Here is a 57,133-nt window from a genome sequence, read left to right on the forward strand (position 1 = left end):
TGGGCTGCGAAGCAGCCCCAATAAGCCGAATGCGTTGTACCAGATACACCGCAGCGGCTGGTTTTGGGGCTGCTTCGCAGCCCAGCGCGGGGCAAGCCCGCTCGCCACAGGAGAGTTCGTCAGTTTCTGAAAGTTGTGTAGATACCTATGGCTATCGCGGGCAAGCCCGCTCCCACAATTGCTCGATCGCGGCCCACACCCGTGGATCATCACAATGGGCCACATTGAAGCGCATAAATTCCCCCATCCCCGGTTCGTACCCAAACAGCGCCCCCGGCGCCAATACCATGCCGCGCTTGAGCCCGGCCTCGGCCAGTTGTTCGCCGTTGACCCCAGCCGGCAGGCGCGCCCAGATAAACATCCCGGCTTCATACCCCATGGGCAGCTCACAGCCGCAGCGGCGCAGCCATTGCTCCACGCGGGCGCCGGCTTCCAGCAGGCGCTGAACCATGCGCTTGCGGTGCCGCGCATAGCTGCCTTCGCTGAGCAGGCGGTAGACCAGTTGCTCGAACAATTCCGATGTCACGCCGCCGCTCATCAGCTTCATATTGGTCAGGTTGGCCGCCAGTTGCGGTGCGGCCACCACATAGCTGACCCGGGTATTGGCGCTGAGGGTTTTCGAGAAGCCCGACAGGTAGGTCACCTGCTCCAGGCCGGCGAGTGCCGCCAGGCGGGGCGGTGGGTTGGGGTGCAGGTCGCCGTAGAGGTCGTCCTCGATGATATGGCAGTGGTATTGACGCATCAGCTGCAGCAGCCCAAAGGCCTGGGCCGCGCTGAAGGAGTGACCGGTGGGGTTGTGCAGGATGCTGGTGGTCACATACAGGCTGGGCCGCTCCTCGGCGAGCAAGCGCTCCAGGGCCGCGAAGTCGAGACCGTCCGGGCCCCGTGGCAGGGTCAGCACCCTGACCCCGTGCAACGCCAGGTTGGCGTGGAAGTTGAAATAGCACGGCGCATCCAGCAGCACCGTGTCACCGGGGCGGGCCAGCAGACGCATCAACATGTCCAGGCCTTGCAGGGTGCTGGGCGTGGTGATGATCTGTTCCACCGAGACCGCCAGGCCATCGCCCTGCAGCTTTTGTTGCAGGGCCTGGCGCAGCGGCAGGAAACCCGCCGGCGTGCCCATGCCGGCAACGCGCAGGGAGGGGGCGCGCACCACACTGCGCATGGCCTGGCGCAAGGCTTCGGAGTCCAGCCAGTCTTCGGGCAGGTGGCCGCCACCGGGGCGCAGTTCGCCCTGGCCGGTGAGCATCGGGCGGCGCAGTACACTGAGCAGATCCTGGGGCAGCAAGTCGACCCAGTTGCTCGACGACGGCTGCGTCTGGCGCTGGGCGACAAAGTGCCCACGGCCCTGACGCGAGGTCAGCAGATGTTGGCCGCGCAGGCGGTCCAGGGCTTCATTGACGGTGAATTTTCCGACACCCAGCTGCGCGCCCAACTCACGCACCGACGGCAGTTTGCTGCCTGCGGCCAATTCACCTTGTTCGATGGCGCGGGCGAAGGCCTCGACGATTTGTTGGACCTTGGGGGTGTGATCATCAAAGTGGATCTGCGGGAGGGCCATCGCGACGTCCTGAAGTTTGCCGGTCACTTTACCGGTAAAGCCTGCGTGAATAACCGCCGAGTTTACCTGCCCCACACGCAATCTGCGCCCTAGACTGCACAACATTCCTCGCCGCTGTGAAATTACCCACCATGGTCACTGCCCTTACGCTGTCGTCCTTCCTGTATTTCCTGGTGCTGTGCAGCACCCTGGCCTTCAGCCCCGGCCCCATGACCCTGCTGCTGCTGAGTCTGGGTCTCAAGGACGGCTTGCGCCACTCCTTGCCGGCACAGTTCGGCGCCAGCGTGTCGTACCTGATTTCGATCCTGATCTTTGCCGTGGGTTTTTCCGAGTTGATCAAGGGCTACCCGCTGATTACCCAAGGCATCCAACTGGTGGGCGTGGCCTATATTCTGTACCTGGCCTACAAACAGTGGACCAGCAGTGGTGTGCAGATCAACACCGCCGGGCAAGGACCGGAGACGCCCCGTGGCCTGTTCGGCAAGGGCCTGCTGACCGGCCTGTCCAATCCCAAGGCGATCATCCTGTTCAGCGCGGTGTTCCCGCAGTTTGCCGCCGTTGGGCAGGACAGCGCTGCCGGAGACATCGCCATTCTTGGCCTGACCTTCCTGGTCTTGCAGTTCGCCAGCGGCTGCCTTTATTGCTACTTCGGCCAGCGGATCAAGCATGTGCTCGAGTCGCCGCGCAAGCGCGTGCTGTTGCAGAAAGTCACGGCAGTCTTGCTGCTGGCGGTGGCGATGTTGCTGGCCCGTGGATTCTCCAGCTAGGCCCCTGGCGTCAAGTGTTTGGCAAGGTGATTGGCGTGGGGGATAACCCTCTGAGCGGTAGTGGCTATTTGCCGGTCCCCTGATAGACTTCCAGCATTCATCCAGGATCAGCCAGATCATGCCAGCCGCAGGAGGAAAAGGACTTCCGCTCGCCAAACGCCTGTACAAATCGCGGACCCTGGGGCTGACGCTCGGGTTCGTCTGTGTCTGGGCCGGTATGTACCCACTGGATCCACCTGGCTGGGTCTGGGCCTGGATGCTGATCAACGCTTTTGCCTGGCCGCACCTGGCCTACCGGCTGTCGCGCCGCACCGAAAACTCCCTGCGCGCCGAACGCCGCCACCTCTTGGTGGACTCGTTTTGTGGCGGTTTCTGGGTCGGTGCCATGCACTTCAACCCGCTGCCCAGCGTCACCACGTTGTCGATGATGACCATGAACAACGTCGCCATTGGCGGGTTCCGCTTCATGCTGATGGGCTGGGTTGCCCAGGCGCTGGGGCTTGGTGCGGCACTGCTGCTGTTCGCCCCGGCCTATATCGCCCTGACCACGCCCACCCAACTCTATGCCTGCTTGCCGATCCTGATGCTCTATCCGCTGGCGCTGGGCTGGATCTGTTATCGCCAGGCCATCACCCTGGCCCAACATAAGCGCGACCTGCTGGCTTTAAGCCGAACCGACAGCCTGTCCGGGCTGCTCAACCACGGCGCCTGGAAAGACCACCTGGAAATCGAGTTTGCCCGCTGCCAGGGCGGCCAGCAGGGCGCTGCGATTGCACTGATCGATATCGACCATTTCAAGATCATCAACGACACCTACGGCCATGTCACCGGCGACATCGTGCTGCGCCAACTGAGCAAAATCCTGCGTCAGAACCTGCGCGCCACCGACCTGGCCGGGCGCTACGGTGGCGACGAATTCTGCGTGATCCTCCCGGACATGCCCCTGGGCCACGCCACCGAAGTGATGGACGCCCTGCGCGACCGCTTCAACTCCCTGGGCTACGCCCAAGACCCGACACTGCGCGCCAGCCTGAGCATCGGCCTGGCGCCGTATCAAGCGTCCCACGGCGATGCGACCAGTTGGCTGAACGACGCCGACCAGGCGTTGTATGAGGCCAAGAGCGGCGGGCGCAATCGGGTGCGGTCGGTGCAAGGAGGGTGGGTGCGGTCGGTTTGAAAGGCCCTCACAGACGACTCGCGACCTGTAGGAGCCGGCTTGCCGGCGATGGCGATTTGATAATCACCATTGGGGTGGGATTATTGAATTTTTATAGTCCCAGGCACTTATTGAAATTAGCCGCTCCTTCAGTATCAAAGCCTGCAGGTGATGATGGTTTTTCTAGTGTCTTGTACAAGGGTTTATTTATTTTAACGATTCTCCCCAACGCACGCGAAAATTAACTTGCTCCTCGATATCGTTAGTCAGGTCATGTTCATCGTAATCGAATATGCGCACCATCTCTGGGTCAGGCTCACCTAGTTTCATTTCATAGGCCACGAGTCCACCAGACATGGAAGATGACATCGCAGATGGGAAAACATTGATTTTCGAACCTTTGCACAGGAATTTTATTTCGCTGAATTCCTTTCGTAATAAACCAAATGCGCGAAAAATATCCAGCCCGGAGTATGTTTTTTTTGTCTGGTCGGAAAAGGTTATAAAAAGCGCGCATGTGTTTCGGTCATATTCAATTTTTGCTTTTTCAATGTTGCCTTTATTGAGTATGTTTATTTCTATATTTTTCATGCTTTACTTCCTATAAGGGTTTATTAGACTGTAATTCTCGGAGGTGCCATCTTCGTTTATTGGGGTTGCACCTAATATGTCTTTTCGATGAATGCGGCCGGGTATGGCTATTTCTTTTTCTCTTTTGTATTCGGATAGTATTCCTAGTTCTTTGTTTACGTCTCGACCGGGTATATTTTTCAAGGTGTACAAAAAACCATCTTCTAATCCGTAGCTTGTGGCAAATTCTATACCTACTTCCCTTGATGTCGAGGTGGGTACAAAGTTGCTTGGTGGATTCGTATTGTCTAGCGAGTGTAGGAGCAGGTCAGTGCTTTTTCCTCTGCTCTTAAATCCATGTTTGAAAATTTCAAGTGGGTGCCTGGAGTCTCCCCGGTAAAGATATTGCTTTTTCGTTGCGGGGGCTGGAAGGGAGGGAGCGTGCTCGTCGGCCTTTGTATTGGCGGACGGGTTTTGGCCTTCAGATCCTGGCTTACATTTGTCTTCGCCCGGACACGCATTCAACCCCAACGGATCCACCCACCCCGTAGGGTTAGGCACATACAAATATCCGTTCACCCCACCCGCCAACTTCACCGGGTCTGGGGTCAGGTAGCGTCCGTTATCCGGATTGTAGTAGCGATGCCGGTTGTAATGTAGCCAGCTTTCCCGGTCGTAATACTGCCCCTGAAAGCGCAGTGGGTTGTCGACCTCACTTACGTCCAGCCGGGTGATTTTCCCGTAGGCCTGGTAATGGGCAGACCAGACGATGTTGCCGTCCGCGCTGGTCAGCTCCTGCGGCGTGCCCAGGTGGTCAAGTTGGTAGTGGAAGACCTGTGTATTGGCCGGCCCGAAACCTTCGAGCAAGGCCAGCGGCCTGAAGCTGTCCGGTTCGTAGAGGTAACTGCGGTGCTGGCCCGCCGTGTGCTCGGCGATAACCTTGTCGCCTTGCCAGAAAAACTCTGTCGTCTTGCCCGCCACGGTTTTGCTGATGCGCCGGCCAAATGGGTCATAGCGATAGCTGGCCTGGCTGCCGTCCGGTTGCGTCACGCCGATCAGTCGGTGCTGGCAGTCGTAGCGGTATTCCGTGACCAGTTGCTGTGCGCGGCCACGGCGTTCGCGTATGAGGTTTCCGAAGGCGTCGTAGTCGTAATGCCGGTCGCCTTGTAGTAACAGGCGGTTGCCGACGACGATGCCGGGGCCTGGGCGGTCTTGCATCAGCAGGTTGCCCGCCGGGTCGTGGGCGAAGCGTTCGGTGGGGGCCTGGGAGTGGTCGGCGCGGGTCAGGCGGTCGAGGGGGTCGTAGTGGTAGTCGTGCTGGCCCTTGCGGGTGTCGAGCAGGCGGGTGAGGTTGCCGCTTTTGTCGTAGGTGTAGTGGCGGTGTTGGTGTTGGGTCAGGCGGCCCTGGTCGTCGTAGTGGTAGTGGCTGAGCAGTTGGCCCTGCTGGCGCTGCTGTTCGCGGCCGGCCTTGAACAGGTGCGAGGTGAGTGTCCGGCCATTGAGGTCAACCGTGGCGAGGTGGCCGCCCTTGTCGTGGTTGAAGGTCAGGTGGTTGTTGTCGGGCAGGCGCAGGTGGTCGAGTTGGCCGCAGCTGTCGTAGCCGTAACGCAAGGTGCCCCAGCCCTGGTGTTCGGCGGTCAGGCGGTTTTGGCTGTCGTATTCGTAGTGCAGCGGCCAGTGGCCGTCGTCGACGCTTAGGAGATTGCCGAGGCGGTCGTAGGTGTAATCCACCGTGCTGCCATCGGGCAGGTTTTTTCGGATGAGGCGGCCGGCGTTATCGCGCTGGTAGGCGGTAATCAACTGACGGTCATCGTCGCCGAACTCGGTTTTTTCCTGCAGGTGGCCGTTGAGGTCGTAGACGTAGGCGGTGCGTTTGCCGTCGAAACCGGTTTCCTGCTGGATCAGGCCGTTGGCGTAGTACTTCAGTTGGTACAGCTCACCGGCTTCGTTTTCGATTTCGCTCAGCAGCAGGCGGGTGTTGTCGTAGCGGTATTTGAGTTGAGAACCATCGGGATTGATGCGACGACTGATCAGGTGCAAGCCATCGGCATATTCATACCGGGTCACACGCCCCAGTTCATCGCGCTCGGCGATGATTTTTCCGTATGGGTTGTAGCTCAATTCGCGGGTGGCGCCGCCCGGCAATACCACTTTGATCAGGCGGCCTACAGCGTCCCACTGATACTGGGTCAGGGCGCCATGTTCATCTTCACGGGCAATCTGCCGGCCCAGGTCGTCATAGCGATAACGGCGCACGCCGCCGTTGGGCAGTTGCTCCCCAACCAACTGCCCAAGGTCATTCCAGGTCAGGCGCTGACAGCTATGGTCCGGATACCAAACCGCTAAAAGCTGCCCGCGCTTGTCATAGCTGTACTCGGTGACATTGCCGTCCGGATCAGTCTGGCGGGTGATATCGCCCTGATCATTACGCTGGTACTTCCAGACCGCCGCACCCCGGCGCATGACCCGTACGAAACCATGCTCATGCTCGTAGGCGGTAGGCTCGTCATCCCCCGGAAACAGCGCCACCAATCGCCCGGCCTCGTCGTACTGATAGGCCGTAATCGCCCCGAGTGGATCCTGCTCAACCGTCAGCCGACCCTGGGCGTCGTAGGACTTGAAGTGCTCGCCACCATCCGGATCGACCCGCTGCACCAGCCGTGCGCGCAGGTCATGCACGTAGACTTCCTGGCTGCCATCAGCGTTAAGCAGGGTGACGCGGCCGTCGTCATCCCAGACATAGCGCGTATCCATCTGCGCAAAACTGGCCCAATGCCGCACACAGCGCGCCGCCTTGCCAGACCGTTCCCACGCCCAGAAGAAACTCGCCCCACCGGCCAACTGCCGCTCAGTGATTACCGCAAGGCTGTCGTACTGATAGTGCTCGCTTTCGCCTACAGCATTGATCGCCTCAACCAGTCGCCACTGTTCGTCATAGCGGTAGGAAACGACGTTCTGCTCAGTCACCCAGGCGTCATCCGCTTCGCTCTCAACACGAAACACCTGGTAGTCCACCGCCACGATATGCCCGCGGTCGTAACGCAGCAGCAACGCCCGCCCGGCATCGTTATCCAGGCGCAGAATCCGCCCCGATACATCGCGGGAAATACGCAGGCGGTTGTCATACCCATCGCTGATCGCCGTCAGCACACCGTCTTGAAAGTGGTAGAACCGTGCCCCTTGAGCCAGCACCAGTTCATCCGACGCCGCCCCGAGATAGATCGCTGCCTCGGCCAGGCTATTGCTGATGGCCGGGCGGGCAATGGACGGTAGGGGAAAGGTGGTGCTGCGGTTCTCGTGATCGGTCCACACCACTGACTCGCCGGCCACCTCCAGCCGCTGGGCCAGGGAATGGCTCCAGCCAAACCCCAGCCCGCAATCCACCTCCACGGCACTGGTGCGATACAGCCGCGTCCAGGCAAACGGCAGTACGCCATCCAGTTCGCCATCGGTCAGGGTCAGCAGTTCTTCGCCGGCAGTACGCCATCCAGTTCGCCATCGGTCAGGGTCAGCAGTTCTTCGCCAGTGACCATGGACACCGGGCAGCCATGGGTCGCAGTTTTATCGGCGCTGGCGCTGGCCGCGCCGTTGGGGTTTTTCGCGGAGGAGGGCGCGTCGTCCACCGCCTCATGTTTGATCAAGGCCGTCTTGGGCGCGGATTTTGCCCGCACCAGTGGCACCGGATTGGCGACTTCAATCGCGCCGGCCTTGAGTGGCACGCTGGGCACCGTTTTGATCTGTGTTGCGCGGCTGCCCAGTAATAACGGCTTGAGCGCCTCGGCATGGGGCCCCAACCCGGTTTGTGCAAACGGTCGGGCCATCTGCTCCAGCCACTGGCGGACTCGCCCCGACTTGACCTTGCCCAGCACTTGCGCGCCCAGGCGCACCGTCACGCCCATGCCGGCAGTGACCCACACCAGCAACAGGTTGATCAGCACTTGGGCGGTGATTTGCCCCAGCAGTTCGTTCAAGTACGGCGGCGGCAGCATGCGCATCCAACTGACCAGCGCCGACAGATAGATAAACAGCAGCGGCTCGTCGCTGAGCACCAGCAGGCCATTGGCGATGGCGTCCTGGCTCAGTTGCAGCAGGGCATCCAGTTCGGTCTGGGAGAGGTATTGCAGGAGTTTCTCGCTGTTGGGCCCAAGGTCCGCCAGCCATTCATACAATTGCTCGATGTTGTCCCACAGTTCATGCAGTGCGTCGCCAAATCCACGGGCATAGGCTTGGTCCAGCAGGCGATAGCGCTGCACAAAATTGGCTTCGGAGTAGTCCTGCCACAGCGGTGCAAATGTGCTGGTCCAGTCCTTGCGCAAGCGGCTTTCCAGCGGCGCAATGATCGACTGATAAGACGCATACAACGCCTTGACGTGGTCTTTGGAAACGTTGGGGTAGAAGGTGATCCGATACGACTGGTCGCGGGTACAGTCGGTGACTTCGAGAATGCCGCTGGGGCCGATGGTTTTGTAAATGGGCTCGCCTAGCGGGCCACCGTCCTGGGGGATGGCTTGCAGCATCACCGGGGTGTTGCCGATGGGCACAAAGCGTGTGCTTTGGAACAGGTGCACCAGAGTCAACGAGCCACTGGCCTTGCACATCGCGACCGTGCTGCTGGGGGCTTTGGACGCAATGGGCGCCACCAGCGCCACCTCATCGCCCACCTTGAAGACCTGTTCCAGCTCCAGCGCCGAGAAGCTCCAGAAGCTCTCGGCCCAGGCGTCATAGGTGTTCAGGCATTGCCGGAAGTCGCTGAGAACCGCTTCGACGTCCCGTGTCTTGAAGTCCATGGCCGCCAGGACCATAAAACCCATGGCGGTATTCAAGAGGTTGCACCCTGGATCAGGGCATCAGTGGATATGTGCATCGGCGGTCCCTCGCGCTGTGTGGTCAGGCGAGGGACTTTGCAGAGGTTTTCAGCGGGTATAAGTAGAGTTTATCTGGCTGCAGGGTGGGATATTTCGGTGGATGGCGTTGGCCAAGCGTTGACCTAGTTGTAGGAGTGGGCTTGTGTGGGAGCGGGCTTGCTCGCGAAAGCGTAGTGTCAGTCGCCGAATTTATTGACTGATCCACCGCTTTCGCGAGCAAGCCCGCTCCCACACAAGCCCACACAAACACACACACACATTGGATTTATGGGGTTTGGGGGATTGCTGCCCGCTTCTTGTCCCGGCCCAACACCAAGCTGCACAACGCCGGCAAGAACAGCAGCGTCAACACCGTCCCCACTAGCACCCCACCAATCAGCACATAAGCCAGCGACGACCAGAACACCGATAACGTCAGCGGAATAAACGCCAAGGCCGCCGCCAGTGCGGTCAATATCACCGGCCGTGCGCGGCGTACGGTGGCTTCTATAATCGCTTCGCTGGTTGCCATGCCCTGTTCCTGATTCTGGCGGATCTGATCGGTGAAGATCAGCGTGTTGCGCATCAGGATTCCGCCAATTCCGATCAGCCCCAGGATCGCATTGAAGCCGAACGGCTGGTTGAACAGCAGCAGGGTCGGCACCGCGCCGATCAAGCCCAGTGGCGCGGTGGCGAAGACCATGAACATCACGCCGAACGAGCGCACCTGGAACATGATCACTGTCAGGGTCAGCAGGATCATGATTGGGAACAGCGCCGCGAGGGCCACGTTGGCCTTGGCGCTTTCTTCCACCGGGCCGCCAATGTCCAGGCGATAGCCGGTCGGCAATCGTGCGATCAGCGGTTGCAGGTCTTTGTAGACCGCCATTTCTACATCGGGCGGTTGCACGCCGTCGACGATGTCGGCGCGTACTTCGACGGTGCTCGCGCGGTTGCGGCGCTTGAGGATCGGTTCTTCCATCACTGCCTGCAAATGCCCCACCTGAGCCAGGGGTACCGACACCCCGGCGCTGTTGGTCAGGGTCATATTGTCGAGGTTGCCGAGGTCTTCACGTTGGCTGCCCTGGGCACGGGCTACCACCGACACCGTACGGTTGCCTTCGCGCACTTCAGTGATGGGGTTGCCGCTGAGCAGGGCATTGAGTTGGGATTTCACCTCGTCGGGGGTAAAGCCCAACAGTCGCAGGCGATCCTGGTCCAGCACCAGGCGATAACCGCTGCTGCGCTCGCCCCAATCGAGGAACGCATCCTTGGTCAGGTGGTGGGCGGCGACCACCTGGCGCACTTCTTCAGACAGGCTGCGCAACACATTCACGTCCGGACCCGACACGCGAAACACCACCGGGAAGGGCACCGGCGGGCCGAACAGCAATTGCGTGACGCGTACCCGCGCGGCGGGGAATTCGCCGGCGGCGATACGTTCGCGCATGCGCAGTTTCAAGGCGTCCCGGGCCTGGGCATCAGGGGTTTGCACGATCAGTTTGGCGAACGCCGGGTCGGGCAACTCAGGGTTGAGCGACAGAAAAAAGCGGGGCGCACCGCCGCCCACATAGGTGTCGACCATCCGGGTCTGCGGTTCCTGCAGCAGCGCCTTTTCCAGTTGCGCCGCTACCGCCTCGGTACTTTTGAAGGCACTGCCCGGTGGCATATACACCTCCAGGATCAGTTCGGAGCGGTCGGAGTTAGGGAAGAACTGCTTCTTCACCACGGCCATGCCCAAGCCGCACAGCACAAACGCCGACACTACCAGGCCGGTCACCAGCCAGCGGCGGCGTACGCAGGTTTGCACCAGGCGGCGCAGTTTCTGGTACCAGGGGCCGGCATAGATTGCGTCGTGGCCGCCGGGCACCGGCTGGATGTTCGGCAGCAGTTTGACCCCCAGGTACGGGGTAAATACCACCGCCACCAACCAGGAGGCGATCAGGGCAAAGCCTACGATCCAGAAGATATTGCCGGCATACTCGCCCGCAGCAGAACGGGCAAAGCCCACTGGCAGAAAGCCGATGATCGTCACCAGGGTGCCGGTCAGCATGGGGGCGGCGGTGGAACTCCAGGCGAAGGTGGCGGCGTGGATGCGGTCGAAACCTTCTTCGAGTTTCACCACCATCATTTCAATGGCGATGATCGCGTCGTCCACCAAAAGCCCCAGGGAAATAATCAGCGCGCCGAGGGTGATGCGGTCAAATTCACGGCCGGTCAGCAGCATGATCACAAACACGATGGACAGGGTCAGCGGCACCGCTGCCGCCACCACCAAACCGACGCGAAAGCCCAGGGCCAACAGACTGATGAGCATCACCACGGCCAGGGCGACGAAGAATTTGAGCATGAATTCATCGACCGCCAGGCGGATGTTTTTCGCCTGGTCGGAGACTTTCGCGAAGTTGACGCCCAGGGGCAGGTCCGCCTGGATCCTCGCTTCCTGGGCCTTGAGGCTCTTGTCCAGGTCCAGGCCGTTCCAGTGTTTTTCCATGATGATGCCGAGCATCAACGCTGGGTCGCCCTGGTGGCGAATGCGGTAGCTGGGCGGGTCTTCATAGCCACGGCTGACGGTGGCGACGTCAGCGATGCGCAGCACTTTGCCGTCCACCGGCAGCGGCACGTTTTCGATCAGCGCCAGGCTGTCGAAGGCGCCGTCGATACGGATATAGGCGCGGGCACCGGCGGTTTCGACAAACCCCGACGGGGCCACGGCGTTTTGCGCGGCGAGGGCGGCGAAGATCTGCTCGGGCTTGATCCCCAGGGTGGCCAGGCGCTCGTAGGAGAACTCGACAAACACCCGCTGCGCCTGCTCGCCGAGGATATTGACCTTCTTCACCCCCGGTAGCCTGAGGAAGTCCTGGCGCATGGCTTCGGCCATCTGTACCTGTTGGCGATGGGGCAGGTGTTCGGCTTCCAGGGCGTACAGGGCGAAGTACACATCGGAATATTCATCGTTGAAGAAGGGTCCGATCACACCCTTGGGCAGCCTGGCGGCTTCGTCGCTGAGTTTTTTGCGGGTCTGGTAGAACAGGTCCTGGATTTCATTGGGGCGCGTGGACTCGAGGAAGGTCATGCGCATCGACACAAACCCCGGTTGGGCGATGGTTTCCACCCGATCGTAGTAGTCCAGTTCCTGCAGGCGCTTTTCCAGGCGGTCGGCCACTTGCTCCTGCATCTCCTGGGCCGTGGCGTCGGGCCAGGCGGCGCTGATGGTCATGACCTTGACCGTGAACAACGGGTCTTCGGCACGTCCCAGTTTGCCAAAGGAAAAAATCCCGGCGGCGAGTATCGCGAGAATCAGGAACAGCGTGACGGCGCGGTGTTTGACCGCCAGTGCGGAGAGGTTCAGGCCATGCATGCTCAAGGTTCCTGCCGGCGATTGAGGGTCAGTGCCTGGGCGGGCAACAGGCGCACGCTGTCACCCTGGTGCAGCAGATGCGCGCCGAGGGCGACGATCAGTTGCCCGGGGCTGACGCCGCCGGAAAGCAAGGCTTCTTCCTGGCCCAGGCTGGCCACCGTGACCGGGGCGAAGCTGACCTTGTCATCGGCACCAATCAGCCAGACTCCGGTGCCGTTGCCGGCATCCTGCAGGGCGCCAATCGGCACGCGGGTCTGTGGCGGTTGGCCGTTGCCTTGCAGGCGCAAGGTGATGGTGGAACCGAGGGCGAAACGCTCAACCGTGCCGTGCAATACATAGCGCGCTCGGTAGGTGCGGGTGACGGGATCGGCGCTGGCGGACAGTTCGCGCAAGGTGGCGTTGACGGCGTGGTCCGGCGCGCCGAACGGCAAGGCCAAGGCTTTTTGCGAGGCGCGGTCGCGCTGGTTTTCCGGCAGGTTGATGATTGCTTCCCGTGCTCCGTCGTGGGCCAGGCGTGCGACGATCTGCCCTTCGGCCACCACCTGGCCGCGCTCCACCCGCACATCGGTGATCACCCCGTCGCCATCGGCTCGCAGCACCGAGTAGGTGCGACGGTTTTCGATCTGGCTGGCATCCGACCGGGCGGCGGCAAGCTCCGCTTCGGCGACCCGCAGGTTAGTCGCGGACTGGTCGAAAATCTGCCGTGACACAGCGCCAGTGCTGGCCAGGCGCTGGTAGCGGTTTGCGTCATCGCGGCGCTGGCGTAACTGGGCCTGGGCGGCGTTGACGCGGTTGTTCGCCGAACGCAGCGCCAGTTCGAAGTCGCCGATGTCCAGCACCAGCAAGGTGTCGCCACGGGAAACGTGTTGGCCGGGATCGACCTTGCGTTCGATCACCTTGCCGCTGACTCGAAACCCCAGATCACTTTCGGTCCGGGCCGCCACCACGCCGGTATAGGCGTTCTGCTGGCTGGCGGCGGCTTCGGCCTTGGCCGCCAGCACCGGACGTGGTGGCGCAGCATTGGCGCTGGGGTCGGCCTGGCTGTTGCAGCCGCTGAGCAGCAGCAACAGCGCCAAGGGCGGGAAAAGGCTTTGAAGGAGAAGGCGTGTGCTCATTTCAGGCTCCTGGTGCTGCTGGGTCAGTAAAAATTACAGCTGTAATATTTTGTCGAATATTACGACCGAAATATAATTTAATCCAGCCCCTAAAAGTGAGTTGAGCGGGAGAGTGGCGACATCAAGTCGTCCCATGTATGGAACGATGCGAGCCAAATCCGCCGCCTACCGCCTTATTGGTATTGGATTTAAGGTGTATGCACATTGGAGGACCATCATGAAAAACATCATCGGTATCTACACCAGCCCACGTGGCCATTGGGTTGGCGACGGTTTCCCGGTTCGCACGCTGTTTTCCTACGACACCATGGGCAAGCACATCAGTCCGTTCCTGCTGCTGGACCACGCCGGCCCGGAAAATTTCACCCCCACCACCCAGCGACGTGGCGTGGGCCAGCATCCCCATCGCGGCTTTGAAACCGTGACGATCGTCTACGAAGGTGAAGTCGAGCACCGCGATTCAACCGGTGCCGGCGGCACCATCGGCCCGGGTGACGTGCAATGGATGACGGCAGCCAAAGGGATCCTGCATGAGGAGTTCCATTCCCAAGCCTTCGCCAAACGAGGTGGAGCCCTGGAAATGGTGCAACTGTGGGTCAATCTGCCGGCCAAGGACAAAATGAGCGACGCCGGCTACCAGACCATCCTCGACGGCGATATTCCCTCGTTGCCCCTGGCCAACGGTGCTGGCAGCCTGCGCCTGATCGCCGGTCAGTTCGCCGGCCATACAGGCCCGGCGCGCACCTTCACGCCGATTGACGTGTGGGACCTGCGCCTCAACGGTGGCAAGGCCGTGACCCTGGACCTGCACGCCGGGCGCAATAGCGCGCTGGTGGTGCTCAAAGGCACCGTGCAAGTCAACGGCGGTGAACTGGCCCGGGAAGGGCAACTGGTGCTGTTCGAGCGTGATGGCGAGCAGATCAGCCTGGAGTCCAACGCCGACGCCATGGTGCTGTTGCTCAGTGGTGAACCCATCGACGAGCCCATCGTCGGTCACGGCCCGTTCGTGATGAACACCGAGCAAGAGATCCACCAGGCCTTTGCCGACTTCCAGTCCGGCCAATTCGGCCAACTGCACGGCGCCGCCGATTGATTGGTGGCGCCCTATACCCGCCAACTGCATTTCATGCGATCTTCAGGGCATTCGCCCTGGAGTCGCCTGGATGCTGTCTTTTATCGCCGCTCACCCGATGCTGTGCGCCCTGGCGCTGATCCTTATCGATATCGTCGTCTGGCGTCTGTTTTCGGCCAGCCCCGGCAACTGGAAATTGATCGCGCGCCTGGGGATTTTCGCTGTGTTCAGCGCCGTGCTGTTCAACGACGGCATGAACCCCATGCAACTGGCGCCCTATGCCGACAACACCCCGCTGCACCTGGCCGCCACGGCATTGCAGATCGGCTGGTGGTTGTTCGCCGCACGCACCCTGACGGTCTTGCTCGGGGCCTTGATGATGCAGCGGGTCGGCCATACCGGGCGGTTGCTGCAAGACCTGATGGGCGCGGTGATCTTCCTGATCGCGATCATCGCGGCCATGGCCTATGTGCTCGATCTGCCCGTCAAGGGCGTGCTGGCGACGTCCGGCGCGGTGGCGATCATCGTCGGCCTGGCCTTGCAGAGCACCTTGAGCGATGTGTTTTCCGGGATCGTGCTCAACACCACCAAGCCCTACCAACTGGATGACTGGATCTCCATCGACGGCACCGAAGGCCGGGTGACGGATATCGACTGGCGCGCCACGCGCCTGCAAACCTCCCAGGGCAGCATGGCGGTGATCCCCAATTCGCTGGCGGCCAAGGCCAAGATCATCAATTTCTCGCGCCCGGCCGATATGTTCGGCCTGGCGGTGAGCCTGCAAGTCAGCCCCCATGCGCGCCCACAAACGGTGCTCGAAGCCTTGGAGCGTGCCATGCAGGGCTGCCGGCAATTGCTGGCCAAACCGGCGCCAAGCGTGGCATTCAAGACCTCCACGAGCGGCGGCGTGGAATATGAAATCAGCGGCTTTGTGCCGGCCATGGGCCTCAAGCGTGAGGTGCGCAATCAGCTTTACGACCTGGCCTACCGGCATTTGCAGGCGGCTGGCGTAAGCCTGCTGTCGAGCGCCGAGAGCCCCACCTCGCTGGCCACCTCGCCGGCGCGGGCGCTGTTGGAAAGCTCCAATATCTTCTCGACCCTGCGCCAGGAAGAGAAGGAAACCTTCAGCCAGAACATGACCCTGCGCACCTTCCGCGCCGGCGAGATGATCCTGCCGACGGGGGAGGTCAGCGATCATCTGTTTATCATCGAGTCCGGGGTCGTTTCGGTGATGCTGGTCAAGGCCGGGCACACGTTCGAAGCCGGGCGCATGGGGCCAGGTGAAGTGATCGGCGAGGCCGGGATCCTGGGTGAGCAAAGCGTGCCGGCAGACTTTGTGGCGAAGACCTACTGCACCCTCTATCGCATCGAAAAGGAATACCTCAAGCCGTGCCTGGACGCGCGCCACGATATCAGCGAAGCCATGCAAAACCTCCTGGATTTCCGCCTGCACGCCGCCCAGCACCTGACCCAGGATGCGCCAATCGTACCGGTGAAAAAGGGCTTCTTGCATTGGCTGCGCAGCCGCGCCTGAAGCGCTTGGCATTGGCTACCTGTTCTTCGCCCGGATTGGCTATTTGTGCAGGGTAGTGGGGTGATTAAGCTGGGCACCAATCCCCACTGTCCTGGAGTAACAACATGTCTGCCCGTATCGATTTCTACACCGCTTCCCCTGACGCGATGAAAGCCATGCTCGCCCTGGAAGCGGCCGTCGGCAAATTGTCCATCGAACTGCCGCTGCTGGAGCTGGTGCGCCTGCGCGTGTCCCAGATCAACGGCTGCGCCTTCTGCCTGGACATGCACACCGCCGATGCACGCAAGGGTGGCGAGACCGAACGTCGCCTGTACACCCTTTCGGCCTGGCGTGAAACGCCATTCTTCACCCCACGGGAACGTGCCGCCCTGGCTTGGGCCGAAAGCCTGACACTGATCAGCCAGACCCACGCCTCGGACGAAGATTACGCGTTGCTCAATGCCGAATTCAGCCCGGCCGAACAGGTGGACCTGAGCGTGGCCATCGCCACCATCAACAGCTGGAACCGCCTGGCGGTGGGCTTTCGCAAGATGCCCAAGTAACACCATTCAAAGATGGGCGCTGGCTATTACAGGCCAGCGGACCAATCCCCTGTGGCGAGCGGGCTTGCCCCGCGCTGGGCTGCGAAGCAGCCCCAATAAGCCGAATGCGGTGTGCCAGATACTCCCTCGCGGCTGGTTTTGGGGCTGCTTCGCAGCCCAGCGCGGGGCAAGCCCGCTCGCCACAACAGCCCGTTGCTGGGGGCGGGGTCAGAAGTTGACGGAGGCACTCAAGCGCGCTGTCAATGGCGCGCCCTGGAACAGATAGTCATCGCCCATGTATTCGCCCGCGTCACGCCAGTAGCGCTTGTCGAACAGGTTGTCGACGCTCAGGCGAAACACCGTTTCATAGCCGTCGACCTTGGTGGTGTAGCGGCTGCCAATGTTGACCAGCGCATAGTCGCCCACTTCCACATTGCCGGTGCGATTGGCGTTCTTGCTGGCGCTGTATTGCACGCCGCCGAGTACCGCCAAGCCGTTGACCCACGGTAGGGCGTAGTCGGCATACACGCTGGCGCGCAGCTTGGGCACGTTGATCGTCTGGTGACCTTCGTATTGCGGCGTGCCGCTGCCGTTTACCCGGGCGCGAATCGCCGCCACGCTGGTGGCGATCTGCAGACGCTCGGTGGCCCAGCCATTGGCCGACAGCTCCAGGCCCGTGTTTTTCTGCTGGCCCTGCTGCACGTAGGTGAAGGTACCGGCGCTGTCGGGCTTGGCGTACTGGTAGGCCTGGCGTGTCTGGAACACGGCGGCGGCGAAGCTGATGCGGCGCCAGTCGTATTTCACCCCGGCTTCGAGCTGGCGGGAAACGGTTGGCGCAAGTATCTGGCCGGGAATCCTCGCATACCACGGTGCTTCGCCGCCCAGCGACAGGCCTTTGCTGTAGCTGGTATACAGCGACAGGTTTTCCATCGGCTTGAAGATCAAGGCAGCGTTGGGCAGGAACACATACTTCTGGGTATGGCGAGCCTGCACCCCAGTCTCGTCGAAGGTTTTTTCATCCAGGCGCACTTCACGGCCACCGAGCACGGTTTGCCATTGCTCGTTGAAACTGATGCGGTCGGTGACGAACAGCCCGTACTGGCGGCTGTCGAGGCGCCGGTGACTGTCCTTCAAGGGCTCGTTGGTGGGCTTGAAGGTTTCCGGGTCCTGATTGATGTTGCCGGTGCCGACGTATTCGTTGACCGACTCGCGCTTGTCGATCACCCGACGGAACGCGCTGGTGCCGAAGGTCAGTTCATGGCCTATCCCCGCAGTGTCGAACAGCCCAGTCATTGCCGCCTGGATTTCATCATTGCGCCGGGTGTCGTCGGGGCTTCGGTAGTCGTAGACGTCGTAGTCACCCTCGGGGCTGAAAGTGTTCGCGTTGCACGTGCCAACGTAGTAGCAACCCCAGGCAAACGAACTGTAGTCATCAATCACCACCTTGCTGCGGGCCGCGCTGACGCTGCCTTTCCACTGGTCGCTGAAGCGGTACTCGAACTTGCCGTTAAGATTCAGCGATTCGATGCCCACCTGTTTGGAGCCGCTCTGATGGCCGAGCAGTTTTTTCGGCGAGGCGTCATGGGGCACTTCGGTGCCGCCGAGCAGTTGGTAGCCGGGCACCGAGCGCTGCTGCTTGTCCTGGTATTCGGCATCCAGTTGCAGCACGGCGTCGGGGCTGATGTTCCAGTCGAAGGCCAGCGACACAAAATCGCGCTGGCCATTGGCGTGTTCGACATAAGAGTTGAGGTCTTCATGGGCGACGTTGGCGCGCAGGCCAAATTGCTGTTCGCTGCCAAACCAGCCGCCGACATCGGTGGCGATATAGCCGCTGCCGCGATCATCGGTGGACAGTGTGACCGAACGCACGTCTTCCGGGCGCTTGGTCACGTAGTTGATTACGCCGCTGGGTTCGGCAATCCCGCTTTGCAGGCCCGCCAGGCCCTTGAGCAATTCCACCCGCTGCTTGTTTTCCAGGGCGACGTTCTGCTCGCCGGTGATGGTGCGGCCGTTGATCTTGTAGCTGCTGGCAGCATTCAGGGAAAAGCCCCGGACCACGAAGTTTTCGTAGTAGCCGATCGGCGCGTAGCTTTCGCCCACCGAGGCGTCGTTGCGCAGCACTTCACTGAGCAGACGTGCCTGCTGGTCCTTGATCAGCGCGGCATTGATCACGGTGATCGAGGCCGGGGTGTCGAGCAGCGGCGCTTGTTCGAAACCGCCGACCGAAGCGCTTTGCGCGCGATAACCGGACTCATCCTCGCCCTGGATATTCAGCGCTGGCAATTCAAGCTCAGCCGCCAGGCTGTTGCCAATGCCGCCGCTGAGCAGCAGGCCGAGGGCCAAATGTGAGGTGACGACGGGGCGAAAACGCAAAACCATGGGGGCAAGGCCTTAAAGCGCGGGGCGGGGGCGCATAAGCTAGGCATAACTGCGCGCCTTTACAAGTACTCGCCTTGGCGCGTTGATGTGAGACGTTGCGTCTCAAGCCCCACGCCAGTTCATTCGGGCCTCGACAGTGCTACCCCACACCTGCGATAGACAAGGCTTCGCTTATCGTTGCAGGAGATCATCATGAGTATCGCTGGAAAAGTTGCACTGGTGACCGGTGCCGGGCAGGGCATTGGCCGGGCCATCGCCTTGCGCCTGGCGCGGGACGGGGCGGATATCGCCCTGGTCGACATCAACAACGCCAAGCTTGAAGCCGTGGCGGCCGAGGTCGTGGCACTGGGGCGCAAGGCCTCGGTGTTTACCGCCGACGTGTCCAAGCGTCAGCAGGTGGTCGCGGCGGTCGAACATGCGCACCAGACCCTCGGTGGCTTCGACATCATCGTCAACAACGCCGGAGTGGCGCAGATCGATTCGCTGCTGGAGGTGACCCCGGAACAGGTCGAACGCACCCTGGGCATCAACGTGCAGGGCGTGTTGTGGGGCATCCAGGCCGCCGGCAATAAGTTCAAGGCGCTCAAACAGAAGGGCAAGATCATCAACGCCTGCTCGATTGCCGGGCATGAAGGCTTTGCCCTGCTGGGCGTGTACTCGGCGACCAAGTTTGCCGTGCGCGCCCTGACCCAGGCGGCGGCCAAGGAACTGGCCAGCGCGGGGGTGACGGTGAATGCCTATTGCCCGGGTGTGGTAGGCACCGATATGTGGGTCGAGATCGACAAGCGCATGGCCCAGATTACCGGTGCTGAAGTTGGCGCAACGTACAAGAAGTACGTGGATGGCATCGCGCTGGGCCGCGCAGAAACGCCGGAGGACGTGGCGGGCCTGGTGGCCTACCTGGCCGGACCGGATTCGGACTACATGACCGGGCAGGCACCGTTGATCGACGGCGGCCTCGTCTACCGCTAAACCCCAGGCTCGACCCGGTAAAAAATGTGGGAGTGGGCAAGCCCGCTCGCCACAACTGCGCTATCTGCCTGGATTTAGGCGTTGCGGCAAAGTTGTGTAGATACCTATGGCTTTCGCGGGCAAGCCCGCTCCCACATTTGGATTGCAGGGTTTCAGGGGTGTTTACCGGGCATATCAATGCCCAGTTGCTTGACCCGGCGATACAAGGTCGCACGGGAAATCCCCAGCGCCTGCGCCGCCGGCAACGGCTTCCAGCGATGGCGCACCAGCGCATCCAGCAGCACCTGCCGCTCTGGGCTCGCACTGTGTTCTACCTCGACTTCCACCCGTTCGCCGCGCACCTCGACCGGCAAGTCCGTCAGTTGGATCGTCCCGCCTTCGCACACCGCACAGGCATAGGCCAGCACATGGCGCAGTTGCCGCACGTTGCCAGGCCAGGCATAGCCCAGCAGTGCCTCAAGCGCTGCCTGGCCGATGCCCACCGTGATCGCGCAGCTGCGTGCTTCCTGCTCCAGCAGACGGTTGATCAAGCCCAATTTGTCGGTGCGCTCGCGCAGCGGCGGCAAGGTGACACGGGCGCAGCCCAGGCGAAAGTACAGGTCTTCACGAAAACCTCCGTCATTGACCAGGGCTGCCAGGTCGCGGTGGCTGGCGCAGATGACCTGGATATCCACCGCTTGGGTTTTCGCCGCACCTAGCGGGGCCACTTCACCTTCGGCCATCACCCGCAGCAAGCGTGTTTGCAGGGTCAGGGGCATATCGCCGATTTCATCGAGGAACAACGTGCCGCCGTGGGCCTGTTGCAACAGCCCGGTCATGCCCTTGCTGGACGCGCCGGTAAAGGCTCCGGCGACGTAGCCGAACAGCTCGCTTTCAATCAGGTTTTCCGGAATCGCCGCACAGTTCACCGCCACGAATGGCCCGTCGCGGCGCGCACTGCGGGCGTGCAGTTGGCGGGCGAAGACTTCCTTGCCGGCCCCGGTTTCACCTTGCACCAGCACCGGCAGGTTGCGGTCCTTGACCCGCACGGCCAGGCGCAGGTGTTCCTCCACCCGTGGGTCGACCTGGGTAGTGGGCAGCGCCCGCGCAGGTTGGCGCCGCGGCGTGTTGACGCGCACCTGCAGCACGCCCGCTTCTCCCAGCCATTGCAATTGCTGGACCGATTGATCGGTCACCGCGCGCAACGCATCGAGGTCGAACACCTCGCCGATATGCATCGGCACCTGGCCAAAACGTCGGCGCAAGGCCTGGCGTGCCTTGCTGTTCAAAGCTTGCAGACGACCTTCCTGGTCCCAGGCCAGCAGCAGGTCGGGTTGGCTGTCGACATAACCCGGCGTGCTATGGGCCTGGAGCACCCAGTGCCGGGCGGCGCTGTGCATGAAGAAGGCGTTTTCGATGGCCTGGGCGCTCTGCGCCACCATCTGGCGCACCAAGTGCTGGCTGCGTCGGTCATCCGGCGATTGCAGCGCCGAGGCGTCCATCACCCCCAGCAGGTTGCCCTGGGGGTCGAAAATCGGCGCGGCGGAGCAGGTCAGGTTGATAAAGGCGGCGCGGAAGTGATCGCGCTTGTGCACCGTCACCGCCGCCTGGCTGGTCAACACCGTGGCCACGCCGCAGGTGCCTTCTTCGGCTTCCGACCAGCAGGTGCCCAGGTACAGGCCGGCCTTGCGGCAGTCGCTGCGGATCGCCGCATCTACCCGGTGGTCGATGGTCTGGCCCTGGGCGTCGGTGAGCATCACGCAGTAGTCGGCATGGCGCACGCGGTGGTGCAGTTGGCTGACTTGCTCGCTGGCAATGCGCATGAACAGCTCGGCGCGCTCGCGGCATTCCTTGAGCAACGGTTCGGTGAGGATCCGTGGCCCCTGCAGCGAGCCGGGATCCAGGTGGTGTTGCTCCATGGAGCGGCGCCATGAATCGAAAATCAGCGACGGCACTGGCGCCTGGGGTAGGCGCTCGGCATTACGGACCACGCGACTGACACAGTCGACATGCTCCCTGGAGTTCGCGGCGAGCATAAGGCCTCCGGTTCTCGATCTTTGTTGTTATGCCCGCCATTAAGCGCCCAGGGGCGCAAGGGGACAAGGGCGGCCTGACCAACTGCCCGCCGTGAGACGCAACGTCTCATCCTGCCTGAGACGCAGCCCGCACGCTGCAATGCGCCGTCTCATTGTGCGGTGGCCTGCCGCACCGGCACAACCGCACGGCACTGCTCTGGATCAAGGCTTTGCCAGGTTTTGCCGCACGTTGGCACAGGCTGTGCTGAACAGGTTGCAGCTGGCCGCAGCCAGCCTTTTGTGTGTCGAGACAACCTGGAGAACAACAAGATGTCCACTCACCTGTCCACCGATCAACTGCTGCATGCCTATACCGTGATGCGCACCATCCGTGATTTTGAAGAACGCCTGCACGTGGAATTCGCCACCGGCGAGATCCCAGGCTTCGTGCACCTGTATGCCGGCCAGGAGGCCTGTGCCGCCGGGGTCATGGCCCATCTCAACGATGAAGATTGCATCGCCTCCAACCACCGTGGCCACGGCCACTGCATCGCCAAGGGCGTGGATGTGTTCGGCATGATGGCCGAGATCTACGGCAAGAAAACCGGGGTATGCGGCGGCAAGGGTGGCTCCATGCACATTGCCGATCAGGAGAAGGGCATGCTCGGCGCCAACGGCATTGTCGGTGCCGGCGCACCGTTGGCGGCCGGTGCGGCATTGGCGTCCAAACTCAAGGGCAGCCAGGGTGTGGCCGTGGCGTTTTTTGGCGACGGCGGTTCCAACGAGGGAGCGGTATTCGAGGCGATGAACCTGGCCGCGATCATGAAATTGCCGTGCCTGTTTGTCGCCGAGAACAACGGCTACGCGGAAGCGACCGGTTCCGGCTGGTCGGTGGCGTGCAAGGACATTGCCGAGCGCGCCGTGGGTTTTGGCATGCCGGGGGTGATCGTCGATGGCAATGACTTCTTTGCCGTCCACGCAGCGTTGGGCGTGGCGGTGCAGCGGGCGCGCCAGGGCGAGGGGCCGACCCTGGTCGAGGTCAAGCTGCACCGCTTCTACGGCCACTTTGAAGGCGACGCACAAACCTATCGTGGCCGCGATGAGGTGAAAAACCTGCGCGAAACCCAGGATTGCCTGGCGCTGTTTCGCCAGCGCTGCAGCACCGAAGGCTGGCTGGACGCGGCGCAGTTCGAGCGCATCGACGCCGAAGTCGCGCAGTTGATCGACGCCGCCGTGCGCCTAGCCAAGTCCGATCCCAAGCCCCAGGCCGCCGACCTGCTCAGCGATGTCTACGTCGCCTACCGCTAATAACAACAAGACCCGGAGAGAATTTTATGGCTCGCAAAATCAGTTATCAGCAGGCAATCAACGAAGCCCTGGCCCAGGAAATGCGCCGCGACCAGAGCGTCTTTATCATCGGCCAGGACGTGTCCGGCGGCACCGGCGCCCCTGGCGAGCAAGATGCCTGGGGCGGCGTGTTGGGCGTAACCAAGGGCCTGTACCCGGAGTTCCCCGAGCGCGTGCTGGATGCGCCGCTGTCTGAAGTCGGTTACGTGGGCATGGCCGTTGGCGCCGCCACCCGGGGCATGCGCCCGGTGTGCGAGTTGATGTTCGTCGACTTTATCGGCTGCTGCCTCGACCAGTTGCTCAACCAGGCCGCCAAGTTCCGCTACATGTTCGGCGGCAAGACCACCACGCCGCTGGTGGTGCGCGCCATGTACGGCGCCGGCCTGCGTGCCGCGGCCCAGCATTCGCAGATGCTCACCTCGATGTGGACGCACATTCCCGGCCTGAAGGTGGTGTGCCCGGCCACGCCCTATGACGCCAAGGGCATGCTGATCCAGGCGATCCGCGACAACGACCCGGTGATCTTCCTTGAACACAAGATGCTCTACAGCCTGCAAGGCGAAGTGCCGGAGGAGCTGTACACCGTGCCGTTTGGCGAGGCCAACTTTGTGCGCGAAGGCAACGATGTGACCCTGGTGACCTACGGGCGCATGCTGCATGTGGCCCTGGAAGCTGCGGCCAACCTGGCGCGCCAGGGCATCGACTGCGAAGTGCTGGACCTGCGCACCACCAGCCCGCTGGATGAAGACAGCATCCTTGAAAGCGTGGAGAAAACCGGGCGCCTGGTGGTGATCGACGAGTCCAACCCGCGCTGCTCGATTGCCACGGATATCAGCGCCATGGTGGCCCAGCGTGGGTTTTCCTTCCTGCGTGCGCCGATCGAGATGGTCACCGCGCCGCATACGCCGGTGCCGTTTTCCGATGCCCTGGAAGACCTGTACATCCCCGACGCGGCAAAGATCGAGGCCGCTGTGCGCAAGATCGCTGACAAGAGGACTGCGGCATGATCCATACCTTGACCATGCCCAAGTGGGGGCTGTCGATGACCGAAGGCCGGGTCGATGTCTGGCTCAAGCAGCCGGGCGACCGGGTAGAGAAGGGCGAGGAAGTGCTCGACGTAGAGACCGACAAAATCTCCAGCAGCGTCGAGGCGCCGTTCAGTGGCGTGTTGCGCCGGGTGCTGGCGCAGAGCGACGAGACGTTACCGGTCGGCGCGTTGCTGGGCATTGTGGTGGAGGGCGAAGCCACGGAAGCAGAAATCGATGCGGTGATCGACAGCTTCAATGAAGGCTTTGTCTCCAGCAGCGCCGAGGCGCAGGCGTCGGGGCCGAGTGCGCAGAAGGTCGAGCTGGGCGGGCGCCTGCTGCGTTACCTCGACCTCGGCGAGGGCGGCACGCCGCTGGTGCTGATCCACGGTTTTGGCGGCGACTTGAACAATTGGCTGTTCAACCATCCGGCCCTGGCCGCCGAGCGCCGGGTGATTGCCCTGGACCTGCCGGGGCATGGCGAGTCGGGCAAGCACCTGCACAGTGGCGATGCCGAGGAGTTGAGCCAGGCGGTGTTGGCGTTGCTCGATCACCTCAAGCTCGAACGCGTGCACCTGGCCGGGCATTCCATGGGCGGGCTGGTTTCGCTGACAGTGGCGAGCCAGGCGCCGGAGCGCATAGCTTCGCTGGTGCTGATCGCCAGTGCCGGCCTGGGCGCGGACATCAATGGTGACTACCTGCAGGGATTCACCGAGGCCAATAACCGCAACGCGCTCAAGCCGCAGTTGGTGCAACTGTTCAGTGACCCTGCACTGGTCACGCGGCAGATGCTCGAAGACATGCTCAAGTTCAAACGGTTGGAAGGGGTGGATCAGGCGCTGCGCCAACTCAATGCCAAGCTGTTCGATGGTGGGCGGCAGATGCTGGATTTGCGCGCGGTGGTAGGGCAGCAGCCGAGCCTGGTGATCTGGGGCAGTGACGATGCCATCATCCCGGTGCGGCATGCTCAGGGGTTGCAGGCCCAGGTGGAGGTCTTGCCGGGGCAGGGGCATATGGTGCAGTTGGAGGCGGCGGAGCAAGTGAATCAGTTGCTGAGTCTCTTCCTCAAATCTCAAGCCTGATAGCAATCAAATGTGGGAGCGGGCTTGCTCGCGAATACGGTGGGTCAGTCAGACACTCATTGCCTGACACACCGCTTTCGCGAGCAAGCCCGCTCCCACAGGGTTGACCGTGTATCAACCATGACGCTTGAGGGTTTCGCTGGGCAGTTCCTTGAACAGTGCCCGGTAGCTATTGGAAAACCGCCCCAAATGCCAGAACGACCAATTCATCGCCACCTCGGCCACCGTGGTGGTGGCTGAACTCAACAACTCGCGGCGCGCGCCGTTCAACCGGCGCAGGCGCAGCCATTGCGCCGGGCTCATCCCGGTGTAGGTCTTGAAGCCCTGTTGCAACTGACGCAGCGGCACACCGGCAATCTGCGCCAGTTGCAGCAGGTTGACCGTTTCATCCGGCGCATCCGCCGCCCACGCGCCAATGCGCGCCATCAACTGGCGTTCTGCGCTGCGTCGCTGCAATGAGTGGCGGTCCAGGCAGACACAGGCGTTGTCGAGGATAAACAGGCAATCGTCCAGTAGTTGCCGGGTGAGGGCGTCGCGGCTGAGCGGGTCGATCACACTGGACAAACGCGTCAGGGTGCCACTGAGCCAGCGGCTGAACAGCGCGTTTTGTTGGCCGGTCAACGGTGCCATGAACAGGCCTTCGAGTCTGGCCACATCCAGGCCATGGCGCTGCACGAACTGCGGGCCAAACACCACCGCCACTTCACGGTAGTTTTCCGGGGTGATCCAGGTATTGCGGCTTTCGCCATTGAGCAGATACAGCGCGTTGTCGCTGCCGTCGAAACAGAAGGCAAGTGAGCCTGGCGGCGCGTTGAAGTGCTGCTCGACGCGGGTATTCATGCACTCTTCGTACACCTGCACACCCTGTAGGTCGAGGTAGCGGATCTGCCCGGCAAAATGCCCCGGGGACATCTGCTGGTACTGCTGCACCCAACCGGGTGTCGCACTGCATTGAGCGGCCACATCACCGGTGGTGAAGGCCTGTACGCGCAAAGCTGTTGCCTGTGTCATGGGTGATCCGTGCGCACTCTATTGGTGCGTTGTGGGTCGTGCAAAGTGGATAGATGCCGGGAAAAGGCTGGCCCAAGATAGACCTCAATGCGCTGGGAGTACAAGCCGGCGCAGCACCCAACCCATGCCGAGGTCTTTATGAATGCCCCTTTCGATCAGCTGTCCACCTGGCTGAAAGAACACAAGATTACCGAAGTCGAATGCGTGATCAGCGACCTGACGGGCATCGCCCGCGGCAAGATTGCGCCCACCAACAAGTTCCTGCATGAGCGCGGCATGCGCCTGCCGGAAAGTGTGTTGCTGCAAACGGTAACCGGGGACTTTGTCGACGACGATATCTATTACGACCTGCTGGACCCGGCCGATATCGACATGATCTGCCGCCCGGTGGCCAACGCCACCTATGTGGTGCCGTGGGCCATCGAACCCACCGCCATCGTGATCCACGACACTTTCGATAAGCAGGGCAACCCCATCGAACTGTCGCCACGCAACGTGCTGAAAAAGGTCCTGCAGCTGTATACCGACCAGGGCTGGCAGCCGATTGTTGCGCCGGAAATGGAGTTTTACCTGACCCAGCGCTGCGAAGACCCGGACCTGCCGCTGAAAACCCCGGTGGGGCGTTCCGGGCGTGCCGAAACCGGGCGCCAGTCGTTCTCCATCGACGCGGCCAACGAGTTTGACCCGCTGTTTGAAGATGTCTATGACTGGTGCGAAGCCCAGGGCCTGGACCTCGATACGCTGATCCACGAAGACGGCCCGGCGCAGATGGAAATCAACTTCCGCCACGGCGACGCCCTCGACCTGGCCGACCAGATCACCGTGTTCAAGCGCACCCTGCGCGAAGCCGCGCTCAAGCACAATGTGGCCGCAACCTTTATGGCCAAGCCTGTGGCCGACGAGCCGGGCAGCGCCATGCACCTGCACCAGAGCGTGGTGGATATCGCTACCGGCCAACCGGTGTTTGTCGACGCTGACGGGCAGATGAGCCAGCTGTTCCTGCAGCACATTGGCGGCCTGCAGAAATACATCCCGATGCTGCTGCCGATGTTCGCGCCCAACGTCAACTCGTTCCGCCGCTTCCTGCCCGACACCTCGGCCCCGGTCAACGTTGAATGGGGTGAAGAAAACCGCACCGTCGGCCTGCGTGTGCCGACTTCCAGCCCCGACGCGATGCGCGTCGAAAACCGTCTGCCGGGTGCCGATGCCAACCCCTACCTGGCCATTGCCGCCAGCCTGCTGTGCGGCTATCTGGGGATGATCGAAAAGATCCAGCCGAGTGCTCCGGTGGAAGGTCGTGCCTATGAACGCCGCAACCTGCGCCTGCCCATCACCATCGAAGATGCCCTGGCGCGCATGGAGGCCTGCGACACGGTCAAGCAGTACCTGGGGGACAAGTTTGTGCGGGGGTATGTCGCGGTGAAACGCGCCGAGCACGAGAATTTCAAGCGGGTGATCAGCTCCTGGGAGCGCGAGTTCCTGCTGCTGAGTGTCTGACTCCACCATCAACCATAAAAAAGGTGTCGATATGCCTCTCGTCAAACAGCTTCTCCCACTGGCCCTGGCCGCAGTGTTCAGCAGCGCCAGCAACGCCGCGCCGACGGTCAGTGTCTACAACTGGACCGATTACATCGGCGAGACCACCCTGGCCGACTTCCAGGCCAAGACCGGGACCAAGGTGGTCTACGACGTGTTCGACTCCAATGAAACCCTGGAGGGCAAGCTGCTGGCGGGGCGTACCGGGTATGACGTGGTGGTGCCGTCCAATCACTTTTTGGGGCGCCAGGTAAAGGCCGGGGCGTTCCTCAAGCTGGACCGCGCGCAATTGCCCAACTACCCGAACCTGGACCCCAAGTTGCTCAAGCTGCTGGAGCAGAACGACCCCGGCAACGCGCACGCGGTGCCGTACCTGTGGGGCACCAATGGCATCGGCTATAACGTCGACAAGGTCAAGCAAGTGCTGGGCATCGACCGTATCGATTCGTGGGCGGTGATGTTCGAGCCCGAGAACCTGAAGAAGCTGCAGCAATGCGGCGTGGCGTTCCTCGATTCGGCGGATGAAGCGTTCCCGGCGATCCTCAACTATATGGGCATGGACCCGCGCAGCGAGGAGGACGGCGATTATAAAAAGGCCGAAGCCAAGTTGCTGACCCTGCGCCCGTACATCACCTATTTCCATTCCTCCAAGTACATCTCGGACCTGGCCAATGGTGATATCTGCGTGGCCTTCGGCTACTCCGGTGATGTGTTCCAGGCGGCCAACCGCGCCAAGGAAGCCAAGAACGGGGTGAACATCGCCTATTCGATCCCCAAGGAGGGCAGCAACCTGTGGTTCGACCTGCTGGCGATTCCTGCAGACGCCACCAACCCGAAAGAGGCCCACCGTTTTATCAACTATCTGCTGGACCCCGAGGTCATTGCCAAGGTCAGCACCTATGTCGGCTACGCCAACGCCAACCCGGCGGCGAAGGCCTTCATGGCACCGGAACTGGTGAATAATCCTGAGGTGTACCCGCCCCAGGAGGTGCTCGACAAACTGTACATTTCCACCACTCCCAGCCCGGCCATCATGCGTGTGATGACCCGTGCCTGGAGCAAAGTGAAGTCCAACCAATGAATCCGTCCCAAGACCACGCCCGCTCTTATTACCGGGCTTCGGCCAATGCCATGCCCGAACGCCCAGCGTTGGCCGAGGACTTGAGTGCCGATGTGTGTGTGATCGGCGGCGGCTTTACCGGCGTCAACACCGCCATCGAACTGGCCCAGCGCGGCCTGTCGGTGATCCTCCTGGAAGCCCGGCGCATTGGCTGGGGCGCCAGTGGGCGCAATGGTGGGCAGTTGATCCGGGGAATCGGCCATGATGTTTCGGGCTTTGCCCGGCATGTGGGCGAGGAGGGCGTGCGTTACCTGCAACGGGCCGGGATCGATTCGGTAGCGTTGGTGGGTGAACGCATCCGTGAGCATGGCATCGACTGCGACCTGCGCTGGGGCTTTTGTGAGTTGGCCAATACGCCGGCGCAATTTGCCGCGTTCAAGGGCGAGCAGCAAAGCCTGGCTGCTCTGGGCTATGTGCCTGAAACCCGGCTGGTGGCGGCGCAGGATATGGCGCAGGTGGTCGGCTCTAAGCTGTACGCCGGTGGTTTGGTGGACATGGGCTCGGGCCATTTGCATCCGCTCAATCTGGTGCTGGGCGAGGCCCGCGTGGCCGAGGCGCTGGGCGTGCGGATTTTCGAGCAAAGCCCGGCGCTGCAACTGAGCCATGGCGACACCGTGCAGGTGCGCTGCGCCAGCGGCACTGTGCGGGCCGCCAGCCTGGTGTTGGCGTGCAATGCACACCTTGAAGAGCTGGAGCCACGCCTGAGCGGCAAGGTGCTGCCGGCCGGCAGCTATATCATCGCAACCGAGCCGTTGCCGGCCGCGCTTGCCGATGAACTGATCCCGCAGAACCTGGCGCTGTGCGACCAGAAAGTCGGCCTGGACTACTACCGGCTCTCGGCAGACCGTCGGCTGCTGTTCGGAGGCGCCTGTCATTATTCGGGGCGTGATCCGGTGGATATCGCGGCTTATATGCGCCCGAAAATGCTCAAGGTGTTTCCACAGCTGGCCACTACTGCCATCGAGTTCCAATGGGGCGGCAAGATTGGTATCACCGCCAATCGCTTTCCCCAGGTCGGCAGGTTGCAGCAGTACCCCAACGTGTTTTACGCCCAGGGCTATTCGGGGCATGGGCTTAATGTTACCCACTGGTGCGCGCGGCTGCTGGCCGAAGCTATCCATGCCGGCCACAGCCAGGGCCTGGAGACCTTCAGCCGAGTGCCGCATATGACGTTCCCGGGCGGCAAGGCCTTGCGCTCGCCATTACTGGCACTGGGCATGTTGTGGTACCGGCTGCGGGAAATGCTGGGATAGGCGTTGTAAGCGGGGTGGCGGGTTAAAACACAGCAACATCGGATCCAATACGCTATAAACCCTCGGTCGCTGTGTAAATCCGAGGCCCCGCTTTTCATGCAAAACCCTTTGCAACGCCCGTTGTGGCAGGTCTACCTGTTCTTTCTTGCGCCGATGGTGCTGTCCAACTTCCTGCAGAGTTTTTCCGGCACCCTCAACGGTATCTATGTCGGGCAAATGCTCGGCACCCAGGCGCTGGCGGCGGTGTCGGGGATGTTTCCCATAGTGTTCTTTTTTATCGCCCTGGTGATTGGCCTGGGGGCGGGCGCTTCGGTGCTGATCGGCCAGGCCTGGGGCGCGGGCGAAACGGCGTTGGTCAAGGTAATCACCGGCGCGACCCTGACCCTGGGCGCGCTGATCGGGCTGATCGCCGCCGTGCTCGGCAGCCTGTTCGCGCGCCCGGCGATGCAAGCTTTGGGCACGCCGTTGGATGTACTGGACGACGCGGTCGGTTATGCCCAGGTGATGATGCTGATCATGCCGTTGTTGCTGGTGTTCATCCTCTACACCCAACTGCTGCGGGGCGTGAGCGATACGGTGTCACCGCTGCTGGCGCTGATCGTTTCGACGGTGGTTGGCCTGTTGCTGACCCCGGCCCTGATCCGCGGCTGGCTGGGGCTGCCGCCCATGGGTATCCAGAGCGCGGCCTATGCCGGCCTGGCCGCGAATGCCGTGGCCATGTTGTTTCTGGTGCTGCGCCTGCGCCACAAAAACCACGTGATGGCGCCGGACCGCGTATTGCTGGCGGCCTTGCGCCTGGACCGGGCGATCCTTGGCAAAGTCCTGCGCATCGGCCTGCCCACGGGCTTGCAGATGGTGGTGCTGTCGTTGTCGGAGCTGGTGATCCTGGCACTGGTCAATGGCCACGGCGGCGTATGGCGCGGTGACGCAGATCGTCAACTATGTGCAATTCCCGGCGCTGTCGATTGCCATCACTGCCTCGATCCTCGGCGCTCAGGCCATCGGCGCCGGGCGCCTGGAACGCATCGGGCCGATCCTGCGCACCGGACTTGCGATCAACCTGTGCCTGACGGGGGGCCTGATCCTGCTCGGTTACGCCTTGTCCCACTGGCTCCTGGGCCTGTTCATCACCGATGACCAGGCGCGGGTCCAGGCCGAACACCTGCTGCACATCATGCTCTGGAGCATTCTGGTGTTCGGCTTCCAGGCGGTGATCGGCGGGATCATGCGCGCCAGCGGCGTGGTGCTGATGCCGGTGGCGATCTCGATCTTCTGCGTGTTGGGTGTGGAGTTGCCGGTGGCATATCTGCTCAATGCACGCTTTGGCCTGGAAGGGGTGTGGATGGCGTTCCCGGTGACCTATCTGGTGATGCTGGGGTTGCAGACCGCGTATTACCGGTTGGTGTGGCGGCATAAGCAGATCAAGCGGTTGGTCTAGAGGCTGGATTGGCGACGGCAAGCAATTGCCCCACTTAATAGGAAGCATTACTATTCACGCCCCGCCTATCCAGTGCATCTCCGATGACTCCCCAGCCGCCCCGCAGACCAGGCTTTTTCGCGTACTACGAAGAGTTGGTCGGGACCTGGACGCGTCGCCTGCGCAATCGCCAGCAGGCCGAGGACCTGGCCCACGATACGTTTGTGCGGGTCTTGGAGTCCAAGTCGGCGCTGGTCGAGCAGCCGCGTGCCTATTTGCACCAGACGGCACGCAATATTGCGGTGGATGCCTATCGTCGTGCGGACCGGCACGACGCGGTGGCGTTGCAGGCCTTTGAACCGGGTGCGTCGCACAGTGGCGACCCGGAGCATTTTATGCACGCCGTGCAGTTGGCGGACTCCATCGAGCGGGCCCTGGCCGAATTGCCCCTCAATTGCCGCAGGATTTTCATCTGGCAAAAGATCGAGGGCCTGACCCAGCAGGAAATCGCCGAGCGCCTGGGGCTTTCTAAAAACATGGTGGAAAAGTATATGATCCGCACCCTGCGGCATCTGCGTGATCGCCTGGACGCGCTGGCCCCATGACCAATGCCCGCTTTGAAACAGGATCTTCCATGATGGATACCCGTGAGTGTGCCTGTGGCAGCGCAGCGGTGCGTGACGAGGCGGCGCAGTGGTTCGTGCGTTTGCAGGACCATCCCTTGAGCGTTGGGGACCAGCATCTTTTTGACGCCTGGCGTGGGGAGCATCCCGCGCATCAGTATGAATTCGAGTTGCTGCAAGGGCTGTGGAGCGTCGCCGACCTGCTGCCCAAGGTTCGTTTGCAGGCCTTGGTCGCTACGCCTGTGCCGCGCAAGCGTCGTGGGAGGGGGCGCTATGCCATGGCGGCGAGTGTGCTGGCGGTGGCCGTGGGTTTGGGGCTGTTCAGCGGCCTGGATCATCCGGCGGTGTACGACGCGCAGTTCAGCACGGCGTTGGGTGAGCGCCGCCAAGTGGCGTTGCCCGACGGCTCGCTGATGGACCTCAATAGCCGCAGCGTGGTGGCGGTGCATTACGAAAAGGGCCGGCGTGGGATTGAACTCAAGCAGGGTGAGGCGCTGTTCAGCGTCGAACACGACACCAGCCGGCCTTTTGTGGTGCAGGCCGGGGCCGGGCAGGTGACGGTTACCGGGACTCGGTTTGACGTGCGCCGCGACGATGACCAGACCCGCGTGGTGGTCGAGGCCGGGACGGTCAAGGTGCAAGGGCATGCTGCCCACCCAGTGGTCACACTGACAGCCGGCCTGGGCACCTCGATCGACAACCAGGGCGCGGTCGCGGCGGCCCGCCCGGTCAACGCCCAGGCGCTGCTGGCCTGGCAGACCGGCAAGCTGGTGTTCAACGACGCCAGCCTGGCCGAGGTGGCGCGGGAAGTCTCGCGCTACCGCGAAAAACCCTTGCGGGTCAGCGCTGCGGCCAGCGAGTTACGCCTGACCAGCGTGTTCAAATCCAACGACACCGATGCCTTGCTCAAGGCGTTGCCGCACATCCTGCCGGTGGCTTTGCGCACGCTGCCTGACGGTAGCCAGGAAATAATTTCACGCTAGGTTCAGGTTTTTTTCGAGTTCTTCGTCTTCTTGTCCAACTGCAACTGGTTTGCATTAACCGACGCGCTCTCTTGGCATCACTGGACTAGGTACGACGTGAAAAAACTCGCTGCGAACAACAATAAAGCCTCCCGCTGGGCCCCTCTTGCCCTGGCCTTGGCGGTCAGTGCCGCAATGCCTGCGGCTTACGCCGACGAAGCCATTCATATCAAGGCCCAGCCCCTGGGCGCGGCGCTGAGCCAATTGGGCCAGCAAACGTCGCTGCAAGTGTTTTTCAGCCCGCAGATGGTGGCCGGCAAACAAGCTCAGGCTATTGACGGCAACCTGTCGCCGGAACAGGCCCTGCGCCAGTTGTTGCAGGGCAGTGGCCTGGACTATCAGATTGACGCGGGTTCGGTGACGTTGCATCCAGTCTCCACGGGCACCGGTGAAGCCGGTTCGCCCCTGGAACTGGGTGCCACTGCGATCAATGTCGTAGGCGATTGGCTGGGCGACGCCAATGCCGAAGTGGTGCAGAACCATCCCGGCGCACGTACCGTGATCCGCCGCGAGGCAATGGTGGAGCAGGGCGCGATGAACGTCGGCGACGTGCTGCGCCGGGTTCCCGGGGTGCAGGTGCAGGAAGCCAACGGCACTGGCGGTAGCGATATTTCCCTCAACGTCGGTGTACGCGGCCTGACGTCGCGCCTGTCGCCGCGCTCCACGGTGTTGATTGACGGGATTCCTGCGGCGTTCGCTCCCTATGGTCAGCCGCAGTTGTCGATGGCGCCGATTTCCGCTGGCAATCTTGAAAGCATCGATGTGGTACGTGGCGCCGGTTCCGTGCGTTATGGACCGCAGAACGTCGGCGGGGTGATCAACTTCGTGACCCGCGCGATCCCCGAGACCTTTTCCGGCGAAGTCGGCACCACCCTGCAAACCTCTTCCCATGGCGGTTGGAAACATGTCGACAACGCCTTTATCGGCGGTACCGCAGACAACGGCATCGGCATGGCGCTCCTGTATTCCGGGGTCAATGGCAACGGTTATCGCGACAGCAACAACGGTAACGACATCGACGATGTGATCCTCAAGACCCACTGGGCACCGACCGATCAAGATGACTTCACGCTCAACTTTCATTACTACGATGCCACTGCCGATATGCCCGGCGGCCTGACCCAGAAGCAGTTCGACGCCAACCCTTATCAGTCGGTGCGCGACTGGGACAACTTCAGCGGCCGGCGCAAGGATGTGTCGTTCAAGTACATCCGCCAGGTTGACGACCGTACCCAGGCGCAAGTGCTGACGTACTACTCCGACAGCTTTCGTGGCAGCAACATCGCCAGCCGTGACCAGCAGACTCTCGGTTCGTTTCCACGCACCTACTACACCTTTGGCATCGAGCCACGGGTGTCCCATGTGTTTGACCTGGGCCCGACCAGCCAGGAAGTCAGCGTCGGCTACCGCTACCTGAAAGAAGGCATGCACGAGCAGGCCAGCAATTTGAAACTGGTCAACAACGTCCCCACACCGATCGGTCAAAATGACGGCCACGTTTATCAGGACCGTACCGGTGGCACAGAGGCCAACGCGTTCTACATTGACGACAAAATCGACGTCGGCAAATGGACGATCACCCCAGGTATCCGCTTTGAGAGCATTCGCACCCAATGGCATGACCGCCCGGTCGTGGGCTTGAACGGCACGCGTACCCAGGAAAAACACCGCGAGATCAAGAACAACGAACCGCTGCCGGCCCTGAGTGTGATGTACCACGTCTCCGATGCCTGGAAACTGTTTGCCAACTACGAAACGTCCTTCGGCAGCCTGCAATATTTCCAGTTGGGCCAGGGCGGTAACGGCGACCAGACAGCCAATGGCCTGCAACCGGAAAAGGCCAAGACCTACGAGATCGGTACCCGCTACAACGATGAGGTCTGGGGTGGCGAAGTGACGCTGTTCTATATCGACTTCTCCGATGAGCTGCAGTACGTCAGCAATGACGTGGGTTGGACCAACCTGGGCGCTACCAAACACACCGGTATCGAAACCTCGGCCCACTACGATCTGTCCAGCCTGGACCCACGCCTGGAGGGTTTGACCGCTAACGCCGGGTTCACCTACACCAGGGCGACTGCCGAGGGCGATGTAGCATTCAAGGGCCGTGACTTGCCGTTGTATTCGCGCCAAGTGGCGACCCTGGGGCTGCGATACGCGGTCAATCACTGGACCCACAACCTGGACGCTTACGCTCAGTCCGGCCAGCGCGCCCCCGGCACGACCAGCACCTATATCACCCAGCCGACCGCTGACGGTCAGTACGGTGATATTCCGGGATATGTGTCGGTCAACGTGCGCAGTGGTTATGACTTTGGTGCCCAACTGTCGAACCTGAAACTGGGCGTGGGGGTAAAAAACCTGTTCGACCAGCAGCACTACACCCGTTCCAGCGATAACAACGCAGGGATTTACCTGGGCGAGCCGCGTACATTCTTTGTGCAGGCGAGCGTGGGCTTCTGATCGCGTGACGGCAGCGTCGCCGCGCCTTGATCGGGCCGGCGGCGATGTGCCTGCTGACCCAAGACGTTGCTGCTGACGTACTTCACAGCGCCTTTCCTCGCACTGCTGTGTATGCGCCTGACGATTCTTCTGTGCTGATTGAAGGGGCGTTAGCGTGCATTTCCTACCTTTTTTTTGCGGCTTTCATCGCTTTCAGGAACCGAACTCCGTAGGCCTGCCACACACCATCAACCCTCCGTGCACGGGTGCCTTGTGATAACTGCGTTGTCGAGGTGCCTGGGCGTGTGAGGTGGACCGTGTCAACAAGTCGCACTGGAGAAGATCTATGTCGGTACCTGCGTTCAATCAGCCTGTTGTCAATCTACCAACTGACGGCACACATCAAGGAGCCCAACAAGGGGCCAACACCAAAGAGGCAAAGGCTCCGGTTATCGGGGCGCCTTCCAGTGGCCCTAGTTTCAGCGCGCCAGCGGGTAAGTCGGGGCCGGTGTTCGCCGAGTCACCGACGCTGGCGCACGTCGCTGCAGGCGCTCGCGCCCCTTGGAGCAGCCAGGCTTCCACGTGGCAGAACAACTTCTCTCAGGGGCTTTTCAGCCGTTTGAAAGGGTTTTTCTTCGCCGCCAGGCCGCCGCATTGTGGGCACTTGCCCCACAGGCCCGATCCGGGCTATGGGCGTCCACCGCAAAGGCCCGATCCTAGCTGCGGGCGTCCACCGCAAAGGCCCGATCCGAGCTGCGGGCATCCGCCACAAAGGCCACATCCGATCCACGGAAACCCGCCGCCAAGACCGTTTCCCCAGCAGCCCGATCCGCACTATTCAAAGCGCAGTCATGACCAGTTGGCCCAACAGCTGCTGGATAACTTCCAGGTATTCAAGGATCCGCGAAATCCTGGCCACGTGACGCGGCAGAGTTTGAGCAACATGGCGGCAAGACCGCTGACAGGCAACCCGGCCATGGATCAGAACATCAGGCTGGCCAGGGAAATCCTCAAGCGTCCGGAACTCATGAGCGCGCTGGATCGCGACGGACGTACGGGCGTGCTGGACGATCGGTTCAGCTGGCAGAACATCAATGACGTAATCCGTTCCAGCAATCCGTTGAAGTTCCAGGATGACAAGCAACTGGCCAGTACGATGCTCGAGAACTTCAACAAGTTGAAAGGCGGGTTCTGGAACCAAACCATCAAGATCAACGATCTGCGTGCCTTGGCCCAGCGTCCGCTGACGGGCAACTCGCAAAGGGATCAACTCATCCTCCTGGCGAAAGAAGTCGTCAGCCGCTCGAGCCTCTTGCAGAAAATGGACAATATCGCAGGCCATCCCTATGACGGCCGGATTAGCCGACAGACGCTGCGCGAACTGATGTTGTCGTAATCAATCATCGGTACTGCACAGGTATTTCATCCACGGGAAAAAGCCGCAGGCTCTTCGCGGTTTTTTCCTGCTCGCCGGTGCCATATCAATCGTCCGGAACTGTTTTGCGCTGTTTGCCACACAACGTGTATCTGACGGCCTTTATGACGCCGACGGTTTCACTTAAAGAGAGGGTGTTGACATGACTTCAACGTCACTTGGAACTCAAACTCCCGGTCTGCCGCAATCCCTTCTTGCACCCACCTGTGACAATGGTGAGCAGGGCCGACGCTTCGGTGTCCAGGCCCAGCACGTGCTTGGCGAGGAGGCGCCTGAAGCTCTGGGCGCAAAGTTCTTTCCAGGGCAGTACACATTCAAGGCACCGGCGGCGGATGATTTCGCCAAAGGCCTGCTTCCTCACCGTACCACCCACACCCCAGGTGGCCCGGTGCCGGAAACCGCGGGCATGACAACCGGCTTGGTCACGGCATTAAAGGTCTTGCTGGGTGTTTCCAGATAGGCAGCGTTGTGGTGCTCAAAGACGGGCGGAGGCTGCCCCAGGTCCTGCCAGTTGTTTACATGTAGTCATCGAAATTGATCGGCCACCCGGAACCATTGCGGATGCCAGGCCACATACTTTGCGCTTGTTGGAGAGCCACCGTTGCAGTGACAGAGGTGGTAGCCGGTCTGAGATGGGGTCTAGAAAAGGTGGATATGAAACATGGCAATTGACGGTGGGGTACCTCTTCTGCGGCCCGATATTACGAGCCGCCATGATGCGATACCGGATCACGCACAACAAAAAGCTCATGCTGCTTCAAGCGAAACCACGCCGCGTGGGTGGCAGGATGATAATCAGCCGTTGCCCAGCACGATTCGATCTTCGGGGTTCCGGCGTCCCTTGCGCTGGGCCACGCCCAATGAAATGACGCTGCATCATCAGGAATTGAGAAACACGCCTTCGGTGCGTACAACCGATGTGAATCCCTATACCCAACTGCCGGATAGCCAGCTCGTGACGGCGCTGGGTGATCATTTTTCCGTGCTGGAAAAATTTCATGAAAAATGAAGGATTGAAACTGTCGTCACTGCGGCGGATCGCCAGTGAAAAAATGACTGACACACCCGCGCGTAATAACGCCATCCTGCTGGCCAGGGCACTTGTCCAGCGCCCGCGGTTGATCGACGCGATCCTCGACGAGGAAGGGTTCATCACGCGGCAAAGCCTGTCAAAGGCCGTGCCGGCAGTGTTTGGCAACAGCGATCCCAATGCCTTCAGCTCGGACCCTTTTCATGCCAAGACCAATGTCGAGCTAGTGCAGGCGTTTCGGGCGGCATTTGATGAACTTCGGGACAGGTCCCGGGACCGCACGAACTTTTTTGAGCAGGTCGGCTACGTGCAGATCGAGAGGCTTGTCTCAATCAGCAAGGACCCGGACGAAACGGACACCCAAGGCACGGTTATCCGGGACCCCGCCACCGGGCTGCCGAAAAAGATGTACAGCGAACAGCTGGTATACATGTCAAAAAACCTGGTGGACCGTCCCAGGCTATTGAACTCACTGGCGCGCATCCATTCTGGCTGGCGACGCATTTATGGCAGTCGCAACCAGAAGGGATGGTTGAGCAGTAAAGACCTTGACGGCTGGCTTGAGAACAACAAGCCCCTTTAGTGCTCTGGACTCATGACACCCGCAGTATTTTCCCACTGATCGCCACGCCCAGCAGGAGCACGGCGATCAACACAAAGGCTACGCTCAAGCTGCTGCCATGGGCGATAAAGCCGATCAGCGCCGGGCCCGCGAGAATGCCCGCGTAACCCAGGGTGGTGATGGCCGGCACCGCAATGTGCTCCGGCATGACGGTTTGTTTGCCGACAGCGGTGTATAGCACCGGCACAATGTTCGAACAGCCCGCGCCTACCAGTGCATAGCCCAGCAGCGCGGTTTCCCACGCCGGGAGCAGCGTGGCCAGGAGCATGCCGGCGGTGGCCAGCAAACCACCGATCACGATCACCCGTTTTGCCCCCAGGCGACGAACAATGGCATCGCCGGTCAGGCGGCCGATGGTCATGGTCAAGGCAAACGCCGCATAACCCAGGCCCGCATAGGCTTCGTCGAGGCCGCGTTCGTCACTGAGGAACACGGCGCTCCAGTCGAGCACGGCACCTTCTGCCAGGAACACGATAAAACACAGGCAACCGATAAACAGCACCACCCCGTGGGGCATGGCAAAGGCGGGGCCTGAGCTTTCACTGCCATAGGGCAACAAATGGGGGGCCGCCTTGAGCAGTGCGGCCAGCGTAATCACGATCACCACCAAGGTCGCCGACAGCGGTGACAGCCCCAGGCCGAGCAAGGCGCTGACACCCGCCGCCCCCACAATCCCTCCCAGGCTGAACAGCCCATGGAAACCCGACATCATGGTCTTGCCACTGGCTCGTTCTACGATCACGGCTTGCAGGTTGACGGTTGAGTCCACCGTGCCAAGGCCGGCACCAAACAGAAACAACCCGGCCATTAGTAACGGTATCGAGCTGACGGTGGCCAGCATCGGTAGGGCCACGCAGAGCAGAATCGTCCCGGCGCTGAGCACGCGACGGCAGCCAAAGCGTGACGCCAGAGCGCCCGCCGCCGGCATGGCGATGATGGACCCCACCCCCAGGCACAACAGCAACAGGCCCAGGGTACCTTCGTTGAGTTGGGCACGGGCCTTGGCATAGGGAACCAGCGGTGCCCAGGCCGCGATGCCAAAGCCTGCAATGAAAAACGCGATGCGGGTCGACATTTGTTCCAAACGTCCTGGAATCACAGGCGCTGGGGTGGGGATGGCAGTCATGAAAATCCTTGATTTTGCGTTCAGCGAACGATGTGCGGCGGGACATCCTTGCACATCAGGCCTTATCGAGCGAGCCGGGTTCCCGTGGTCGCAGCGAACTTATTTTTTACGACATGGAACACTTTTGCCAATGAGCACCACAGAGAGGCTAGCGGGCCCGCTTGAGGTGGCCTGGATGGTGCGTAATCCCTTCGAGTGGCGGTGAACCCCAGGCTGCTTGCAGAGGATTACCACCTTCCAGGCCACTTTGGTGGGTGGTGTCCCGGGTCGACATTGCCCACAATCGCCAGGTGCTTTTCCCTGTCGAGGTGGATGATCCATGACCCTGTTCTACGACGCTCGCGGCAATATCTACGGAGTGGCCAGCCCGGCCCTGTTACGCAGCCGGGGCATTGCCGTGCCCGATAGCGCCGCCCTGGCCGCCAGCACTCGTCAGGCCTGGGCAGCCTCGGCGATAGCGTCCGAATGTGGCTGGGGGACGGCGCCGCGTCCAGCCCAGGCCAAGGCTTATCGCTGCGATGGTTTGCTGGTCGGGCCGTTCCAGGCTGCGCCGCCGTATGACCTGCTGATTATCAACACCGATGGTTCCCTGGCCGAGCGCAGCGGCAATGGCTTGACGATCTTTGCCCAGGCCCTGACGGACGCCGGGCTGATGACTCAGGCCTGTGAGCTGCGGGTGCACCATGACAAACCTGATGCCCCATCAACGGTGGCGACCTGGGTTGAGCCGGCGGTCTATCAGCAGGTTTCGGGGTTCTGGTTGACGTTGGGGCAGCCGACATTCGGACCTCAGGCGGTGGGAGCAGTGGGGGCGGCGAGGAACGCGCCTGGCCACGTGAGTGCGCTGGCTGCGATCAACCCGCAATGGGCGCGCAGTGAATTTGTGCGCATCGGCAATCCCCATTGTGTGACCTTGGTCGAGCACGAGTCGGCCTTGCCGGACAATCGGCAAATGCACCAGCCGGGTCTGTTCGCACCACTGAAAGCGATTGCCTTTGCCCCGCCGGCAGGTGGTGGCCGGCCTTGTGCTGCCGGGGTCAATCTGCAATGGGCCGCCCGCGACTCTGCCAATCGGGTGATTGCCCGGGTATTCGAGCGCGGCGAAGGCCCCACGGCATCCTCCGGGACCAGCGCCAGCGCGGTGGCCTGCGCAGCATGGCGAGCGGGTTGGGTCGAGGCGGGGGAGGTTGCCGTGGTGATGCCAGGAGGCACGGCGCCGGTACGTCTGCATGTTCAGGCCGACACGTTGCTCAGTGTCAGTCTGTTCGGGGCCGCAACGCTTCAAAGTTGAGGGGGGAAGTACTTGATAGCTTAAATAAGTGTCAGTTGTTTCCTTATTGTTTAGTTATCGGTTGATGTGTTGCGTAAGTGATTTCCTGTTGTTGTTACCTGGTTTTTTTGCTGCTTTCTCATCTTGTAAAAGAGACTTCCATCCTGTTCGTACGAAACTTCTTTTTTATTTTCAAAGTGCCGAATGTTCGCGGATCTCGCTAATCTTTAAGAGCATTCAGGCACTTTCTTTGGCTGCGGGCTTTAGCTTGGCGGGGGGGAGTATTTCAGTCAGATAGCGGACGGCGGGTAACAACGGATGGTTAATGCGCTTGTTTCGTCACGTTTCAAATTTGTCCTGCAGAGTGTGGAGAACGACTTTCAAGTCCTGGCATTCAAAGGCCACGAAGCCCTTGATCAGCCCTACTTCATCGAGGTGCAGTTGGTCAGCGAAAACCCTGGCCTTGATCTGGAAGCATTGCTGCACCAGTCGGCATACCTGGGTTTCGGCGAAGCGGGCGAAGGCCTGCATGGGCAGGTGTATGCGGTCGGTCGCGATGACCCCGGGGCTCGGCTCACCCTTTACCGGCTGACCCTGGCGCCGCGCCTGGCGTGGCTGGAACACCGTCGTGACCTGCGCATCTTTCAACAACGCAGCGTGCCGCAGATTATCGCGGCCGTACTCGAACGCCACGGTATCCTGGCCGACGCGTATGCCTTCGAATTGGGCCCGGTGGTCTATCCGCCACGTACGTTCTGTGTGCAATACGCAGAGACCGACCTGCACTTTATCCAGCGGCTGTGTGAAGAAGAGGGGATTCACTACCACTTTCGCCACAGCCCGGACGCTCATCTACTGGTATTTGGTGATGACCAGACGGTGTTTCGCCGTTTGCCTGCACAGCGTTATCGCCCTGCCAGCGGCCCAGAGGCCGAGGCGCGAGTCATCCAGCGCTTCGATGTGCGCCTGGCAACCCGTAGCCGCCAGGTCGTGCGTCGTGACCATGACTTCGAGCATCCTTCGCGGCGCCTGCAAGAGCAAGCCGGGGCGCCATCGGTGCTACCTCTTGAGGACTATCACTACCCCGCAGGTTTTACGGGTCGGGCACGCGGCGTGCAACTGGCCCGCCGCAGCCTGGAGCGCCATCAGCGCGACCATTGCCGGGCCTTGGGCAAGAGTGATCAACCGGCATTGTGCAGTGGCCATTTCCTGCCGTTGAGCGATCACCCGCAGTCCTCCTGCAATGACTTGTGGCTGCTGACCTCAGTGCATCACGAGGGGTATCAACCACAGGTGCTGGAAGAGGCGATGCCTGGCAGCGAAGTGTTCCAGGGCTATCGCAACCGCTTCAACGCCACACCCTGGCGCGCGGTCCACCGTCCGGCGCTCAAGCACCCGAAGCCGACGATCACCGGTAGTCAGACGGCCACCGTGACGGGGCCGGTGGGCGAGGAGGTGCACTGTGACGCCTATGGTCGGGTGAAGGTGCGGTTTCACTGGGATCGGTTGGATAAGATGAGTGACAAAAGCAGCTGCTGGGTGCGAGTGGCCTCCGGGTGGGCGGGTGACGGCTTTGGCGCGATCATGACGCCCCGGGTCGGCATGGAAGTGCTGGTGACTTTCCTGGACGGTGATCCTGACCGGCCTTTGATCAACGGTTGCCTGCCCAATGCGCGGCATCTGCCCCCTTATCCGTTACCGCAACACAAGACCCGCAGCGTATTACGCAGCCGCAGTTCTCCCGGTGGCGCCGGTGCCAACGAACTGCATCTGGAGGACCGTCTGGGTAAGGAACTCATCTACCTGCGGGCCCAACGGGACCTGCAGCAGCAGGTGGGTCACGACTGCCACCTGGAAGTCGGTGGCGAGCGGCGCGAAACCATTCGCGGCCTGAGCACCGTTTACCTGGAAAACGAGGAACACCGCGACGTTCGCGGTAGTCGCAAAGTCCTGATCGGGGCTGGCGATCACCTCCAGGTAGAGGGCGACAGCCAGGCCTATATCGGCCAGACCCTGGTGGTCGAGGCTGGACAACAGATCCATCTCAAAGCGGGCGCCAGCCTGGTGATCGACGCGGGTGCGCAGTTGAGTTTCAAGGCCGGAGGCGAACACCTGCTGATCCAGGCCGGCGGAATTTTCAGCAGTCGCCCCATCACCCTTGGTGGCGCGCCAGCGGCTACGCGTTCGGCCAATCCCTTGGGGCCGGGCGATAACCCGTCATCGCCGCCGCGTGCCACCAGCGGTCCCTCTATTTCAGTGGTTCAGGGCGAAATCATGCGCTGGGCAAGGCAACTGGATGCGGATTTTTGTCCGGTATGCGAGCGCTGCCGTGAAGGTGAGTGTGACATCGGGAGGGTCGCGTGATGGCGCTGATGCCAGGCCAATGGATGGCCCAACAGCAGCAGGCAGGGCGACGCCTATGTTTGATCCTTGAGGGCAGCAGCGAGGCACGCCTGTCGTTGATGGCGTCCCGCGACCTGGCGCAATGTCGCAGCGTCTACGCTGGGAGCGCAGTGGCGGCACTGGCCGCTGCAGGGCCGGTGATCCTGCTGGTGGAGCAACTCGGTGAACCTGCCCTGGTGGGCTTGCTGGAGCGCCCGCAGGTGAACTGGGGCTGGCTGGGCAGCTTGCCCGACACGGATCTGGGTGGCGTCATCGAGCATTGGCACGCGCGAATGCTGGTGGGACCGCCGGGCGATCAGGCCCTGTACCGTTTCCACGACAACCGTACCCTGGCACGTGCACTGGCCTGTTTGCCGGTAGCGCAGCGACCGGCCTATCTCGGGCCGCTGATCAGTGTGTGCTACTGGTATGAAGACCAATGGTGCAGTGCCAGCAACCCTGCGCCGGGCAAGTACCCGGTACCCGATCCTGCCCCTTGGCTCGACATTCCCAATCCTCAGTCCTCGGCCATTCTGCACGCCAATATCTTGCGTTACCTGCTGGCTGAACACGGCGAAAGCCTGGCGGCATTGGTTGAATTCCAGGACCCAAGGATATGGCTGGCGCAGGTACTGGAACAGGCTCGCACCTGGCAATGGCGCGGGGCGCAACAATTGGAATTTTTGGTGGTGCGCCGGTTGGAGGAAGCGACGGGGGCCTGTTTGATCCGGTGGCAGCCGTTGACGGGGGAAGCGCCGGCCGATCACTTTTCACGGGTGTTGGCCCAGTGGCACAGCTTGAGGGAAAAACATGAGTAAGCGGGCGTACGGTGCATTACTGGTAGTGGGCATGGTGTGGATGGCGGGATGTGCAAGGGTGCCCGCCGAGCGTTTTACCTTGCAGGTGGAACTGCCTGCCAACTTTCGTTTTAAAAGCGCAGCCAATTACAGCCCTGCGGCTGGCGAAAGCTGCACCTTGCCTGCACGTCGAGGCAAAAGGCCGGAGCGCAAGATCTTTAGCGTGCCATATAACCCGGCGGCCAGCCGCGTGACCCAGGACCTGCCGCTGACTGAAACGGTAGAAGGTTGCCCGTTGGTGTTGCGCAGCGTGGAGTTTGATTTTTATGCACGGTGGGGAACGCGGGATACGGATATTGGGGGGGATATTGCGGCGATCTACTTTCAGGACCGTTCAGGAGGGGAGGCGCTTGGGTTGGAGACTTTGGAGTTGAAAGGGCGGTGTCAGTGGCTGTTTCGTACCCTCGGGTCACAACATGCCATCAGGAAGATTCTTAAATGCAACTCGCTGGACAACGAAGGGCAATTGCAGAGCATGCAGTCAGGTGGCGTAGTGCCGCGCGATCAACTAGCAGGAAACACACTTAGCTTGGTGATGGAGGTTACGAATGAAGAGAGACCTTACATGGGGAATACCTGGATCCGTTTCCCTCACGGGTGGAAGCGTTGCCTAGGGAAAAACCTGGACGATCAATATGGTTTTTGCGCGAAGGATGCTCCCACTTTCAGGCCTTTCAAGATGCCTGACGGGCGTGAGTGCAATGTTTACCCAACCTGTACTGAATAAGGATATTCAGCTATGGCTATCGAAGAATGGAAGGTACCGTTTTTCAGCGAAAAAATGCCGGCTTGTCCGTTACGTGGATGTTGGCTGAGTTTTTCCCTGGTTGATGAAACCGGCAATGGGAAAGCCTATGGAGGGCTTACTTATTCGGTCCTGGATAGTAACGGACAGCGGCACATTGGGCGCTTGGACGGTGATGGCTATGTGAAGCTGGCCAACCAATACAGAGGCCCATTGGTTCTGACTTTCGAGGCGGTTCATGAGTCATCTGGAGCTGATTATCACGGAGTATTGCAAGCGCGAGATCACTACCCCTTACCTATCACCGAGCTTCAATTTCGAGCTGAACATACTCGATTTGTGCGCAATGACGGCCAGCGGGTCGAGTGCAATCCGGCGCAGGAGCAAGCCAATCGATTCTACCAAGTCGAAGTCCGCGACCTCGTCCGCCATACCGCCCATTTACCGCCTCCTGCACCCCGGTCTTATTCCCCCCGACGCCATGCCCTGAAAATGATGGCCGACCTTGGATTCGGCCCACCGCAGCCTGCATTGTCGGGTGTGGTGCTGTTCCCCAACCAGCACAGCGTGCTGGAAGTCCGACCCTTGCGAGCGTTACGCCCGATGCTGTCCAGCGAGGATGGGTTCTGTGCCTTGAACCTGTACCAACTGGCATTGATGGCGACCTTGAGTTACTGCCGTTTTGGCCAGGAGCCGGCAACCCAGCCGCAAGATGAAGTCCGTTTCCCCCTGGACCCCAGCATCGGCCATCTGTTTGCTGAAAAACTCTCGGGGTATGAGCAAGCCTGGAGGGTCGACGCAGGGCAAGTACAACGGTTTTACCCGCTGTATGAGGAAGTCGCCTATTCCCGGCGTTTCGAGATCCTGCCCTTCGATCCCCAGTTGTATCCGCAAAACAGCCCGAAGCTTTTGGGTGAGCAGGAGCATCCGGCGAACCTGCACTTTTTCGATGATGAAGAGCAGGGTACTGATACCCAGGCCTTTATCAGCCATCACGATGAGGTTGTGCTGATTTCGGTACGGGGTACGGCCAGTGCCGCTGATGGCCTGCGTGATGCAAACGCCCACCAGGTGCCGTTCGCGGACGGCATCGGCAAGGCCCATGAAGGTTTTTATCAGGCCTATCGTGCCATGCGCGAATTCGTGCTGCGCTACCTCGATCAGTTCTACAGCGGGCAACGCATCGTGATCTGCGGCCATAGCCTGGGAGGGGCAATCGCCCTGCTGCTGGCAGAGGGACTGCGTCGGGTCAAAGATGCCGACTACAACGTGCTCCTATACACCTACGGTGCTCCACGCGCTGCCGACGCCGAATTTACCGGGGGCGCGGCTGATCTGGTGCATCACCGTATCGTCAACCACAATGACCCGGTTCCCAGCGTGCCGGCACCGTGGATGAACACCACAGCCAAACTCTGGGTTCCGGGCGCGGTGACCTTGTTCAGCGCTCCCGCGCCTGCAGGCCTGCTGTTTGCGGCAGGCCTGGTACGTATCGGTGGCAATCCTTACTGGCACCACGGTGAGCAACAACACTTCATGCCGATCCTGCTCCCGGACGGAGCGCATTCATCGGTGCTGTGGAAGCCGGGATGTGAGTCTCTGGAGGAGGTGGGATGCAATCGCGCCTTGTACCTGAACGGAGACATGCCCGAGCGCGATAACCTGATCAAGCAACTGTTCCAGGCCAGCCAACACTTCATGGTCAGCAGCTACGTGCCGGCAGCCTGGGCTACCTTGCGTCGCTGGCAACAAACCCTGGATAACCGCGGCTCCCTCGTGACGGCGCGGGAATACGCATTGATCGATCACGCCCTGGGCACCATGGGACGCCAATTGCAGGACAAGCAGCTGGAACTCCACCGTCGCCGGCCGGCGAACGGGCGCAGCTATGAACACTACGATGGCTTGGCCGCTGAAATCGACCGCTTGCAAGTCAGTCGCCAACGCCTGGAAAGCTTGCGCTGGCGACGCCTGCAAGCGCGTGATGTCTATGGCAGCCATGCGCAGGGTGCAAAACTGCCAGCCAGCCTCAAACGCTGGTTCAGCCACCGGGAAAACCGTGAGTTATCACAAGTGGCAAGCATCCCGCCGGCCCCGCATGACGAACATGGCAAAGGCCAGCCGTTGGACCTCGACTCGATCGTTTAGCCAAAGGCTCTAAAAAAAGGCCACCTGCGCCATCTGGCGCTTCATCAACACCTTGCCATTGCGGATCGAATACAGTGCCAGGCCTTGGCTGCGAATGACCTCGTAGTCGCTGTCAGCCGAGAGAATCAGCAGGTTGGCCGGTCGCCCCGGCTCCAGGCCGTAGCGATCGCCCAGGGCCATGGCCTTGGCGCTGTTGTCGGTGACAAGGTCCAGTGCTCTTTGCAGGTTGCTGTAGCCGAGCATATGGCAGATATGCAGCCCGGCTTCGAGTACCCGCAGAATATTGCCGTTGCCCAGTGGGTACCAGGGATCGACGATGGAGTCCTGGCCGAAGCACACGTTCATGCCGGCTTCCAACAGCTCGTTGACCCGGGTCACGCCCCGGCGTTTCGGGAAACTGTCGAAACGGCCCTGTAAGTGAATGCTTTCGGTGGGGCAGGAAACAAAGCTGATGCCAGAGTGCCCCAACAGACGGAACAGTTTTGCGCAGTAGGCATTGTCGTAGGAGCCCATAGCCGTGGTGTGGCTGGCGGTGACCCGGTTGCCCATGTCGCGACTGCGGGCCTCTTCGGCCAGTACCTCGAGAAAACGCGAGTGCGGGTCGTCGGTTTCATCGCAATGCACGTCGACCAGGCAGCCCGTGCGTTCGGCCAGGTCCATGAGGAACTTGACCGAGCTCACCCCTTGGTCGCGGGTGTATTCGAAATGGGGAATGCCACCCACCACATCGGCGCCGAGGCGAATGGCTTCTTCCATCAGTTCACGGCCATTGCGGTAGGACTCGATGCCTTCCTGGGGGAATGCCACGATCTGCAGGTCGATCAGGTGGCTGCTCTCCTGGCGCACTTCGAGCATAGCCTTGAGCGCCGTCAAGTCCGGGTCGGTGACGTCCACGTGGGTGCGCACATGCTGGATACCATGGGCCGCCAGGGCCTGGATGGTCTGTTTGGCGCGGGTCTTGGTGTCTTCCTGGGTGATGGTGGCCTTGCGTTCGCCCCAGCATTCGATCCCTTCAAACAGCGTCCCGCTCATATTCCAGCGCGGCTCGCCGGCAGTGAGGGTGGCATCAAGGTGGATATGCGGCTCGACAAAGGGCGGTACCACCAGGTTACCCGCGGCATCCAGGTCGTCCGGCCCCATGGGCGGCGTGGCTGTTTGTGGCGTAATACTGGCGATCCGGCCATGTTCCAGGTGCAGATCATGCAGGCCTTCACGGTTGCGCAGGCGGGCATTGATGATATGCATGGGCAAGTTCCTCTTGGGCAAAAAGCAATCAGGCAGACAGCCGCCAGATCATCAGCGCGACGCCGATGTCCAGACGGTCATTGGGATTGTCCAGCGACAGCCCGCACAGGGCCTCGATACGCTGGACGCGATGAGTCAGGGTGTTGCGGTGGACCGCCAACCGCTGGGCAGCAGCCACAAGATTACCATTGTCCAGGAACCAGGCTTGCAGGGTCGGCATCAGGCTGGGGCTGTGGCGCTGGTCATGGCGCAGCAGCGGCCCCAGACGCTCATGGAGGAACTGGTCGAGCAGCCCGCGATCGCGTACTGCGCTCAGTAGTTTCAGCACCCCTAGCTCATCGTAGACACAGACCCCGGCATGCTCGCCAAAGCGCCGGGCGACCACCAATGCCTGGCGAGCTTCGTCCAGGGCCTGGGCGAGGCCGGCGGGTGGATGTTTTGCCGCGCTCAAGCCGATGCATAGCTTCAGCGGGGCCAGGCGCAGGTTCAACGGCCTCAACCAATTTGCCAGGCTTTGCCGGTGATCATCGGTGGCCGGCAGCAGCAAGGTCCATTGCCCAGCCCTGCCGAGTACGGGTAGGGGTGAGGGATGCTCGGCAGCGAACTGGTGCAATCGGCGGGTAATGGCCTCGTGCTGGCGGGCCAGTTGTGCTTCGGCCTCGCCAGCCACGGTTTGCGCAAATAACGCGTCGCCACCCTCCAGTTGCAACTGCGCCACTTGCCAGTGTCCGGCCAGCGGCATACCCAGTTGGCTGGCGCGATGCAATAGCAGGTCGAGGGATTGGTAGTCCCCCGCCAACAGGCGTTCCAGCACCTCATGCCTCGAACGCCCCAACTGCTCGGACTCGATCAGCGCGGAGCCAATGGCCTGGGTCACCAGCACCATTTTCAGCGAGTACGGTTGTTCGATCAGAGGCATCCCGGCGGCGTCGGCGGCTTGCAGCAACCCCGGGGCAATCCCCTGGATGTAATCCGGGCCGGTCAGGATCACCAGGCCGGCGACGCGCCGCGAGCAGGCTTCGTCCAGCAGACGCAGGAGGTTGGCCTCATCACGCGGGTGGTTGATGCCGGTGATGAACACCAGCTCGCCGCCCAGCACCCACTCTGCAATGCCGCTGTTCTCGGCCACATAAGGCCAGCGCACGCCATTGTCCAGGCCTGCGCGACCGGCCCGCAGGGTCATGGATTCCAGCCCCGGCAGGGCCAGCACATCCGCTACGGTCAGGCTCATGCCTGGGCGTCAGCCAATGGCACCCGCACCCGCAGGACGGCGGTAAGCAAGATGTAGGTGGCAGCCGCGGCGACAATCCCCACCAGGGGCGCGACCCACGGCGAACTGAACGCCAGCACCGTACCGACTGCATAGGCAATCAGCCCCGGCCAATTGAACGCTGGCAAACGCACCTCCGCCAGCCGAGGGTACTGACCGCGATAGCGGTAGAAGAAGTCGGCCATGATCACCCCGCCGATCGGTGGAATCACGGTGCCCAGCAAAATCAGATAGGGCACCAGCATGTCGTACATGCCCAGCAAGGCGAGCAGGGTGCCGATCACGGCACCGACCAGCGTGACAGTCTTGCGGCGTTTGGTGCGCAGCAGGTTGCAGCCGGCGACAGCGAAGTTGTAGATGGTGTTGTCCTGGGTACTCCAGATATTGAGCAGCAGCATGGCCATCGCAGCCATGGCGAAACCTTGCAGCAGCAACACTTCCACCACGTCCGGTTGTTGATAGACGATAGCGCCGTAGGCCCCAATCAGCACCATCAGGCCGTTGCCGATAAAAAAGCCAATCAGGCTGGCCAGGACTGCCACCTTGGCCGAGCGGGAAAAGCGCGTCCAGTTGGTGGCCTGGGTTGCACCACTGACAAAGGTGCCGAATACCAGGGTAATGGCCGTGGACAAATCCAACGCACCGCTGGGCACCACGGCGAGCAAACCTTCTAGCCCCCCGACTTTTACCGTGGCCACCCACATCGACAGCAGCAACAGCAGGCCCATGGCCGGGACCGCGATGTAAGAGAGGATTTCCAGGCCACGATAGCCCACGTAGGCCGTGGCGCAGAACACCAGGCCGAACACAACCATCAGCGCCAGCACGCTGCCCTGGCCCAGGTCGAAATATTTGCCCAGTACCACGGCTGCCGTGGCTGTGCCCCAGGCGTACCAGCCTATCTGGGTGAAACCCAGGATCAGGTCACTCAACTTGCTACCCACTTCGCCAAAGCAGAACCGCCCCATCAACACTGAGTTCAAGCCGCTCTTGAAGGCGATGTAACCCAGGCCTGCGGCGTAGATACCCAACAGCAGGTTACCCAGGGCCACGACACCGAGCATCTGGGTAAAACTGAAGGCCACCCCCAGCTTGCCGCCGGCGAACATGGTCGCGGTAAAAAAGGTGAAGCCCAGCAACACCATGGCCGTGGAGCCAAGGCCCTTGCGTGCATGCATGGGCACTTCGCTGAGAGGGTAATCGTTGCCCGGTTCGTTCTGCGTCATGTGCCGTTCCCCTGTGAGTGACCCAGGGCCTATTGCAGCGGGCGTGCCAACTGCAGGGCAGTGACGGCTGCACGGTGGGCGCTGTGCAGGTTGCACACAATTCAGGGGGTGGCGGGGCAGGAAGAGGGGATTGCTTGTTGGTTGTGCCCAGTCAGGCGCGAAAGCGGTGCAGCGGTGATACAAATTGGATCACCGTGCCGGGGTGTCAGTCGAACAGGGTCTGGGTGATTTCGCCGCGGTGAAAGGCGAAGGCTGCTTCAAGATCACTCTCGATGGTGCGGCCGCGTGACAGGGGCGGGAGTTCGTCGAGGCGGAAGAAGCCGACGTCGGTGGTTTCCAGCCCAGCCGTGGGAGCGGACTGATCGGTTCGTTCACAGAGGAAGTACAACTTGTAGAAGTCCCTGACATCGGGCGTATACAAGCCTTTGGCCTTGTGAGTAACGCTGTAGAGCGCTTGTGCGGTGACAGTCAGTCCGGCTTCTTCGTGAATTTCTTTGATCACGTTCTCGGCGGCAGACAACCCAACATCCGCAAATCCACCGGGGAGCGCCCAGCATCCATCGGTTGCTTCGCGCACCAGCAGGATACGGTCGCCCTCTATCACTGCGCCTCTTACGTCAATCAATGGGGTCGAGTAGCGTTGGGCGAAGTCCGAGACTAGGCCAGTAATGCTTTCCAGAGGAACGTTACCCAACTGTGCGAGCATCGAATGAGCGATCTGGGCAATTTCCTCAAGGTGCTCGCGGTCAAATTCATTCTTGCAAAAGTGCAACGCGGTGGAGGCCAATGCCTGCAGGCGCTTGGCCTGTGCCAGCCAGGTGGATTCCATGATTTGGCTCCTTGAATTGCGGCGAAGTTCGGTTTTAATCGCTGTGATCCTTCGAACGCAAACCCTTACGCCGAGGGCGCCTCAAAGATCACCTCGAGCGGCCGTTCAAACAGCCTGGCTATGCAAGGACTTACTCACCGCGATAAATACAGCCACTGGTGCAGGTCTCATGGATACGAATGGCGCTAAGTTCCGGCAGCAACGGCTTCAACTCGTTCCAGATCCACTTGGCCAGCACTTCGCTGGTTGGGTTTTCCAGGCCGGGGATGTCGTTGAGGTAGTTGTGGTCGAGGCGCTCATAGAGCGGCTTGAAAATCGCCTTGATCTCCGAGAAGTCACGGATCCAGCCGGTATGCGGATCAAGGTCGCCGCTCAGGTGGATGGCCACCTTGAAGGAGTGACCATGCAGGCGCCCGCATTTATGGCCTTCGGGGACGTGAGGCAAGCGGTGGGCGGACTCGAAGGTGAATTCTTTGAAAATTTCCACGGTATGACCTGTAAGGCTTGATTTTGGCGGGGTGTATGAGGGTTTCGGTTGCTGGTGTACTGATCAATGTACTGATTGGTCTTCGCTGGGGGTTGTTGCAGCCATCCATTCAGCAATGACTGACTGGCGCCAGGCGACCGAGTTTGGGCCTATTCTAACCTGTTTTGGGAAGGTGCCCTCCCTGATCCTTCTATAAACAGTATTGCGGCCCAGGCCGGTTGTGTGAAGCACCTCATCGAGGCGTAGGAAGCGATCAATGTTTTCTGCTCTGTTCATGACTCTCTCCTTGCGCCCGCTGTAGGCCGCGCTGTCTTGATGATGTGGATGATGAAACCGAAGGTGAGCAGCATCCAGGCGATGGTGCCGGCGAATGCTGCGATCAGGTGTTGGTCGGTACCGGTGGAGAGCAGCTCCGGCACCTGCCAGAAAAACCAGAACGTGGACCCCGCCACGTACAACACGATGGCCGTCAGGAGCAGGGTGAGTTTCGTTGCGTACATGGGGTGTCCTTGCCGCTCTGGGCAGCAGAAGTTGATAGCGAAGTGCCTCGATGGCGAAGGGTGCGAAAAAGAGCTACAAATACTGTTCAACTTGCTCATGTGTCAGGGAGGGCGCGTGTCACACAATCTCGATGTTCCAGTTGTTCACGCCTATCGAGGGCATACGTTGTTTCTCAAGTTCGAATGGAGGCGACCAAACGATGACGTACCCGCATTTGCGAGAATCATCGAGCCGGCAGCCGTTGCTGGGTTGGGGGAAGTCGCCGCCGAGCTGACGGGTCCATGGCCTGATTATCCGGCGGCACTGGGTGATGCGATGGCAGCTGCGGAACGATGGATCGACAGCCAGTTACCCTGAGTTCGCTCACCGGCAGGCATGTAGGGGGATTGGGGTTAGGCTTGTTTGGTGCGGAGGAAGCGCCGGCACTGGCATTGCATATCTTCGCAGTGCAGCTCACCAACCCATTCAGGGAATTGGTCGCCTTCGAAGCGCTCAATGCGGGAGTGGTTGAACCCGCTTCGCTTCACATCTTTCACAAAGCGCTGCAGGTCTTTGGCGTTGTCATCGCGATCCGGGCTATCCCATCGACTCATTACAAGGAGGCCACAATCTGTCTTTCCGTGGTCCATCCAGCCGAGACTCTTCGGGGAATCGCTCATGGCGTCACCCGCTTGAACTCGACCACCCAGACCCACGGGTTGGCGTCCCAGTTGCCGCCGACGGATTGCCAGAGATCGCGGAAGGCGGGCACCGGGTAATTGTGGCAGGCGCCACCTTCGTCGCTCGCGCACCACTCGCGTAGCGGACCTCGGTGAACTCCCTCGGCCGCCGCCTGCTCGTAGGTGATGTCCTGCAACCGCTCGACGCGCACGTCGGTGATCTCCAGCAGGATGCGACACGCGGCTCGTGGCATGTGGATGCTGGGTTTGAACTTCAAGCCGAAGTCTTTCCTTGCCTCGTCGCTGTGTGACCCAGGGCGGCAATCGGCAGCGTAAGCGTATCGCTGAAGCGGCCCGTCCGGGTCTGGTCGATGCTCAACACCAGTGCCGCGCAGATCAATGAATGTCTCGCGCACCCATAGCCGGTCGCCGGGCTTGCCATAGGGGCAGCAGCCGTTGACGAAGTGCTTGGTCATGGGTTTGCCGTAACCGTCCTGGCCGTAGTTGGAGCTCCCTACGCAGAAATTGCCGCTGGCATCGACATGCGGCTGAACCTTGATTGCCCGCCGCGTCACCGTCTTCCGGCCTTCCAGGATGGCGCGCACCATCGGCGCCGAGAACAGGATGGGGCGTTCTTTGGTCGTGGTCATTAGTTCACCTTCTCGAAGTGGAACACCACCGGCGCGCCGGTCTCGGCGACCAGTCCGTACGACTTGGCCAGGCGGTAGATTGGGTGGTAGCTGTTGAGGGAGTTGATGTGCCCGGCGATCCAGCTGCGCCAGCCTTCCAGGGTTTGGCCGCCTTTGCTGATGTTGCAGGGCGCGCAGGCCGGCATCATGTTCTCCAGCACGTCATGCTCGGGTCGCAGTGGCTTGCCAGACACCAGCTTCCAGGTGCCGGCGGTGGTCTGCTTTGAAAGCAGCTCGCGCACCACTGGAGCGAGGTGGTCGGCGTGCCACCGGTCACCCAGCAGCACACCGCAGTAGGCGCAGTGCCCGCCGTACTTCAAGCGCACTTGCTCGCGCTCAGCTTTCTTCAGGCGCATAGGGATCCTTGCCGCTATAGCGGCTGACTTTGAAGGGGGAGGGGTTACAGGTTTTGCGGGTGGAGTACGGATGTACTCCTGTCAGGTTTTGGCTGACTCAGCATTTACGGCCAGGCCAGATACGGCCTTGCTGTAGATGAACTTGATCTGATCCCACGGGATGGTGTGTTTCTGCCCGTACTCGCCTTCACCATCGCAGATTGAGCAACCTTCGGTTGGTTCTTCAAGCTCGCAGCATTCAGGGCATTCTTTGGTGACAAGCAGCTTGAACTCGCCGAGCAGCAAGGCTTTTGCGCCATTCTCAGCGGTAAGTTGGCGGGGCATGATGCAGTATCCATCGGGCACCACCTCTACGGGCGCTGGCTGCTCGGCCATGACCGATATTTCACCGATAGCTAGGGTCGCAATCTCAAAGGGCTTTTCGTATATAGCTGACGCCTTGACCACCTCATTGAGGGCGTCCACGGCGTAGGCCAGCCGCGCTTCCAGCTCACGAACCCGCTTCGTTCGCCGGGAAACCGCAGCACTGAGATCATCAATGGTTTGATCCGCCGTGTTCAGGCTCAACTGCAGGCCATCACGCTCCCTGACCGCGATCGCGTGCTTGCCGCGCCAGTGCAGCACTGCGTCCAGTTCTTCAACCGATTGAATTACTTTGCTCATGCTTAGAACCTCAATTGTCTGTGCCGGTGTAGGTGCGCCACGGCACCTTCACGCCGTTGACCAGAAAGCCCCAGTTACCACGCCACTTGCTGGTGATGAAGAGGGTGTAGACGCCGCCGGGCGATAGCTCGTCGATCCGGTGGTACTCGCCGTGGTTGAGCCGAGCGGTGTTGCCGGCGTGACGGTCGATGTATTCGGTCGCCTGGGCGCCGGACGGCACGTTAAGACCGGATAGCACAGGGTCTTCATGATCGAGCAACCGCTGCTCGGTGTACCAACCTCGCAGGATTATGGTGCGGGCGTTCCATGGGTGGTCGTGCAGGTCCCGGTCTTCGTCGGGCCGCATGATGTGGTGGATGCGGAACGACCACGGGCACCACCACAGCGCTGGCTTGTGCGTTTCGCGGGAGTAGGGGTTGAACAGCCACCAGCGGCCCATGTACATCTCGGCGCCGTCGGCGGACATGATGTGCAGGTATGGGGTGCGCTGGGCACGGGCGATGAGCCAGGCGGCAACCGCCGGGCGTGCAAGCAGCTTGGCGACCAGGCGCCAGAACAGGTTGATCACGGGGAGTCCTTGCCGGGCCATGCCCGGGCGGTGGAGTGGGGGGGGATGGAAAAAGCCCAAGAGGAATGGCAGTGCTGGGCTTGAATTAATGGGGCACCTATAGCTAAGAAAAAATCCTTGGTGCTTCTCTTCCTTAAGGTGCCCCCATGAAACTATTGATACTGGTAATTGAACTGATGGCTGCTCTGGTCAACTTGGCCGACTCGCTCAGCCGATCCGGCTGGTTTTGAGTTGGTGCAGAAGTCGCCGGCCGATCCAGCGAACCACGGTGACGGCCTTGCTGTTGCCGATCGCCTTGTAGCGGGGGCCATCCGGGCATTCGCTGGCACACTTTCCGCGCCAGGGAATCAGGGTGTAGTCGTCGGGAAAGCCTTGGCAGCGCTCCCATTCGATCACACTGGTTCGCCGGACGCCTTCGCACTCCAGTACATATGCCTCTCGATCATCGAGAGAGCCTCCCCCTTGTGCCGTGAGAGTAGGGTGAAGTGCAAACTCCGCCGACCGTCCCGGCGGGCTATCCCTGCGAGTGCTTTCGCGCTCAAAAAGTACCTCGGTGGGATCGAACCCGTCTCGAGCACTTGCGACAACGAACACACGACGGCGTCGTTGGGCCAGGCCGAAATATTGGGCGTCCAGGACCCGCCACGCGATTGTTCTTTTGGGTCCATACACACAACCAGCGTCCTGCCATTTCTTCCCTGGAGGCTGCAGCTCGCAGCCTTCCCCAGCAAGCGCGCCAAGAAAGCATCCGAAGGCGTTCCCTTTGTCGCTGAGGACACCGGGGACGTTCTCCCAGACGATGACGCTGGCGGGCTTTCGCTGGCCGGCGCGAACATAGTCAACTGCATCTGCAAGCTCCACGTATTTGATGGTGAGGGCGCCGCGCGGGTCGGTGAGGCCTTCGCGCATGCCGGCGACCGAGAAGGCCTGGCACGGGGTGCCGCCGACCAGCACGTCCGGCGCCGGGATCTTGCCGGCCAGCACCAGGGCCGCCAGCTTGGTCATGTCGCCGTGGTTCGGAACGTCGGGGTAGTGGTGCGCCAGGACCGCCGAGGGGAACGGCTCAATCTCGGCGAACCAGGCGGCGCGCATGCCCAGCGGGTGCCAGGCCTGTGTCGCGGCTTCGATGCCGCTGCACACAGAGCCATAGGTGATATCGGGCATAGGGGATCCTCGCCGGCTGGCGTGATTCGTTGATATGGGGTGGGGTTATTTCTTCTGGTAGGTCTTGGTCAGGTCGGCATTGACGCTGTTGCCGCGCTTCAACACGACACGTGCGAGCGCTGCGCGGTCCGCGTGGC

48 protein-coding genes and 2 pseudogenes (1 of these 50 cut by a window edge) are annotated in these 57,133 nt (G+C 61.3%); 26 read left to right on the plus strand and 24 right to left on the minus strand.

Annotation, left to right across the window (positions count from 1 at the left end; all coding sequences use genetic code 11):
- Positions 1–151: 151 nt before the first annotated feature.
- Positions 152–1,561 (minus strand): PLP-dependent aminotransferase family protein, encoded by a 1,410-nt coding sequence (locus HBO09_RS15550; protein ID WP_169995077.1) that lies wholly within the window; start codon positions 1,559–1,561, stop codon positions 152–154.
- 131 nt (positions 1,562–1,692) lie between these two features.
- On the opposite strand from HBO09_RS15550, the gene HBO09_RS15555 reads away from it, so the two are divergent.
- Both HBO09_RS15555 and HBO09_RS15560 read left to right on the plus strand, forming a co-directional pair.
- Positions 1,693–2,328, plus strand: coding sequence for a LysE family translocator (locus HBO09_RS15555; protein WP_154906996.1), 636 nt, complete (start codon positions 1,693–1,695; stop codon positions 2,326–2,328).
- A 118-nt stretch (positions 2,329–2,446) separates the two neighbouring features.
- Positions 2,447–3,505 (plus strand): diguanylate cyclase, encoded by a 1,059-nt coding sequence (locus HBO09_RS15560; RefSeq protein WP_169995075.1) that lies wholly within the window; start codon positions 2,447–2,449, stop codon positions 3,503–3,505.
- Between the two features lie 186 nt (positions 3,506–3,691).
- On the opposite strand, the gene HBO09_RS15565 is transcribed toward HBO09_RS15560, so the two are convergent.
- From HBO09_RS15565 to HBO09_RS15580, 4 genes and pseudogenes are all read right to left on the minus strand, one after another.
- Positions 3,692–4,075, minus strand: a complete 384-nt coding sequence (locus tag HBO09_RS15565) for a hypothetical protein (protein ID WP_169995073.1) — start codon at positions 4,073–4,075, stop codon at positions 3,692–3,694.
- Between the two features lie 3 nt (positions 4,076–4,078).
- Positions 4,079–8,841 (minus strand): annotated as a pseudogene (locus HBO09_RS15570) (RHS repeat-associated core domain-containing protein).
- Between the two features lie 343 nt (positions 8,842–9,184).
- Positions 9,185–12,259 (minus strand): efflux RND transporter permease subunit, encoded by a 3,075-nt coding sequence (locus HBO09_RS15575; protein WP_169995071.1) that lies wholly within the window; start codon positions 12,257–12,259, stop codon positions 9,185–9,187.
- Between the two features lie 2 nt (positions 12,260–12,261).
- Entirely contained in the window at positions 12,262–13,374 is a 1,113-nt protein-coding gene (locus HBO09_RS15580) for an efflux RND transporter periplasmic adaptor subunit (RefSeq protein ID WP_169995069.1), read from the minus strand.
- 217 nt (positions 13,375–13,591) lie between these two features.
- Between HBO09_RS15580 and HBO09_RS15585 the strand changes: the two genes are divergently transcribed.
- The 3 genes from HBO09_RS15585 (at position 13,592) to HBO09_RS15595 (ending at position 16,522) form a co-directional block, all read left to right on the plus strand.
- The gene (locus HBO09_RS15585; protein WP_169995067.1) at positions 13,592–14,467 is read left to right on the plus strand and encodes a pirin family protein; all 876 of its coding nucleotides are present in this window, start codon (positions 13,592–13,594) and stop codon (positions 14,465–14,467) included.
- Positions 14,468–14,537: 70 nt separating this feature from the next.
- Positions 14,538–15,980 carry a mechanosensitive ion channel family protein gene (locus HBO09_RS15590; protein WP_169995065.1) on the plus strand — a complete coding sequence of 481 codons (1,443 nt, stop codon included), beginning with the start codon at positions 14,538–14,540 and terminating at the stop codon, positions 15,978–15,980.
- A gap of 104 nt (positions 15,981–16,084) precedes the next feature.
- Positions 16,085–16,522, plus strand: coding sequence for a carboxymuconolactone decarboxylase family protein (locus HBO09_RS15595; RefSeq protein WP_169995063.1), 438 nt, complete (start codon positions 16,085–16,087; stop codon positions 16,520–16,522).
- Positions 16,523–16,729: 207 nt separating this feature from the next.
- Here HBO09_RS15595 and HBO09_RS15600 read toward each other — a convergent pair whose 3' ends face one another.
- Entirely contained in the window at positions 16,730–18,880 is a 2,151-nt protein-coding gene (locus HBO09_RS15600; RefSeq protein WP_169995061.1) for a TonB-dependent siderophore receptor, read from the minus strand.
- Between the two features lie 192 nt (positions 18,881–19,072).
- Between HBO09_RS15600 and HBO09_RS15605 the strand changes: the two genes are divergently transcribed.
- A complete protein-coding gene (locus HBO09_RS15605; protein WP_169995059.1) occupies positions 19,073–19,852 on the plus strand; it encodes an acetoin reductase in 780 nt (259 codons plus the stop codon).
- A gap of 152 nt (positions 19,853–20,004) precedes the next feature.
- Here the strand turns inward: HBO09_RS15605 and HBO09_RS15610 are convergent, their stop codons facing one another.
- Positions 20,005–21,867 (minus strand): sigma-54-dependent Fis family transcriptional regulator, encoded by a 1,863-nt coding sequence (locus HBO09_RS15610; RefSeq protein ID WP_169995057.1) that lies wholly within the window; start codon positions 21,865–21,867, stop codon positions 20,005–20,007.
- A gap of 309 nt (positions 21,868–22,176) precedes the next feature.
- On the opposite strand from HBO09_RS15610, the gene HBO09_RS15615 reads away from it, so the two are divergent.
- From HBO09_RS15615 to HBO09_RS15625, 3 genes are read left to right on the plus strand one after another with little or no spacing between them, the layout of a single operon-like run.
- A complete protein-coding gene (locus tag HBO09_RS15615) occupies positions 22,177–23,154 on the plus strand; it encodes a thiamine pyrophosphate-dependent dehydrogenase E1 component subunit alpha (protein WP_169995055.1) in 978 nt (325 codons plus the stop codon).
- A 26-nt stretch (positions 23,155–23,180) separates the two neighbouring features.
- Positions 23,181–24,200 (plus strand): alpha-ketoacid dehydrogenase subunit beta, encoded by a 1,020-nt coding sequence (locus HBO09_RS15620; RefSeq protein WP_169995053.1) that lies wholly within the window; start codon positions 23,181–23,183, stop codon positions 24,198–24,200.
- Positions 24,197–25,300, plus strand: a complete 1,104-nt coding sequence (locus tag HBO09_RS15625) for an acetoin dehydrogenase dihydrolipoyllysine-residue acetyltransferase subunit (RefSeq protein ID WP_169995051.1) — start codon at positions 24,197–24,199, stop codon at positions 25,298–25,300. The genes HBO09_RS15620 and HBO09_RS15625 overlap by 4 nt, the downstream gene beginning before the upstream one ends.
- A 114-nt stretch (positions 25,301–25,414) precedes the next feature.
- Here HBO09_RS15625 and HBO09_RS15630 read toward each other — a convergent pair whose 3' ends face one another.
- Entirely contained in the window at positions 25,415–26,311 is an 897-nt protein-coding gene (locus HBO09_RS15630; protein ID WP_169995049.1) for a helix-turn-helix domain-containing protein, read from the minus strand.
- 138 nt (positions 26,312–26,449) lie between these two features.
- Between HBO09_RS15630 and HBO09_RS15635 the strand changes: the two genes are divergently transcribed.
- The 11 genes and pseudogenes from HBO09_RS15635 to HBO09_RS15685 all read left to right on the plus strand — a co-directional run bounded on the left by HBO09_RS15635 (position 26,450) and on the right by HBO09_RS15685 (position 38,772).
- Positions 26,450–27,808 carry a glutamine synthetase family protein gene (locus tag HBO09_RS15635; RefSeq protein ID WP_092239378.1) on the plus strand — a complete coding sequence of 453 codons (1,359 nt, stop codon included), beginning with the start codon at positions 26,450–26,452 and terminating at the stop codon, positions 27,806–27,808.
- 31 nt (positions 27,809–27,839) lie between these two features.
- Positions 27,840–28,928, plus strand: a complete 1,089-nt coding sequence (locus tag HBO09_RS15640; protein ID WP_169995047.1) for a polyamine ABC transporter substrate-binding protein — start codon at positions 27,840–27,842, stop codon at positions 28,926–28,928.
- Positions 28,925–30,220 carry an FAD-binding oxidoreductase gene (locus HBO09_RS15645; RefSeq protein WP_169995045.1) on the plus strand — a complete coding sequence of 432 codons (1,296 nt, stop codon included), beginning with the start codon at positions 28,925–28,927 and terminating at the stop codon, positions 30,218–30,220. Before HBO09_RS15640 ends, HBO09_RS15645 begins: the two co-directional genes overlap by 4 nt.
- Before the next feature lie 96 nt (positions 30,221–30,316).
- Positions 30,317–31,658, plus strand: a pseudogene (locus tag HBO09_RS15650) (MATE family efflux transporter).
- A gap of 83 nt (positions 31,659–31,741) precedes the next feature.
- Complete coding sequence (locus tag HBO09_RS15655; RefSeq protein ID WP_169995043.1) at positions 31,742–32,242, plus strand: sigma-70 family RNA polymerase sigma factor; 501 nt, start codon at positions 31,742–31,744, stop codon at positions 32,240–32,242.
- Between the two features lie 32 nt (positions 32,243–32,274).
- The gene (locus HBO09_RS15660) at positions 32,275–33,243 is read left to right on the plus strand and encodes a FecR family protein (RefSeq protein WP_169995090.1); all 969 of its coding nucleotides are present in this window, start codon (positions 32,275–32,277) and stop codon (positions 33,241–33,243) included.
- A gap of 96 nt (positions 33,244–33,339) precedes the next feature.
- Positions 33,340–35,745, plus strand: coding sequence for a TonB-dependent receptor (locus HBO09_RS15665; RefSeq protein ID WP_169995041.1), 2,406 nt, complete (start codon positions 33,340–33,342; stop codon positions 35,743–35,745).
- Positions 35,746–36,070: 325 nt separating this feature from the next.
- Positions 36,071–37,120: a type III secretion effector protein gene (locus HBO09_RS28945; RefSeq protein WP_262381240.1), complete on the plus strand. Its 1,050-nt coding sequence runs from the start codon at positions 36,071–36,073 to the stop codon at positions 37,118–37,120.
- Positions 37,121–37,301: 181 nt separating this feature from the next.
- Entirely contained in the window at positions 37,302–37,619 is a 318-nt protein-coding gene (locus HBO09_RS15675) for a hypothetical protein (protein WP_169995039.1), read from the plus strand.
- A 201-nt stretch (positions 37,620–37,820) separates the two neighbouring features.
- Positions 37,821–38,168, plus strand: coding sequence for a hypothetical protein (locus HBO09_RS15680; protein ID WP_169995038.1), 348 nt, complete (start codon positions 37,821–37,823; stop codon positions 38,166–38,168).
- A complete protein-coding gene (locus tag HBO09_RS15685; protein ID WP_169995036.1) occupies positions 38,158–38,772 on the plus strand; it encodes a type III secretion effector protein in 615 nt (204 codons plus the stop codon). The genes HBO09_RS15680 and HBO09_RS15685 overlap by 11 nt, the downstream gene beginning before the upstream one ends.
- A gap of 10 nt (positions 38,773–38,782) precedes the next feature.
- On the opposite strand, the gene HBO09_RS15690 is transcribed toward HBO09_RS15685, so the two are convergent.
- Positions 38,783–39,937, minus strand: a complete 1,155-nt coding sequence (locus HBO09_RS15690; RefSeq protein ID WP_169995034.1) for an MFS transporter — start codon at positions 39,935–39,937, stop codon at positions 38,783–38,785.
- 319 nt (positions 39,938–40,256) lie between these two features.
- Here HBO09_RS15690 and HBO09_RS15695 point away from each other — a divergent pair, with 319 nt between their 5' ends.
- From HBO09_RS15695 to HBO09_RS15710, 4 genes are all read left to right on the plus strand, one after another.
- Positions 40,257–41,228: a diaminopimelate epimerase gene (locus HBO09_RS15695; protein ID WP_169995032.1), complete on the plus strand. Its 972-nt coding sequence runs from the start codon at positions 40,257–40,259 to the stop codon at positions 41,226–41,228.
- A 297-nt stretch (positions 41,229–41,525) separates the two neighbouring features.
- Positions 41,526–43,571 carry a type VI secretion system tip protein VgrG gene (locus HBO09_RS15700; protein WP_169995030.1) on the plus strand — a complete coding sequence of 682 codons (2,046 nt, stop codon included), beginning with the start codon at positions 41,526–41,528 and terminating at the stop codon, positions 43,569–43,571.
- Positions 43,571–44,407 (plus strand): DUF4123 domain-containing protein, encoded by an 837-nt coding sequence (locus HBO09_RS15705; RefSeq protein WP_169995028.1) that lies wholly within the window; start codon positions 43,571–43,573, stop codon positions 44,405–44,407. The genes HBO09_RS15700 and HBO09_RS15705 overlap by 1 nt, the downstream gene beginning before the upstream one ends.
- Positions 44,400–45,173 (plus strand): hypothetical protein, encoded by a 774-nt coding sequence (locus HBO09_RS15710; RefSeq protein ID WP_169995026.1) that lies wholly within the window; start codon positions 44,400–44,402, stop codon positions 45,171–45,173. Before HBO09_RS15705 ends, HBO09_RS15710 begins: the two co-directional genes overlap by 8 nt.
- A gap of 312 nt (positions 45,174–45,485) precedes the next feature.
- On the opposite strand, the gene HBO09_RS28950 is transcribed toward HBO09_RS15710, so the two are convergent.
- Complete coding sequence (locus HBO09_RS28950) at positions 45,486–45,632, minus strand: hypothetical protein (RefSeq protein WP_262381241.1); 147 nt, start codon at positions 45,630–45,632, stop codon at positions 45,486–45,488.
- Positions 45,633–45,686: 54 nt separating this feature from the next.
- Here HBO09_RS28950 and HBO09_RS15715 point away from each other — a divergent pair, with 54 nt between their 5' ends.
- On the plus strand, positions 45,687–47,339 hold the full coding sequence (locus HBO09_RS15715) for a lipase family protein (RefSeq protein WP_262381242.1): 1,653 nt from the start codon (positions 45,687–45,689) through the stop codon (positions 47,337–47,339).
- Positions 47,340–47,348: 9 nt separating this feature from the next.
- On the opposite strand, the gene codA is transcribed toward HBO09_RS15715, so the two are convergent.
- From codA to HBO09_RS15750, 7 genes are all read right to left on the minus strand, one after another.
- Positions 47,349–48,584, minus strand: a complete 1,236-nt coding sequence (gene codA, locus HBO09_RS15720) for a cytosine deaminase (protein ID WP_169995022.1) — start codon at positions 48,582–48,584, stop codon at positions 47,349–47,351.
- 28 nt (positions 48,585–48,612) lie between these two features.
- The gene (locus tag HBO09_RS15725; protein WP_169995019.1) at positions 48,613–49,815 is read right to left on the minus strand and encodes a PucR family transcriptional regulator; all 1,203 of its coding nucleotides are present in this window, start codon (positions 49,813–49,815) and stop codon (positions 48,613–48,615) included.
- Positions 49,812–51,080: a cytosine permease gene (gene codB, locus HBO09_RS15730; RefSeq protein ID WP_169995017.1), complete on the minus strand. Its 1,269-nt coding sequence runs from the start codon at positions 51,078–51,080 to the stop codon at positions 49,812–49,814. Before codB ends, HBO09_RS15725 begins: the two co-directional genes overlap by 4 nt.
- A 205-nt stretch (positions 51,081–51,285) precedes the next feature.
- A complete protein-coding gene (locus HBO09_RS15735) occupies positions 51,286–51,909 on the minus strand; it encodes an NUDIX hydrolase (RefSeq protein ID WP_169995015.1) in 624 nt (207 codons plus the stop codon).
- Between the two features lie 130 nt (positions 51,910–52,039).
- Positions 52,040–52,396 carry a 6-carboxytetrahydropterin synthase QueD gene (gene queD / locus HBO09_RS15740; RefSeq protein WP_003190259.1) on the minus strand — a complete coding sequence of 119 codons (357 nt, stop codon included), beginning with the start codon at positions 52,394–52,396 and terminating at the stop codon, positions 52,040–52,042.
- A 63-nt stretch (positions 52,397–52,459) separates the two neighbouring features.
- Positions 52,460–52,672: an AlpA family transcriptional regulator gene (locus tag HBO09_RS15745; protein ID WP_060772666.1), complete on the minus strand. Its 213-nt coding sequence runs from the start codon at positions 52,670–52,672 to the stop codon at positions 52,460–52,462.
- On the minus strand, positions 52,669–52,896 hold the full coding sequence (locus HBO09_RS15750; protein ID WP_076964339.1) for a hypothetical protein: 228 nt from the start codon (positions 52,894–52,896) through the stop codon (positions 52,669–52,671). The genes HBO09_RS15745 and HBO09_RS15750 overlap by 4 nt, the downstream gene beginning before the upstream one ends.
- 115 nt (positions 52,897–53,011) lie before the next feature.
- Between HBO09_RS15750 and HBO09_RS15755 the strand changes: the two genes are divergently transcribed.
- The gene (locus tag HBO09_RS15755) at positions 53,012–53,254 is read left to right on the plus strand and encodes a hypothetical protein (RefSeq protein WP_060772936.1); all 243 of its coding nucleotides are present in this window, start codon (positions 53,012–53,014) and stop codon (positions 53,252–53,254) included.
- 35 nt (positions 53,255–53,289) lie between these two features.
- Here the strand turns inward: HBO09_RS15755 and HBO09_RS15760 are convergent, their stop codons facing one another.
- From HBO09_RS15760 to HBO09_RS15790, 7 genes are all read right to left on the minus strand, one after another.
- The gene (locus HBO09_RS15760) at positions 53,290–53,556 is read right to left on the minus strand and encodes a hypothetical protein (RefSeq protein WP_169872163.1); all 267 of its coding nucleotides are present in this window, start codon (positions 53,554–53,556) and stop codon (positions 53,290–53,292) included.
- The gene (locus HBO09_RS15765) at positions 53,553–54,206 is read right to left on the minus strand and encodes a hypothetical protein (RefSeq protein WP_169995013.1); all 654 of its coding nucleotides are present in this window, start codon (positions 54,204–54,206) and stop codon (positions 53,553–53,555) included. The genes HBO09_RS15760 and HBO09_RS15765 overlap by 4 nt, the downstream gene beginning before the upstream one ends.
- Positions 54,206–54,601 carry an HNH endonuclease gene (locus HBO09_RS15770; protein ID WP_169995011.1) on the minus strand — a complete coding sequence of 132 codons (396 nt, stop codon included), beginning with the start codon at positions 54,599–54,601 and terminating at the stop codon, positions 54,206–54,208. Before HBO09_RS15770 ends, HBO09_RS15765 begins: the two co-directional genes overlap by 1 nt.
- An 81-nt stretch (positions 54,602–54,682) precedes the next feature.
- Positions 54,683–55,264 carry a hypothetical protein gene (locus HBO09_RS15775; protein ID WP_169995009.1) on the minus strand — a complete coding sequence of 194 codons (582 nt, stop codon included), beginning with the start codon at positions 55,262–55,264 and terminating at the stop codon, positions 54,683–54,685.
- A 10-nt stretch (positions 55,265–55,274) separates the two neighbouring features.
- Positions 55,275–55,832: a hypothetical protein gene (locus tag HBO09_RS15780; protein WP_169995007.1), complete on the minus strand. Its 558-nt coding sequence runs from the start codon at positions 55,830–55,832 to the stop codon at positions 55,275–55,277.
- A gap of 207 nt (positions 55,833–56,039) precedes the next feature.
- Positions 56,040–56,996 carry a DNA cytosine methyltransferase gene (locus tag HBO09_RS15785; protein WP_169995005.1) on the minus strand — a complete coding sequence of 319 codons (957 nt, stop codon included), beginning with the start codon at positions 56,994–56,996 and terminating at the stop codon, positions 56,040–56,042.
- A 45-nt stretch (positions 56,997–57,041) separates the two neighbouring features.
- Positions 57,042–57,133, minus strand: the 3' portion of a protein-coding gene (locus HBO09_RS15790; protein ID WP_169995003.1) for an RNA-directed DNA polymerase. The gene runs 1,066 nt beyond the window's last position; 92 of the gene's 1,158 nt are visible here — the last part of the coding sequence; the start codon falls outside the window, past its right edge — the gene reads right to left on this strand; its stop codon occupies positions 57,042–57,044.

This window comes from Pseudomonas sp. WS 5027 (genome assembly GCF_012985695.1).
Classification (GTDB): Bacteria; Pseudomonadota; Gammaproteobacteria; order Pseudomonadales; family Pseudomonadaceae; genus Aquipseudomonas; species Aquipseudomonas hygromyciniae.

What these genes read in the sequence shown, in the direction of transcription:
- HBO09_RS15640 (WP_169995047.1), top strand. Translation starts at nt 27,840, where the DNA reads ATGCCTCTCGTCAAACAGCTTCTCCCACTGGCCCTGGCCGCAGTGTTC.
- HBO09_RS15715 (WP_262381242.1), top strand. Translation starts at nt 45,687, where the DNA reads ATGGCCGACCTTGGATTCGGCCCACCGCAGCCTGCATTGTCGGGTGTG.
- HBO09_RS15785 (WP_169995005.1), bottom strand. Translation starts at nt 56,996, where the DNA reads ATGCCCGATATCACCTATGGCTCTGTGTGCAGCGGCATCGAAGCCGCG.
- HBO09_RS15600 (WP_169995061.1), bottom strand. Translation starts at nt 18,880, where the DNA reads ATGGTTTTGCGTTTTCGCCCCGTCGTCACCTCACATTTGGCCCTCGGC.
- codA (WP_169995022.1), bottom strand. Translation starts at nt 48,584, where the DNA reads ATGCATATCATCAATGCCCGCCTGCGCAACCGTGAAGGCCTGCATGAT.
- HBO09_RS15685 (WP_169995036.1), top strand. Translation starts at nt 38,158, where the DNA reads ATGAAAAATGAAGGATTGAAACTGTCGTCACTGCGGCGGATCGCCAGT.
- HBO09_RS15605 (WP_169995059.1), top strand. Translation starts at nt 19,073, where the DNA reads ATGAGTATCGCTGGAAAAGTTGCACTGGTGACCGGTGCCGGGCAGGGC.
- HBO09_RS15550 (WP_169995077.1), bottom strand. Translation starts at nt 1,561, where the DNA reads ATGGCCCTCCCGCAGATCCACTTTGATGATCACACCCCCAAGGTCCAA.
- HBO09_RS15655 (WP_169995043.1), top strand. Translation starts at nt 31,742, where the DNA reads ATGACTCCCCAGCCGCCCCGCAGACCAGGCTTTTTCGCGTACTACGAA.
- HBO09_RS15610 (WP_169995057.1), bottom strand. Translation starts at nt 21,867, where the DNA reads ATGCTCGCCGCGAACTCCAGGGAGCATGTCGACTGTGTCAGTCGCGTG.
- HBO09_RS15595 (WP_169995063.1), top strand. Translation starts at nt 16,085, where the DNA reads ATGTCTGCCCGTATCGATTTCTACACCGCTTCCCCTGACGCGATGAAA.
- HBO09_RS15615 (WP_169995055.1), top strand. Translation starts at nt 22,177, where the DNA reads ATGTCCACTCACCTGTCCACCGATCAACTGCTGCATGCCTATACCGTG.
- HBO09_RS15700 (WP_169995030.1), top strand. Translation starts at nt 41,526, where the DNA reads ATGGTTAATGCGCTTGTTTCGTCACGTTTCAAATTTGTCCTGCAGAGT.
- HBO09_RS15675 (WP_169995039.1), top strand. Translation starts at nt 37,302, where the DNA reads ATGACTTCAACGTCACTTGGAACTCAAACTCCCGGTCTGCCGCAATCC.
- HBO09_RS15710 (WP_169995026.1), top strand. Translation starts at nt 44,400, where the DNA reads ATGAGTAAGCGGGCGTACGGTGCATTACTGGTAGTGGGCATGGTGTGG.
- HBO09_RS15770 (WP_169995011.1), bottom strand. Translation starts at nt 54,601, where the DNA reads ATGCGCCTGAAGAAAGCTGAGCGCGAGCAAGTGCGCTTGAAGTACGGC.
- HBO09_RS15695 (WP_169995032.1), top strand. Translation starts at nt 40,257, where the DNA reads ATGACCCTGTTCTACGACGCTCGCGGCAATATCTACGGAGTGGCCAGC.
- HBO09_RS15775 (WP_169995009.1), bottom strand. Translation starts at nt 55,264, where the DNA reads ATGAGCAAAGTAATTCAATCGGTTGAAGAACTGGACGCAGTGCTGCAC.
- HBO09_RS15585 (WP_169995067.1), top strand. Translation starts at nt 13,592, where the DNA reads ATGAAAAACATCATCGGTATCTACACCAGCCCACGTGGCCATTGGGTT.
- HBO09_RS15660 (WP_169995090.1), top strand. Translation starts at nt 32,275, where the DNA reads ATGGATACCCGTGAGTGTGCCTGTGGCAGCGCAGCGGTGCGTGACGAG.
- codB (WP_169995017.1), bottom strand. Translation starts at nt 51,080, where the DNA reads ATGACGCAGAACGAACCGGGCAACGATTACCCTCTCAGCGAAGTGCCC.
- HBO09_RS15555 (WP_154906996.1), top strand. Translation starts at nt 1,693, where the DNA reads ATGGTCACTGCCCTTACGCTGTCGTCCTTCCTGTATTTCCTGGTGCTG.
- HBO09_RS15565 (WP_169995073.1), bottom strand. Translation starts at nt 4,075, where the DNA reads ATGAAAAATATAGAAATAAACATACTCAATAAAGGCAACATTGAAAAA.
- HBO09_RS15680 (WP_169995038.1), top strand. Translation starts at nt 37,821, where the DNA reads ATGGCAATTGACGGTGGGGTACCTCTTCTGCGGCCCGATATTACGAGC.
- HBO09_RS15750 (WP_076964339.1), bottom strand. Translation starts at nt 52,896, where the DNA reads ATGTACGCAACGAAACTCACCCTGCTCCTGACGGCCATCGTGTTGTAC.
- HBO09_RS15725 (WP_169995019.1), bottom strand. Translation starts at nt 49,815, where the DNA reads ATGAGCCTGACCGTAGCGGATGTGCTGGCCCTGCCGGGGCTGGAATCC.
- HBO09_RS15625 (WP_169995051.1), top strand. Translation starts at nt 24,197, where the DNA reads ATGATCCATACCTTGACCATGCCCAAGTGGGGGCTGTCGATGACCGAA.
- HBO09_RS15590 (WP_169995065.1), top strand. Translation starts at nt 14,538, where the DNA reads ATGCTGTCTTTTATCGCCGCTCACCCGATGCTGTGCGCCCTGGCGCTG.
- HBO09_RS15745 (WP_060772666.1), bottom strand. Translation starts at nt 52,672, where the DNA reads ATGAACAGAGCAGAAAACATTGATCGCTTCCTACGCCTCGATGAGGTG.
- HBO09_RS15620 (WP_169995053.1), top strand. Translation starts at nt 23,181, where the DNA reads ATGGCTCGCAAAATCAGTTATCAGCAGGCAATCAACGAAGCCCTGGCC.
- HBO09_RS15765 (WP_169995013.1), bottom strand. Translation starts at nt 54,206, where the DNA reads ATGACCACGACCAAAGAACGCCCCATCCTGTTCTCGGCGCCGATGGTG.
- HBO09_RS15645 (WP_169995045.1), top strand. Translation starts at nt 28,925, where the DNA reads ATGAATCCGTCCCAAGACCACGCCCGCTCTTATTACCGGGCTTCGGCC.
- HBO09_RS28950 (WP_262381241.1), bottom strand. Translation starts at nt 45,632, where the DNA reads ATGGGCGGTATGGCGGACGAGGTCGCGGACTTCGACTTGGTAGAATCG.
- HBO09_RS15635 (WP_092239378.1), top strand. Translation starts at nt 26,450, where the DNA reads ATGAATGCCCCTTTCGATCAGCTGTCCACCTGGCTGAAAGAACACAAG.
- HBO09_RS15580 (WP_169995069.1), bottom strand. Translation starts at nt 13,374, where the DNA reads ATGAGCACACGCCTTCTCCTTCAAAGCCTTTTCCCGCCCTTGGCGCTG.
- HBO09_RS15735 (WP_169995015.1), bottom strand. Translation starts at nt 51,909, where the DNA reads ATGGAATCCACCTGGCTGGCACAGGCCAAGCGCCTGCAGGCATTGGCC.
- HBO09_RS15575 (WP_169995071.1), bottom strand. Translation starts at nt 12,259, where the DNA reads ATGCATGGCCTGAACCTCTCCGCACTGGCGGTCAAACACCGCGCCGTC.
- HBO09_RS15690 (WP_169995034.1), bottom strand. Translation starts at nt 39,937, where the DNA reads ATGACTGCCATCCCCACCCCAGCGCCTGTGATTCCAGGACGTTTGGAA.
- HBO09_RS28945 (WP_262381240.1), top strand. Translation starts at nt 36,071, where the DNA reads ATGTCGGTACCTGCGTTCAATCAGCCTGTTGTCAATCTACCAACTGAC.
- HBO09_RS15705 (WP_169995028.1), top strand. Translation starts at nt 43,571, where the DNA reads ATGGCGCTGATGCCAGGCCAATGGATGGCCCAACAGCAGCAGGCAGGG.
- HBO09_RS15560 (WP_169995075.1), top strand. Translation starts at nt 2,447, where the DNA reads ATGCCAGCCGCAGGAGGAAAAGGACTTCCGCTCGCCAAACGCCTGTAC.
- HBO09_RS15630 (WP_169995049.1), bottom strand. Translation starts at nt 26,311, where the DNA reads ATGACACAGGCAACAGCTTTGCGCGTACAGGCCTTCACCACCGGTGAT.
- HBO09_RS15760 (WP_169872163.1), bottom strand. Translation starts at nt 53,556, where the DNA reads ATGAGCGATTCCCCGAAGAGTCTCGGCTGGATGGACCACGGAAAGACA.